Annotated in this window: 53 protein-coding genes and 1 pseudogene; 30 read left to right on the top strand and 24 right to left on the bottom strand. The window is 64.2% G+C overall.

From position 1 onward, the window contains the following. The first annotated feature begins 58 nt into the window (after window positions 1-58). The 7 genes from M8523_RS14760 to M8523_RS14730 all read left to right on the top strand — a co-directional run bounded on the left by M8523_RS14760 (window position 59) and on the right by M8523_RS14730 (window position 9371). The gene (locus M8523_RS14760; RefSeq protein WP_282585648.1) at window positions 59-1639 is read left to right on the top strand and encodes an ABC transporter substrate-binding protein; all 1581 of its coding nucleotides are present in this window, start codon (window positions 59-61) and stop codon (window positions 1637-1639) included. A 279-nt stretch (window positions 1640-1918) separates the two neighbouring features. Then, window positions 1919-2959, top strand: coding sequence for an ABC transporter permease (locus M8523_RS14755; RefSeq protein WP_282585647.1), 1041 nt, complete (start codon window positions 1919-1921; stop codon window positions 2957-2959). 9 nt (window positions 2960-2968) lie between these two features. Then, the gene (locus M8523_RS14750) at window positions 2969-3829 is read left to right on the top strand and encodes an ABC transporter permease (RefSeq protein WP_282585646.1); all 861 of its coding nucleotides are present in this window, start codon (window positions 2969-2971) and stop codon (window positions 3827-3829) included. Further along, window positions 3813-5456: an ATP-binding cassette domain-containing protein gene (locus M8523_RS14745; protein WP_282585645.1), complete on the top strand. Its 1644-nt coding sequence runs from the start codon at window positions 3813-3815 to the stop codon at window positions 5454-5456. Before M8523_RS14750 ends, M8523_RS14745 begins: the two co-directional genes overlap by 17 nt. Before the next feature lie 776 nt (window positions 5457-6232). Continuing rightward, window positions 6233-7018 carry an SDR family NAD(P)-dependent oxidoreductase gene (locus tag M8523_RS14740; RefSeq protein WP_282585644.1) on the top strand — a complete coding sequence of 262 codons (786 nt, stop codon included), beginning with the start codon at window positions 6233-6235 and terminating at the stop codon, window positions 7016-7018. Between the two features lie 383 nt (window positions 7019-7401). Beyond that, window positions 7402-8295: an NAD(P)-dependent oxidoreductase gene (locus M8523_RS14735; RefSeq protein WP_282585643.1), complete on the top strand. Its 894-nt coding sequence runs from the start codon at window positions 7402-7404 to the stop codon at window positions 8293-8295. A gap of 8 nt (window positions 8296-8303) precedes the next feature. Continuing rightward, window positions 8304-9371: an SDR family oxidoreductase gene (locus M8523_RS14730; protein ID WP_282585642.1), complete on the top strand. Its 1068-nt coding sequence runs from the start codon at window positions 8304-8306 to the stop codon at window positions 9369-9371. 82 nt (window positions 9372-9453) lie between these two features. Here the strand turns inward: M8523_RS14730 and M8523_RS14725 are convergent, their stop codons facing one another. Further along, entirely contained in the window at window positions 9454-9738 is a 285-nt protein-coding gene (locus tag M8523_RS14725; RefSeq protein WP_282585641.1) for a YciI family protein, read from the bottom strand. A 25-nt stretch (window positions 9739-9763) separates the two neighbouring features. Continuing rightward, a complete protein-coding gene (locus tag M8523_RS14720; RefSeq protein WP_282585640.1) occupies window positions 9764-10834 on the bottom strand; it encodes a zinc-binding dehydrogenase in 1071 nt (356 codons plus the stop codon). A 222-nt stretch (window positions 10835-11056) separates the two neighbouring features. Here M8523_RS14720 and M8523_RS14715 point away from each other — a divergent pair, with 222 nt between their 5' ends. After that, entirely contained in the window at window positions 11057-11992 is a 936-nt protein-coding gene (locus M8523_RS14715) for an NAD(P)-dependent oxidoreductase (RefSeq protein WP_282585639.1), read from the top strand. Window positions 11993-11998: 6 nt separating this feature from the next. Here the strand turns inward: M8523_RS14715 and M8523_RS14710 are convergent, their stop codons facing one another. From M8523_RS14710 to M8523_RS14690, 5 genes are read right to left on the bottom strand one after another with little or no spacing between them, the layout of a single operon-like run. Further along, complete coding sequence (locus M8523_RS14710; RefSeq protein ID WP_282585638.1) at window positions 11999-13678, bottom strand: extracellular solute-binding protein; 1680 nt, start codon at window positions 13676-13678, stop codon at window positions 11999-12001. Then, window positions 13675-13944 carry a CoA-transferase gene (locus M8523_RS14705; protein WP_282585637.1) on the bottom strand — a complete coding sequence of 90 codons (270 nt, stop codon included), beginning with the start codon at window positions 13942-13944 and terminating at the stop codon, window positions 13675-13677. Before M8523_RS14705 ends, M8523_RS14710 begins: the two co-directional genes overlap by 4 nt. A 23-nt stretch (window positions 13945-13967) precedes the next feature. Beyond that, entirely contained in the window at window positions 13968-14903 is a 936-nt protein-coding gene (locus M8523_RS14700; RefSeq protein WP_282585636.1) for an intradiol ring-cleavage dioxygenase, read from the bottom strand. A gap of 22 nt (window positions 14904-14925) precedes the next feature. Then, complete coding sequence (gene pcaF, locus M8523_RS14695; protein WP_282585635.1) at window positions 14926-16131, bottom strand: 3-oxoadipyl-CoA thiolase; 1206 nt, start codon at window positions 16129-16131, stop codon at window positions 14926-14928. 28 nt (window positions 16132-16159) lie between these two features. Beyond that, complete coding sequence (locus M8523_RS14690; RefSeq protein ID WP_282585813.1) at window positions 16160-17224, bottom strand: maleylacetate reductase; 1065 nt, start codon at window positions 17222-17224, stop codon at window positions 16160-16162. Window positions 17225-17378: 154 nt separating this feature from the next. On the opposite strand from M8523_RS14690, the gene M8523_RS14685 reads away from it, so the two are divergent. Then, the gene (locus tag M8523_RS14685) at window positions 17379-18143 is read left to right on the top strand and encodes an IclR family transcriptional regulator domain-containing protein (RefSeq protein WP_282585634.1); all 765 of its coding nucleotides are present in this window, start codon (window positions 17379-17381) and stop codon (window positions 18141-18143) included. 6 nt (window positions 18144-18149) lie between these two features. Here the strand turns inward: M8523_RS14685 and M8523_RS14680 are convergent, their stop codons facing one another. After that, the gene (locus M8523_RS14680) at window positions 18150-18425 is read right to left on the bottom strand and encodes a YciI family protein (RefSeq protein ID WP_282585633.1); all 276 of its coding nucleotides are present in this window, start codon (window positions 18423-18425) and stop codon (window positions 18150-18152) included. A gap of 322 nt (window positions 18426-18747) precedes the next feature. Between M8523_RS14680 and M8523_RS14675 the strand changes: the two genes are divergently transcribed. From M8523_RS14675 to M8523_RS14640, 8 genes are all read left to right on the top strand, one after another. Continuing rightward, entirely contained in the window at window positions 18748-19779 is a 1032-nt protein-coding gene (locus M8523_RS14675; protein WP_282585632.1) for a Gfo/Idh/MocA family protein, read from the top strand. Window positions 19780-19808: 29 nt separating this feature from the next. Continuing rightward, entirely contained in the window at window positions 19809-20789 is a 981-nt protein-coding gene (locus tag M8523_RS14670; protein ID WP_282585631.1) for a zinc-dependent alcohol dehydrogenase, read from the top strand. 53 nt (window positions 20790-20842) lie between these two features. Continuing rightward, on the top strand, window positions 20843-21844 hold the full coding sequence (locus M8523_RS14665; protein WP_282585630.1) for an ABC transporter permease: 1002 nt from the start codon (window positions 20843-20845) through the stop codon (window positions 21842-21844). Between the two features lie 14 nt (window positions 21845-21858). Then, complete coding sequence (locus M8523_RS14660) at window positions 21859-22926, top strand: substrate-binding domain-containing protein (protein WP_282585629.1); 1068 nt, start codon at window positions 21859-21861, stop codon at window positions 22924-22926. A gap of 80 nt (window positions 22927-23006) precedes the next feature. Next, complete coding sequence (locus M8523_RS14655) at window positions 23007-25520, top strand: ATP-binding cassette domain-containing protein (protein WP_282585628.1); 2514 nt, start codon at window positions 23007-23009, stop codon at window positions 25518-25520. Between the two features lie 43 nt (window positions 25521-25563). Next, on the top strand, window positions 25564-25872 hold the full coding sequence (locus tag M8523_RS14650; protein ID WP_282585627.1) for a putative quinol monooxygenase: 309 nt from the start codon (window positions 25564-25566) through the stop codon (window positions 25870-25872). Next, a complete protein-coding gene (locus M8523_RS14645; protein WP_282585626.1) occupies window positions 25862-26428 on the top strand; it encodes a VOC family protein in 567 nt (188 codons plus the stop codon). The genes M8523_RS14650 and M8523_RS14645 overlap by 11 nt, the downstream gene beginning before the upstream one ends. A gap of 190 nt (window positions 26429-26618) precedes the next feature. Beyond that, the gene (locus tag M8523_RS14640; protein WP_282585625.1) at window positions 26619-27665 is read left to right on the top strand and encodes a ketopantoate reductase family protein; all 1047 of its coding nucleotides are present in this window, start codon (window positions 26619-26621) and stop codon (window positions 27663-27665) included. Window positions 27666-28029: 364 nt separating this feature from the next. Here the strand turns inward: M8523_RS14640 and M8523_RS14635 are convergent, their stop codons facing one another. From M8523_RS14635 to M8523_RS14605, 7 genes are read right to left on the bottom strand one after another with little or no spacing between them, the layout of a single operon-like run. After that, the gene (locus M8523_RS14635) at window positions 28030-29121 is read right to left on the bottom strand and encodes a GlxA family transcriptional regulator (protein WP_282585624.1); all 1092 of its coding nucleotides are present in this window, start codon (window positions 29119-29121) and stop codon (window positions 28030-28032) included. Between the two features lie 29 nt (window positions 29122-29150). Then, window positions 29151-30194 (bottom strand): Ldh family oxidoreductase, encoded by a 1044-nt coding sequence (locus M8523_RS14630; RefSeq protein WP_282585623.1) that lies wholly within the window; start codon window positions 30192-30194, stop codon window positions 29151-29153. 8 nt (window positions 30195-30202) lie between these two features. Beyond that, window positions 30203-31726: a UxaA family hydrolase gene (locus M8523_RS14625; RefSeq protein WP_282585622.1), complete on the bottom strand. Its 1524-nt coding sequence runs from the start codon at window positions 31724-31726 to the stop codon at window positions 30203-30205. 57 nt (window positions 31727-31783) lie between these two features. Continuing rightward, window positions 31784-33292: an aldehyde dehydrogenase gene (locus tag M8523_RS14620; RefSeq protein ID WP_282585621.1), complete on the bottom strand. Its 1509-nt coding sequence runs from the start codon at window positions 33290-33292 to the stop codon at window positions 31784-31786. 15 nt (window positions 33293-33307) lie between these two features. Next, the gene (locus tag M8523_RS14615) at window positions 33308-34090 is read right to left on the bottom strand and encodes an ABC transporter permease (RefSeq protein ID WP_282585620.1); all 783 of its coding nucleotides are present in this window, start codon (window positions 34088-34090) and stop codon (window positions 33308-33310) included. 8 nt (window positions 34091-34098) lie between these two features. Next, entirely contained in the window at window positions 34099-34917 is an 819-nt protein-coding gene (locus M8523_RS14610; protein WP_282585619.1) for an ABC transporter ATP-binding protein, read from the bottom strand. A 3-nt stretch (window positions 34918-34920) separates the two neighbouring features. Next, a complete protein-coding gene (locus M8523_RS14605; protein WP_282585618.1) occupies window positions 34921-35916 on the bottom strand; it encodes an ABC transporter substrate-binding protein in 996 nt (331 codons plus the stop codon). Window positions 35917-36367: 451 nt separating this feature from the next. Between M8523_RS14605 and M8523_RS14600 the strand changes: the two genes are divergently transcribed. The 7 genes and pseudogenes from M8523_RS14600 to M8523_RS14570 all read left to right on the top strand — a co-directional run. Further along, window positions 36368-37324, top strand: a complete 957-nt coding sequence (locus M8523_RS14600) for a dihydrodipicolinate synthase family protein (RefSeq protein WP_282585617.1) — start codon at window positions 36368-36370, stop codon at window positions 37322-37324. A gap of 52 nt (window positions 37325-37376) precedes the next feature. Continuing rightward, window positions 37377-38597: a sialidase family protein gene (locus M8523_RS14595; RefSeq protein ID WP_282585616.1), complete on the top strand. Its 1221-nt coding sequence runs from the start codon at window positions 37377-37379 to the stop codon at window positions 38595-38597. A 9-nt stretch (window positions 38598-38606) separates the two neighbouring features. Then, window positions 38607-39743: a sialidase family protein gene (locus M8523_RS14590; RefSeq protein ID WP_282585615.1), complete on the top strand. Its 1137-nt coding sequence runs from the start codon at window positions 38607-38609 to the stop codon at window positions 39741-39743. Continuing rightward, window positions 39736-41043 (top strand): extracellular solute-binding protein, encoded by a 1308-nt coding sequence (locus tag M8523_RS14585; RefSeq protein ID WP_282585614.1) that lies wholly within the window; start codon window positions 39736-39738, stop codon window positions 41041-41043. Before M8523_RS14590 ends, M8523_RS14585 begins: the two co-directional genes overlap by 8 nt. Window positions 41044-41104: 61 nt before the next feature. Then, window positions 41105-42022 carry a carbohydrate ABC transporter permease gene (locus M8523_RS14580; RefSeq protein WP_282585613.1) on the top strand — a complete coding sequence of 306 codons (918 nt, stop codon included), beginning with the start codon at window positions 41105-41107 and terminating at the stop codon, window positions 42020-42022. Further along, window positions 42019-42876, top strand: coding sequence for a carbohydrate ABC transporter permease (locus M8523_RS14575; RefSeq protein WP_282585612.1), 858 nt, complete (start codon window positions 42019-42021; stop codon window positions 42874-42876). The genes M8523_RS14580 and M8523_RS14575 overlap by 4 nt, the downstream gene beginning before the upstream one ends. Before the next feature lie 581 nt (window positions 42877-43457). Next, window positions 43458-43699: pseudogene (locus M8523_RS14570) on the top strand (IS66 family transposase); the annotation flags it as partial. A gap of 547 nt (window positions 43700-44246) precedes the next feature. On the opposite strand, the gene M8523_RS14565 reads toward M8523_RS14570, so the two are convergent. Next, the gene (locus tag M8523_RS14565) at window positions 44247-44870 is read right to left on the bottom strand and encodes a TetR/AcrR family transcriptional regulator (RefSeq protein WP_282585611.1); all 624 of its coding nucleotides are present in this window, start codon (window positions 44868-44870) and stop codon (window positions 44247-44249) included. Window positions 44871-44943: 73 nt separating this feature from the next. Between M8523_RS14565 and M8523_RS14560 the strand changes: the two genes are divergently transcribed. The 4 genes from M8523_RS14560 (at window position 44944) to M8523_RS14545 (ending at window position 48163) form a co-directional block, all read left to right on the top strand. Next, entirely contained in the window at window positions 44944-45771 is an 828-nt protein-coding gene (locus M8523_RS14560; RefSeq protein WP_282585610.1) for an inositol monophosphatase family protein, read from the top strand. A gap of 7 nt (window positions 45772-45778) precedes the next feature. Next, window positions 45779-46783 carry a polysaccharide deacetylase family protein gene (locus M8523_RS14555; RefSeq protein WP_282585609.1) on the top strand — a complete coding sequence of 335 codons (1005 nt, stop codon included), beginning with the start codon at window positions 45779-45781 and terminating at the stop codon, window positions 46781-46783. Between the two features lie 61 nt (window positions 46784-46844). Continuing rightward, window positions 46845-47558, top strand: coding sequence for an SDR family oxidoreductase (locus tag M8523_RS14550; protein ID WP_282585608.1), 714 nt, complete (start codon window positions 46845-46847; stop codon window positions 47556-47558). Between the two features lie 359 nt (window positions 47559-47917). Then, complete coding sequence (locus M8523_RS14545) at window positions 47918-48163, top strand: ester cyclase (protein WP_282585607.1); 246 nt, start codon at window positions 47918-47920, stop codon at window positions 48161-48163. A 44-nt stretch (window positions 48164-48207) separates the two neighbouring features. Here M8523_RS14545 and M8523_RS14540 read toward each other — a convergent pair whose 3' ends face one another. The 4 genes from M8523_RS14540 to M8523_RS14525 all read right to left on the bottom strand — a co-directional run bounded on the left by M8523_RS14540 (window position 48208) and on the right by M8523_RS14525 (window position 51648). Then, window positions 48208-48708, bottom strand: coding sequence for a DUF4189 domain-containing protein (locus tag M8523_RS14540; protein WP_282585606.1), 501 nt, complete (start codon window positions 48706-48708; stop codon window positions 48208-48210). A 127-nt stretch (window positions 48709-48835) separates the two neighbouring features. Further along, a complete protein-coding gene (locus M8523_RS14535; protein ID WP_282585605.1) occupies window positions 48836-49477 on the bottom strand; it encodes a hypothetical protein in 642 nt (213 codons plus the stop codon). A 129-nt stretch (window positions 49478-49606) separates the two neighbouring features. Continuing rightward, window positions 49607-50545, bottom strand: a complete 939-nt coding sequence (locus M8523_RS14530) for a hypothetical protein (protein ID WP_282585604.1) — start codon at window positions 50543-50545, stop codon at window positions 49607-49609. Continuing rightward, window positions 50503-51648 carry a VIT domain-containing protein gene (locus M8523_RS14525; RefSeq protein WP_282585603.1) on the bottom strand — a complete coding sequence of 382 codons (1146 nt, stop codon included), beginning with the start codon at window positions 51646-51648 and terminating at the stop codon, window positions 50503-50505. The genes M8523_RS14530 and M8523_RS14525 overlap by 43 nt, the downstream gene beginning before the upstream one ends. Window positions 51649-51826: 178 nt before the next feature. Between M8523_RS14525 and M8523_RS14520 the strand changes: the two genes are divergently transcribed. Next, on the top strand, window positions 51827-53071 hold the full coding sequence (locus tag M8523_RS14520; protein WP_345894250.1) for a S1C family serine protease: 1245 nt from the start codon (window positions 51827-51829) through the stop codon (window positions 53069-53071). Window positions 53072-53396: 325 nt separating this feature from the next. Here the strand turns inward: M8523_RS14520 and M8523_RS14515 are convergent, their stop codons facing one another. Both M8523_RS14515 and M8523_RS14510 read right to left on the bottom strand, forming a co-directional pair. Beyond that, entirely contained in the window at window positions 53397-54068 is a 672-nt protein-coding gene (locus M8523_RS14515) for a tetratricopeptide repeat protein (protein ID WP_282585602.1), read from the bottom strand. Window positions 54069-55051: 983 nt separating this feature from the next. Further along, window positions 55052-55513 (bottom strand): hypothetical protein, encoded by a 462-nt coding sequence (locus tag M8523_RS14510; RefSeq protein WP_282585601.1) that lies wholly within the window; start codon window positions 55511-55513, stop codon window positions 55052-55054. 41 nt (window positions 55514-55554) lie between these two features. Between M8523_RS14510 and M8523_RS14505 the strand changes: the two genes are divergently transcribed. Then, window positions 55555-56088 (top strand): hypothetical protein, encoded by a 534-nt coding sequence (locus M8523_RS14505; RefSeq protein WP_282585600.1) that lies wholly within the window; start codon window positions 55555-55557, stop codon window positions 56086-56088. A 19-nt stretch (window positions 56089-56107) separates the two neighbouring features. On the opposite strand, the gene M8523_RS14500 is transcribed toward M8523_RS14505, so the two are convergent. Together M8523_RS14500 and M8523_RS36755 are read right to left on the bottom strand one after the other, a co-directional pair. Further along, window positions 56108-56428 carry a hypothetical protein gene (locus M8523_RS14500; protein WP_282585599.1) on the bottom strand — a complete coding sequence of 107 codons (321 nt, stop codon included), beginning with the start codon at window positions 56426-56428 and terminating at the stop codon, window positions 56108-56110. After that, window positions 56323-57246: an nSTAND1 domain-containing NTPase gene (locus M8523_RS36755; protein WP_428350652.1), complete on the bottom strand. Its 924-nt coding sequence runs from the start codon at window positions 57244-57246 to the stop codon at window positions 56323-56325. The genes M8523_RS14500 and M8523_RS36755 overlap by 106 nt, the downstream gene beginning before the upstream one ends. Window positions 57247-57256: the final 10 nt, after the last annotated feature.

Raw genomic sequence — 57256 nt, 5'->3', positions numbered from 1 at the left:
CGACACCAAGGGGAACGCGCTCGAGAGCTTCAACCACCATTCATCAGGGGATCCGTTCATGACGCGCATCAAAGCATGGTTACTTGGGACGACGATGGCAGTCGCGATGGTTCTGCCGGTTTACGCTCAGGACGCGAAGGCAACCTTGATCGTAGCGGGGCCACGCACTCCCGAATCCCTCGAGCTCGAATATCCGGCGACGGAAGCGGTGCATGAGGCACGCAAGAACATCTATGACCGGCTTCTCGCCTACGCGATGAAGAAGAACCCGGACGGGATCATGGTTGAGGATTTCGACCATATCGTCGGTTCGCTTGCCAAGAGCTGGGAGGTGTCGCCCGATCGCACCTCGATCACCTTCCACCTTGCAGATGCCAAGGCCGCGAATGGCGACATGCTGACGGCCGACGACGTGATGTGGACCTTCAAGCGCGGCTGGGCCATCAAGGGCACGTTCTACTGGTACATGCACCAGATGCTGAAGATCGAGGATTACGACAAGGCTTTTTCCAAGATCGATGACCATACCGTGAAGGTGACATTGCCGGGAACCTCGCCGTTGATCGAGCGGCTATGGGTCAACAACGATCTCGGCATCATCGATGCGACCGAGGCGAAGAAGCACGTCACCGACGCCGATTCGAACGCCCAGACCTGGCTTTCGACCCATACGGCATCGTTCTCGCCCTATCAGGTGACCAGCTACTCGCCCGGGCGCGAAGTCATCTATGAGGCCAATCCGAACTACTTCCGCGGTGCTCCCCCGCTGAAGAAGATCATTTTCCGCGAGATGCCGTCGTCGGCTAACCGGGTCGCGGCACTCCAGGCTGGATCCATCGATGTCGCCGAGTGGCTGTTGCCACGCGAGCTGAACCTGCTGAGAAGCGCATCCGGCGTGAAAGTCTGGACCGTCTACGGCAATTATATCCACCGCGTGGAGATGAACAACCAGACGCCGCCCTTCAATGATCCACGTGTTCGACAGGCATTGAACTATCTCGTACCGCGCGACCAGATCTCAAAAAGCGTCTATTTTGATACGGCCCGCGAAACCAAGAGCCCGATCTCGGAAATCTACCCCGCCTATACCGACGAATTCTTCCATTACACCTATGACCTTGCCAAGGCCAAGGCGTTGCTGAAGGAAGCGGGCGTTGGCGACGGCTTCAAGACCGAACTTGGCTATCGGACCGGGGACGAAATCGAAGAACAGATCGCCGTCATCCTGAAGACCAACTTTGCCAAAGCCGGCATCGACGTGCAGCTGCAGAAGATCCCGAGTTCGACATTGGTGGATGATTACACCAAGGGCAAGATCCCGATGTATTTCCTGCGCGATATGGCGATCGTGCCGGACGCCGCCTATGTCACCAACCTTTGGTTGAACAGCCACTCCATGGTGGATTACTCGCGGTTCAAAGACGGCGCTGTCGATGCTCTCATCGACAAGAATCTTGTCTCGACCGACGACCCCTCGCGGATTGCCGATATGAAGCAGGCGCAGAAGCTCATCGTCGATCAGGCGCCTTGGGTTTTCCTTTTTAACCCTGGTTATCAATTGGCGACGCGAAGCAATGTCACCGGCGTCTCCTGGTACACGCCGAACGGCAATGCCTGGTACGACTTCTCAAAGAACTGACGTAGTTTCAACTGACTTCACATTCTCCAGACCTCAGCAGGGTTTGGAGACTGACGGGTAAGGCTCGCGGGGCCGGCGTCGAAAATCTTCGAGGGACAAGCCCATTGTCCCTCCTGATCCCACACCGTCCAGGCAGGCCTTACCTTCCAGTCCGATCAGCATCTTCGTCCGTTTCCGCGGTCGCCGGTTTAGCCTGCCGATTTCGTGGGTCGACACGCGACAGAGACCTGGCGCGGCTCTTGCAAATCCCTTTTGGTCTCGGTCTAGGAACCTGATCCCATGCCACTTGCGGCGACCTGGCATCGTCTCCCCCGGTTCGTGCGGATCATCCTGACGCGCCTTGGCATGATCGTGCCGCAGATGCTCGGGGTGACCCTGGTGACCTTTCTGCTCGTGCGATTGCTCCCGGGCGACCCCGCGCGGCTGATCCTTGGAAACTTTGCCACGGACGATTCGATCAAGGCCCTCAAGCAGCATCTCGGGCTCGACCAGAGCTTGCCTGTGCAGATGGAGCGCTACCTGATCGCCGTTCTTCACGGCGATCTCGGAATGTCTCCCTTCACGTCCAACCCGGTCCTGACGGACCTTGCCCAGCGGGCGCCGGCGACACTGGAACTCATCGGCTACGCCATGATCCTGACCGTCATAGCGGCGGTTTCGCTGGCGGTGATCTCGGTGGTGCGGCCGGGCGGAATCGTCGACGTGGTCGCGCGGATCTATGGGCTGGTCGCGGGCGCTATTCCGGATTTCTGGGTCGCCTTGCTGCTGGTCTTCTTCCTGTTTCACATTCTCGGCTGGGCGCCGGCACCCTTCGGGCGCATCGATGCCATGATCAACGCGCCCCCGACCATCACCGGATTTTTGACCATCGACAGCGTGATCGCAGGCGACCGAACCGCCTTCTGGTCGGCGGCCTCGCGTCTTGTTCTGCCTGTGCTCACCATTGCCATCGTCAACACCGGCGCGCTGATGAAGATGGCGCAAACATCCTTCCGTGGCGCCTACCAATCCGAGTTCGTCAACCACATGCGTCTTTGTGGTGTGCCGGAGCGGCGGATCATCCGCAGTGCGCTCCGCAACGCCCTGCCGCCCATCATCAGCCAGACAAGCTTCATCACGGGATTTCTGCTTGGCGCGGCGGTGCTGGTCGAGACCATCTTCGCCTGGGGCGGCCTTGGCCAATATGCGGTGCAGGCGGTCGTCAACAGCGACTATGCGGCGATTCAGGGTTTCGTGCTGGTGGCTTCGGCTTTCGTGCTGGTCGTCTATTCGGTGGCCGATATCCTCTACGAGCTCGCCGATCCCCGGATCCAGGTCTAGGAGGCCGTTGTGAACGTCGCCAAACTCAGCGCCTTCCTTCTCCGTCGGCCGGGCGCCCTGATCGGACTGGCCCTCCTTTTGGTCCAGATCGTCGCGATCCTGTTCGCCCCGTATATCGCGTCTTTCTCGCCGACCGATGCCGATCCGCTTTCCTCAACTCTGCCGCCCGGCGGCGAACACTTGTTCGGCACCGATGAACTCGGCATGGACATCTTTTCGCGCGTCGTCTTCGCAACCCGTGTCAATCTTCTGATAAGTTTCACAGCGGTTTTCGTGTCGCTGGCGATCGGCGTTCCTATCGGGGTCGTGATCGGCTTCTATCGCGGATTTCTGAGCACTGTCGTGCTGCGGATCTTCGACTTCCTCCAGTCCTTTCCGATTTTCGTGCTCGGCATGGCGCTGGTCGCGGTGCTCGGCCAGGAGATCTGGAGCGTCGCCATCGTCCTCACGCTCCTGTTCGTGCCGATGTTTGCCCGACTGGTGAGGGCCGAAGTGTTGTCGCAGCGCGAGCGTCCCTTCATCGCGGCGGCGCGCTGCGCGGGCGCCAACGACCTCCAGATCATGTTCCAGCATATCCTGCCGAATGCCATGACACCCGTCATCGTGCAGATTTCGATCGCCATCGGGATGGCGATCCTGCTCACGGCCGGTCTGTCCTTCATCGGGGCCGGCGTTCGGATGCCGTCACCCGAATGGGGGTTGATGGTCAGCAACGGCGCCCAGCAGATGATCCTGGGTGTCTGGTGGATCGCGCTTTTTCCCGGCATCGCGATCGTGCTTTCCGTCCTTTGCTTCGCGCTTCTCGCCGACGCGCTCCGCGACCTGACCGACCCGCGCCTTCAGGGAGATCGTCGTGCACGCACCGCTTGATGCCACACCGCTCCTCGAACTCGACGGCTTGACGGTCGGCATCGGCGGAGATGCAGCGCCGATCCTGAACGCTGTCACGTGCACCCTGCGCCGAAACGAGATCCTCGGCATCGTGGGTGAAACGGGTGCCGGCAAGTCGCTTCTGACCAAAGCCGTTCTGGGGCTCGTCCCCGAAGGCCTCAGGGTTTTAGGCGGCGACGTCCGCTTCGACGGGTGTTCGGTTTTCGACCGCCGGAATGAAGACCTTCGTGACTTGCGCGGGGGCAAGATCGGTCTCATTGGGACCAATGCCAAAGCCCTGCTGGATCCCGTCGCCCCCGTGGGACGGCAGATCGCGCGCGTGTTGCGCGCTCATGCCAGGGTCGGCGAGAGCGAAGCCCAGAGCCGCGCCATCGCTCTGTTGCGCGAAGTGGGCATTACCGATCCCGAACGTCGTGCCAAGGCCTACCCGCACGAACTCTCCGGCGGTATGGCCCAGCGGGTCGTCATCGCGATGGCCTTGGTGACTGATCCCGCGGTCCTTTTGGCAGATGATGCCACGCTGGGACTGGACGCGACCGTGCAGGCTCAGGTTCTGGACATGCTGGTCCAGCGCTGCAGGCGACGCGGCTTGGGCGTCATGCTGGTCACCCATGATCTCGGAATCGTCCGCAATTGCTGCGACCGCATCGCGGTCATGCGCGAGGGGGAGCTGATCGAGATCGAAAATGTCGATGCCTTCCTGCGGGGGCCAAGGCAGGCCTACAGCCGCAGCCTCCTCGAGGCCGCGAAGGCAAGGCCAACTCCGTCGATCGCGCGACACACGGCGAGCGAGCGGCCTCTGTTGCAAGCCGAAAAGCTCGTCAAAATCTATGGCGGACCCTTCACGCACCAAGTGCGCGCGCTCGATGGTGTCGACTTTTCGATCCGCCCGCGTGAGACTTTGGCGCTCGTCGGCGAGAGCGGCTCCGGCAAGACCACCGCGGGTCAATGCGTCCTCCGCCTCACCAATCCGACGAGTGGGCGGATCCTGTTCGACGGCGAGGACGTGACCGACCTCTCGGCCCAAAAGTTCAAACCCTGGCGCCGCCGCATCCAGATGGTGTTCCAGGAGCCCTATGTCGCCCTCAATCCGCGCTGGCGTGTGAGGGATTTGATCGGCGAATCCTTCCGATTGCTCGACCCGATGAGCCGGGGCGAACGCGAGCGCCGGATCTCCGCTCTGCTCGACGCCGTCCACCTGCCCTCTTCCCTCGCTTCGGCTTTTCCGCATGAACTCTCCGCGGGAGAGCAGAAGCGGATCGGGATCGCCCGTGCCCTTGCGACCGACCCCGATCTCGTCATCTTCGATGAGCCCACCACCGCCCTCGATATTCGCGTCCGAGCCCAGATCATCGACCTGATCCGCGACCTGCAATCGCGCCGCGGCATGTCGGCCCTCTTCATCACCCACGATCTGAATTCGGTGCGTTCGCTGGCGCATAACGTGGCCGTGATGCTGCACGGCCGCATCGTGGAATACCGGTCGGCCGAGGACATCTTCGCGACGCCTCGTGAGGCTTACACGCGGAAACTGTTGGACGCGGAACTCCCCGTCGAAGACCCGCCCGGCCGGGCGACGAATGTGTCAGAAGCGATTGCGGTCTGAAGGTCGCACGTGTTCGCCCTCAACAAAGCGCGGTGGTGAAATTGTGACCTTCGGCAACGATTGACATTTAGCGCGAACTCGCGCGACTTTTTACCATGGGCGCTGCGGGTTCCGTGGACGTATAGTTAAGCTGCTGCGGCCTTGGTTCTCTCCGCCCGCCTCACGAAACAGGTGCTCAGCATTGTCAAGGATGAACGGGTGTGCCGTGGGCTGATGAGCTCCGGGTGTCGGCCCGATCACGGCGCTCGATCGCCGGGGTGCAGGTCGACTGCGACGCCTGGGTCCGGGGCGACATTGAGGCGAGGGCAACCAGGGATGATGGTGCTTCGGCGAGACCCGATGCGGGCCTTCCTTGACGCCGTCCCGATCACCAAGGAGTGGTTGATCGCGGCCTGATCACAGCAGGCGGTGCAAACCCGCTACCTTCAGACGCTGCCTGTCAGGTGAAATGTAAACTACTGCAAGGCGTGGCTCCCACCGTTGCTATTCTCGCTGATCCATTTGACGAGCCACCAAGCCGCAACGGGCACATCTCAAAAAAACCGCCGTGCTACGCACCGGAAATGTCCGATATGAATAACTCGCGCGTTGCTCCGCAGCCTGCCTTCGATACGGTTGGTGTCAGAAGCTCGAAGAGGCTTGAACAAGGAAGCGCTCCATGGGATCGCCGCGATCCACTTGGCATCCTGAACGTCCCGACCATCCCGAAAGCGCTCCTGCCGTAGCCGATCTCGCGTGTGACTGCACTGCGGGGACCACGCGAGAAGGGGGTAGTGATGGCTGACCTCAAGAAGCGAAGTGTCATTGTCACCGGCGGCGCTCAAGGATTGGGTGCCGGTATTGTGCGGCGGCTCGTTCAAGACGGGGCGCGGGTCGCCATCGTTGATCTGAAGGGTGATGAGGCGGAAGTCTTCGCGGCAGAGCTTCGCAAGAGCGGACACGACGCGATCGGGCTCAAGGCCGATGTTGCAAACAGGGCGGACATGCGTGGCGTCGTCAAAGACGTGACCGCGGCGTTCGGTGGCATCGACGTCCTGTTCAACAATGCCGGCTTTAACAAGCCCGTCCCATTTCTCGACGTCGACGAGGACAATTTCAATGCCATCATGCGCGTCAATGCGCTCGGCGTCCTGATTGGCATGCAGGAGGTCGGCAAGGCGATGATCGCCCGTGGCAAGGGCGGAAAGATCATCAATACGGCGTCGATCGCCGGGAGGCAGGGCTATGCCGAATTCGCGCCCTATTGCGCCAGCAAAGCCGCCGTCATTTCCTTGACCCAGGCTGCGGCTCGCGAGTTCGGCAAGCACAAGATCACGGTCAATGGGATCGCGCCAGGCGTTGTCATCACGCCGCTCTGGGATGGCCTCGAACAGGACATGATCGACAAGGGCGTGATCAAGCAAAAGGGGGAGTTCATCCAGTCTTTTTCGAGCGGCATTCTGCTCGGCAAGCCGGCGACGCCTGAAGACCTTTCCGGCCTGACGTCGTTCTTGGCTTCCGATGACGCCGACTATCTCACCGGACAGATCTTCATGTGCGACGGCGGTATGGTGCTGGTCTGAGCATGCCGCATGCAGCGGGTGTTGGCCCACTGACCCTTGGCCGCGAAACCTTGTCGTTCAACGGCGCCACGCGCATCCTTGGACCCGATCGGAGCAAGGACGGCAGGCGCCCGTGGACCTCAGCATTTTCGGGGATGCCGGAATGAGGCGAGCAGCGTCGGCGCATTGTGAGCGCTTGATAATGGGGATTATCCTGTGGCCTGAAGGCGCTGACCTGCCAAATCATCTCCCTTTGCGGAGGCGTATTCCATTCCGGCGAAGGCCATGAAAGGCGTGAACGCTCCGATCGACGAAAATGACCGACGGCGGAGCTCCATGGATGTCCTGAGACGTATTGACCATCGAGTCCCGAGATCAACCCGCGACCCTGTAAGGAACCAACAATGGCAAACGAAACCCTCGGCTGGGTCGGTGCCGGCAAGATGGGCGGCCCGATGAGCCGGCGGCTCGTCGAGACGCAACATCGGGTGATGGTGTTCGAGCCGGACGAGCAGAACCGCTCGGCGGTGGTTGAGGCCGGAGCCCTCGTCGCGCCCGACCTCGCCGCGATCGGAACGGAGGCGCGAATCGTCTTCTCAATGATTCCGAACGATGTCGTGCTCCGGCAGATTGTACTCGGCACCGGGGGCCTGGCGGAAACGATGGCGCGCGGCTCCGTGCTGGTCGAAATGAGCACGGTGTCTCCCGCGGCCTCGAAGCAGGTTGCAGAGGTCCTCGCGGCGCGGGGCATCGATTACCTCCGCGCGCCGGTGTCGGGCAGCACGGCCTTGGCCAAAGCCGGGACGCTGTCGGTCATGGCGTCAGGCCCGCGCGCGGCCTACGACCGCGTAGAGCCGCTGCTGGCGGCCATGTCGGCCAAGCGCTTTTATCTCGGCGATGCCGAGCAGGCGCGCTATCTCAAGCTCGTGGTCAATTCCCTCGTCGGCGCAACCTCGTCGCTGCTCGCAGAGGCATTGGCCTTCGGGCGGAAGGGTGACCTCTCCCTGGCCGACATGCTCGACGTCATCGGCCAGAGCGCCGTCGCCTCGCCGCTGATCGGCTACAAGCGCGACATGGTTGTCAGCGGCGACTATGCGCCGGCCTTCACGGTCGAGCAGATGATCAAGGATTTCGACTTGATCATGGATACGGCGCGCACCGACCACGTTCCCATGATGATGGCGGCGCTGGTGCGCCAGCAATATGAACAGGCCTTCGCGGACGGCGATGGCCAGCGCGACTTCTTCGTTCTCTGCGAGAGCGAGGCGGAGCGCGGACGTCGGGCTGCGACCCAATGAGGATGAACATGACCAAGAACGCGCTCGTGGTCGGCGTGACCGGGATCTCCGGAAGCAATGTCGCCGACCGGCTAATCTCCGAAGGCTTCACCGTCTTTGGTCTCGCCCGAAAGCCGCCGCAGGACCGGCCCGGCGTGACGCCGGTCGCAGCCGATCTCATGGACCCCGCCAGTGTCGCCAAGGCGTTGGACGGGCTCGACATCAGCCACGTCTACTTCTGCACCTGGGCCCGTCAGGAGACAGAGGACGAGAACTGCCGGGTCAATGGGGCAATGCTGCAGAATCTGCTCGACGTGGTCACCCAGACCTCAAAGGTGGAGCACGTGGCACTGGTCACAGGCCTCAAGCACTACCTCGGTCCGTTCGAATCCTACGGCAAGGTCAAGCCGGACACGCCCTTCCGCGAGGATCAACCCCGGCTGCCCTACCAGAACTTCTACTACGTTCAGGAGGATATCCTCTACGCGGCGGCGGAGAAATCCGGCTTCGCCTGGTCGGTGCACCGGCCCCACACGCTCATCGGCTGGGCGCTCGGCAACGCCATGAATATGGGTGTGACGCTCGCCGTGTATGCGGCGATCTGCAAGGAGACGGGTGCCCCCTTCCTGTTCCCCGGCACACCCCAGCAATACGAGGCCGTCACTGACGTGACGGATGCCCGTATCCTCGCACGGCAGCTGGTCTGGGCCTCGACGACGCCCGCCGCGTTCAACCAGGCTTTCAACATCGTCAACGGCGACGTGTTCCGCTGGCGTCGGCTTTGGGCCACGATCGCGGCTTATCTCGGTGTCGAGGTCGCGCCCTATCCTGGCCATCCGACACCACTCGAGCAGCAGATGGCCGGGCGGGATGCGACGTGGGACGCCATCGTGACCAAACACGGATTGCAGCCCTACAAGCTGACGACGCTGGCCTCCTGGTGGCACACCGACGCCGATCTCGGGCGTGAGCTGGAGACCTTCACGGACATGACCAAGAGCCGTGATTTCGGATTCTACGACCTGCAGATCACCGAGCGATCCTTCACCGACCTGTTCGACCGGCTGCGCGCCGAGAAGATCATTCCGCCGGCCTGATCAATCAAGCTTCGCTTCTCCCTAGCGGGAGAAGCGAAGATCACGGCGTCTCTTCGAGCCCAGACGAAAGCCGCTCTGCGGCTCATCTGTTGTCGACGCGCTTCAGGAAGGGGTTGATGTGAACGTGCTCCCACACGCCGGCGGCCTTGAAGGGGTCGGCGTTGTGGAAGGCAAGGACCTCGTCCTTGGAATCGGCCTCCACCACGAAGCAGCTTCCGATCATCGTCTCCCCATCGTCGGCCACGAGTGGCCCGGAGATGACGGTCTTCACCGTGGCCTTTGCCAGATAGGCCTTGTGAGCCTCGTAGTTGGCGAGGCGGATCGGCAGAGCATCCGGCTTGTCGAGGGCGTGAATCACATAGTGCATGGAAAGGTCTCGATGTTTTGGTTCGTCAGCTCACGCGGACCAGGATCTTCATGTTGCGGCCCGAGGGATCGAGAAGCTCGTCGAAGCCTCTTTTCACGACGTCTTCGGGCTCGATGGTGGAGGTGACGATCTTCTCCACGGGGAAGAGTCCCGCCGCGATCATGCCCGCGATGCGGGGCCAGATCGTCGTAGGATAGCACCACGTGGCCTCGAGCGTGATGTCCTTCAGCGCCCAGAGCATCGCGTCGATCGAGGCGGGACGCATGTGGAGGCCGACCTGCACCACTGTGCCACGACGCCGAACCGACTTGGCGCATCCGTTGAGCGACGCTTCGAGTCCGACGCATTCGAGCGCCACGTCGACGCCCACGCCTTCCTCAGTGTGGTCCTTGACGAAGGCCGCGAGGTCGACCTCGCGCGGGTCGACCACCACGGCATCGGGGACAAGCCGGCTCGCCAGTGCCCGCCGGTTTGGATTGGGTTCGGCGACGATGATCTTGCTCGCGCCCGCCGCGCGGCAGGCCAGGAGCGCTAAGGCACCGATCGGCCCGACCCCTGAGACCAGAACGGTCGAACCGGCCTGGACGCCACCCCGGTCGACCGCGTAGAGCGCCACCGCGGCGGGCTCGATCATGGCGGCCTGTATGTCGGTCACCCCGTCAGGGACGGCAAACACGTTATAGCTGTTCACGACAGCCCGCTCGCCCATGCCGCCCCAGTCCCATGACAAGCCGATACAGCCCATTTTTTCGCTCAGGTGGTAGAGGCCGCGGCGCCCGTAATAATCGTCACGCGGCGACACCAGCGGCTGAATCGACACGCGGTCGCCCCGTTTGACGTTGGCGACCGCCGAACCGATGTCGAGCACCTCCGCTGAGAATTCGTGGCCGAGGATCTGCGGCAGCTTGGCGCCGGTGTAGAGATGCGGTTCGGTTGAGGTGACGATCGGGCCCGCGACATACTCGTGGAGATCGGTGCCGCAGATGCCGCACAGGATCGGGCGGATCAGCACCTCGGCATCACCCAGGCGCCCTTGAGGCGCGGCGACATCGTCGATCCGAATGTCGCCCTTATCGTGGAAACGGACGGCCTTCATTCTGTCCTCCCGATGGTTCGCCAACATTGGCCATCGCCTTGTTGATCGGCGAATTGCCGACCAGTCTAGCCGGAGGGGGCGGGATGTCTTAAGGCGAAAGATGTTCAACATGAATATCTTTCCTGCCGGGCGGCCCTGTGGCCCGAACGCCGTCGCTATAGAGTGGCGATGCGGAGTGGTTGATATGGTGCACGCATCAACCCTGACCTCCGGGAGCGAACCATGCAGACGAGTGCCGAGGCGGGACAGACGCGGATCGGCTGGATCGGAATCGGCAAGATGGGAAGTCCGATGGTCCGTTCCGTGCTCTCAGCCGGCTATGCCGTCACGATCAGCGAACCGCTCCTCGAGAACAGGGCGAGTGCGCTCGCGGCGGGCGCACGCCTGGCCGAAACGATCGCGGATCTCGCCGCCAGCAGCGACGTGATCATCACAACCGTCGCCAACGATTCCGTGCTCCATGACATCATCTTCGGCGCGGGCGGCCTTGCTCAGCAGCTCCGGCCCCCGCAGGTTCTCATCGACCTCAGCACCGTTTCGCCTCGTCTGTCGCAGGACATCGCGGACGTGTTGGAGCCATGCGGCGTTGAGTATCTCCGTGCGCCCGTGTCCGGGAGCACCGCCACCGCTCAGTCGGCGCAACTGACCGTCATCGTCTCGGGACCGAAGCCCGCGTGGCAGCGCGTGGAACCGCTGCTGGCCTGCTTTTCGACAAAGCAATTCTGGGTGGGCGAGCGCGACGAGGCCCGTTACCTCAAGCTGGCCATCAACGTACTGGTCGGTGGAACGTCGGCTCTCCTCGGCGAGGCCCTTGCGGTCGGCCAGTGCAGCGGCTTGCCCCTGGCGACGATCATGGATGTGATCTGTGAAAGCGCGGTGGCGTCGCCCGTCTTGAACTATAAGCGCGAGGCCATTCTGGCCGATGATTTCGACCCGTCCTTCTCGGTTGCGCAGATGGTAAAGGATTTGGAACTCATCGGAGAGGTGGCCGACGGCGCGGCCCTCCCCCTTCAGATGACGGACACGGTGCGGCGGCGTTTCGAGGCGGCCCGGCGCAATGGTCTGGGCGACAAGGATTACTTCGTGCTTGTCCGCGATCACATCATTCGCCCTGCCGAAGCGCCGCGGAGATCCACGCGCGGTCGAGCCAAGACCTGAACGGGGTTAGCCCGCGGGTGCTGTCGCCCGGCTTTCAGTCATAAGTGCAGCTACGGCATCTTGGGCCTCACGCAGCGCTGCGGCGTCGCTGCATTCGCGCCGGAGCGCACGATGCAGCACCTGGCCCAGCACACGTTCGATCTGCGCATATTGCGGCACACGGGGGCGCTGCGACGTGCAGATCAGGTTGCGTTTGACGAGGCTGTCGACGACGCCGATCAGGGGCGACCCAGCGGCGGCCTCGGGGTCGGCCGCCACGCTGAACCGCGGAACCACCGGAAAGCCGTTCTTGGCGTGAACCCGCATAGCGTCCGGTGAGGCCATCGAGGCGATCGCCTCGTGCGCCCGGCGCGCGCGATGTTCGGGCAGGTTCGCCGGGACGGCCAGCAGGAAGCCGCCCATGGGGGACAGGTTGGTGCCCCCAGGACCCGCCGGATGGGGCAGGTAGCGCACCTTGCGCTTCACCGCGGAATGGATGTCGTACTCGAAACGCGCCGCCCGCATCGTCCACACATAAGACATTGCGCTACCGCCGTGCATGAACAGGTCGAGACCGCGCTTCCACTCCATATCGAGGATATCGGGAGGCGAAATTTCGATGAGGCGGTGCATGTAGTCGAGCACCTCCAGGCCGGCGCGGCTGTCGATCTGCACCCGGCCGAGGTGCGCCGCCTCAGGCGCGGCGGTCCTGGCATGTTCGAAAACACCGCTGCCGCAGCAGCCCAGGAAAAACATGAAACTATGCGCGAGTGGCATGCCCCGCGCCGCATTCCACACGATCCCGACGCGTTCCTTGGCGGGCGCATGGAGGGCCCGCCCAGCCGCGATCACCTCGTCGAAGGTGCGGGGTGGAGACAGACCGACCCCATCGAACAGGTCCCGCCGCGCGGCCAGAACTTCGATGGTGACGTAGATCGGTACCCCATATTGGCGCTGCTGCCACATCCCGGTGCTCCAAACGACGGGATGGAAATCCTGGCGCTGGATGTCGTCCGGCCGGGAGAAGCGGTCGATGGGACAGAGTGCACCGCGCGCCGCGAATTCGGCCAGCCAAGGCACGTTGATTGTCACGACATCGAATTCGGATACCGGCGCGGCGGCATTGGCGACGAGCCGGGCGTGCAGATCGGGCAGCACGCACATCTCGAAGTCGCGGCGCGACGCCCGGTTGCTGCGAAAATCGACCCACATGTTGCGCATCGAGGCGAAGTAATTGTCGTCATGCAGGAGAAAGCGGAGGCCGTGATCTTCGCCCGCCGGGAGGCCGATCGGCACGCGTTCCGAAATGCCGCCAAAGTAGTAGTCGTTTTCATCCTCACTCGCCGCCGCTCTGCCGAAGGTCTCGGCCAACAGGCTTTTCATCTGCCGGGCATAGTCGTCGAACTGTGCCTTCAGGGCCGGGCTGGGGTGCAGGGTGAACGTTTTCCCCGTCTTACTGCGCGAGCGCTTTAGGATCACACCATCGTCGATCATGCGATGAATGCGGCGCAACCCGGTCGCGTAAGGAACCTCGGACACGCTGACGAGCGTCGACAGCGTGACGGGTGCGCCGGTGATCTCGCTTTCGATGAGATGAGTGATGATGTTCCAGGTCGCGTCCGGCTCGGCAGCCGGGACCAGCGTCAGGAAGGGCTGGCGCGTCCGCTTCAAGAAGCGGATGACGCGCTGCATCTCATATTCGTTCATGACCCGGACCGCAGGGCTTCGGCATCATCGGCACCCATCTTTGCCCTAACCTCTGCGGCCGTGACGTCGGGAGCGGCTTCGGTCAGCCGTGGCCTGCAGCCGATGGAAATCACGGTCAAGTTTTTCAACCCGGCAGTCTTAATCGTACGAATGAGATGCTGCGGGTTGCCCGACGGGGCGAAGCCGCCGGACGTGATCGTCATGCCGTCAAAGAGCAGGCTGTCTGATGCGGATGCCGCATCGCGATAGACTCTGGATCGAAGCATGAGGCCACCTCGTCCCGTCCAAATCAGATGATCGGCGCATCGCTCTTTGTGCCCGGTGACTTGGGGGCGAGCGTGAAGTCCCAGTTCACCCGCCAGAACGGCTTGTCGAAGCCGGCTTTCTCGATCGCGGCCGCGTCGTCGACGTGCTCGAATTCGGCGATGAGCGTCTCCTTGACGCCGAACACCGCGTCTTCCGATAGGTAACGGCAGCTCGGCTCGAAGATGTGGGTGATGACGGGGTCGTAACCCGGGGCCGTCACGATGAAATGAATGTGCGCCGCGCGGTTGGGATGCCGACCGATCGCCTCCAGCATCTTGCCGACCGGACCATCGTCGGGGATCGGATAGAAGCGCGGCTTGACCGAACGGAACCAGTAGGAGCCACCCGGGCCGCTGGTGAAAACGCCGCGCAAGTTGAAGTCGGGCTGCACGCCCTTCTGCTGCACGTCGTAGAAGCCGTCCTCGTTGGTCTGCCAGACGTCGAGCAGAGCCCCGTCGATCGGTTTGCCGCTGGTGTCGAGGACCCGGCCCTGGACCAGCATCGGCTCGCCCTTGCCGTCGAGGCAGACATTCGCGCCATGCTCGTAGCGCGGTGCATCGGGCACGTAGAAGGGACCGAGAATGGTGTTCTCGGTCGCGCCGCTGGGCCGCCGGTGATTGATGCTGTCGACCAGCATCGACACGCCCAGGACATCGGACAGCAGGATGAATTCCTGCCGCCATTCGGTGCACATATGGCCGGTATCGGTCAGGAACTTGATCGCGGCCAGCCATTCGTCGTGACTTGGCTCGATCTCCTTCACGGCATTGTGCAGGTGCTTGACGACGGCCGTCATGATCTCACGCAAGCGCGGGCTGATGTCCGGCCCCATGCGGGCATTGACGACGTCGGCGGAGGTCTCTTCCTCGAAATAGGGGTACTTCTGTGCCTGCCGGACCGGCTTGGTCGCCTGGTTCATCGCCTGCTCTCCCTCATGATAGTCACGCCGCCTCCAAAGCGATCGCGATGCCCTGGCCGACCCCGATGCACATGGTGGCCAGAGCCCGGCGTCCACCTCTCAGCTGCAAATCGATCGCGGCCGATCCCGTGATGCGCGCGCCGGAGGCGCCGAGCGGATGACCGAGTGCGATGGCGCCGCCATTCGGATTGACGTTTGCGGCATCGCCGGCAAGCCCGAGCTCGCGGAGAACCGCGAGAGCCTGGCTGGCGAAGGCCTCGTTGAGTTCGACCACATCGAAGTCGCCGATGGCGAGTCCAAGCCGCCCTAGCAGCTTGCGTGTCGCCGGCGCCGGGCCCATTCCCATGATGCGCGGCGGCACTCCGGCCGTGGCGGCCCCCAGGACGCGTGCGAGTGGACGCAGGCCATGCCGCTCGACGGCGGCGCCTGAGGCGATCAGCAGCGCGGCTGCGCCGTCATTCACGCCCGAAGCGTTCCCGGCCGTCACGGTGCCGCCCTTCCGGAACGGGGTCGGCAATTTGGCGAGTGTGGCGAGAGTGGTGCCGGCGCGCGGATGCTCGTCATTGTCCACCACCACCGGCTCGCCCTTGCGTTGCGCGATCGACACCGGCGTGATCTCCCGCCCGAGCCGGCCGCTCGCCTGCGCGGCCACGGCGCGTTCCTGGCTTCGCAACGCGAATGCGTCCTGATCCTCCCGGCTCACGCCGAATTCGGCGGCGACGTTCTCGCCGGTCTCGGGCATCGAATCGACGCCGTAGAGCTCCCGCATGCGCGGGTTGACGAAGCGCCAGCCGATGGTGGTGTCGTGGATTTCCGCTTGCCGCGAGAAGGCGGTCTCAGCCTTCGGCATCACGAAGGGGGCACGTGACATGCTCTCGACGCCGCCCGCTACGATGAGATCGGCCTCGCCGGCCCGGATCTGCCGAGCCGCGATGGCGATGGCGTCCATGCCCGAGCCGCACAGGCGGTTGACCGTCGAACCGGGCACCGAGACCGGCAGTCCCGCCAGCAGGGCCGCCATACGCGCGACATTGCGGTTGTCCTCGCCGGCCTGATTGGCGCAGCCGAGGATCACCTCATCAATCGCCGCGAGGTCGAGGTCGGGGTGGCGCGCCACCAGGGCCGCGATAGCCGTGGCGGCAAGGTCGTCCGGCCTGACTGTCGCCAGGGCGCCTCCGAAGCGGCCGATCGGCGTCCGCAGGTAATCGACGATGAAGGCATCGGGCATGGTTGCTTCTCCCGGATCGGTTCCGTGGTCAGGCCCGCGGGGGCTCGCCCGCATAGGCGCGCGCCAGCAGGTCGCGGATCGCATTCCGTTCGAGCGGCCGGGGGTTCCAATAGGGGTTTGCCATGGCGAGGTCGGCGGCGGTCTCGATGCCGTGTTCCGTCATGCCGAGCGTCTTGAGAGCGAGTGTCGCGCCGAGGCGATGAGCGAGATCGTAGAGGCCCCTGGCGGCATCGCCGGTCCCAAGGGCGCCCGCGATGGCCCTCATGGCCTCGGGGGCGGCCGGCGCATTATAGGCCGTGGCGTGAGGCAGGACGGCTGTGTGGGTTTCGGCGTGGGGCAGGTCGAACGAGCCGCCGAGCGTATGGCAAAGCTTATGGTGCAGAGCCATGCCGACTGCCCCGAGGCAGGTGCCGCAGAGCCACGCGCCGTAGAGCGCATCCGAGCGCGCCTTTCGATCGGCGGGAGCTTCGGCGATCTTCGGCAGCGCCTGCGCCAGGGCCCGGATACCCTCGACCGCCATCAACGAGATGATCGGGTTCCGGTCCTGCGCATAGAGCGCCTCGACCGCGTGGGCGATCGCGTTCATGCCGCTGACCGAGGAGAGCGCAACCGGCAGCGACAGCGTAAGGTCGACATCGTAGATCACGACCTCGGGCAGGATTTTGGGGCTCTTCTGGGTGGTTTTCACGCCGTCGCGTGTCTCGCCCAGGATGGGCGTCATCTCCGAGCCCGCGTAGGTGGTCGGGGCGACGATCTGTGGCAGGTCCGTCCGCAAGGCGACAGCCTTGGCGAGACCCGTCGTCGAGCCGCCGCCGACCGCGACGATGCCGTCGATCCGCTCGGCAAGCACCAAAGCCATGGCTTTCTCGGTGACCTCGACCGGCGTGTGCATCGTCGCGCCGGCAAATACGGCGGCGGCCCGGCCGCCGATCGCTTCTGCCGTGGCACGGCCATCCTTCTCCTGTTGCGGCGTGGACAACACCAGGACGCGCCGCAGCCCCAGACGCTCGACCTCGGTTGGAAGCTGCCGCAACGTGCCGGACCCGAAGATCACGCGCGCCGGATGAGCATTGTAGACGAACGCCTCCATCAGGCCACGCCCTTGCCGAGGGTCAGCGACGCAGTTCGGCAAAGATCGGCCATCTTGTCGTTTCCTCGAAGTTCGATTATCGAACATTGTTGCTTTAACGAACATATCAGCACTACGGGCTGGCGGGGTCAATTCCCTTCGCGTGACAGGAGACGACATGCCTGCGAAGTCGGATGGAGACCTGATGGGCGGCTTCGGCAAGGGGCTTGCGGTGCTCGAAGCCTTCGGCCGGGAGCGTGAGCGGCTGACGATCGCGGAGGTGTCCCGTCTCACAGGGCTCGATCGGGCGACCGCCAGGCGGTGCCTGCTCACGCTGGAGCGCCTGGGCTATGCGACGCACGACGGGAAGAGCTTCGCGCTGACGGTCCGCGTCTTGTCTCTCGGCCACGCCTACTTGTCCACGACCCCTTTGCCCGATCAGCTGCAGCCATTCCTCGATCGTCTCGCGGTCGAGATTCAGGAATCCTGCTCCAGCTCCGTGCTGGACGATACGGAGATCGTGTATCTGGCGCGGGCAGCTCAACGCCGCGTCATGTCGATCGGACTTGGGGTCGGCAGCCGCCTGCCGGCCTATTGTGCCTCAATGGGCCGCGTGCTTCTCGCCGCCCTGACGGATCAGCAGGTTATGGCGGTGCTGGAGCGCACGGCGATCCGGCCGCTGACGCCAAAAACCCTGACCGACATCGATGCGCTAATCGCCGAGATCGCCCGCGTGCGGGTCCAAGGCTACGCCATCATCGACGAGGAACTCGAGATGGGGCTTCGCTCGCTCGCCGTGCCGATCCGCAACGGCGCCGGCCGCGTCGTCGCGGCTCTCAACACGGGTGTGCAGACCAGCCGCGTCAGCGTCGATCGTCTTCAAGCCGAGATGCTTCCCGCCCTGCTCGACGTGCAGCGACGGCTGGCCACGGTGATTTCCTGACGTCTCTCAGCCGATCGTTCTGTTCCACCGCATGATCTGAATCTGGTGGTAAACTCCGTGAAGCACGAACGGGTCGGCGTCGCTGAACCGCCGGAGATCATCGAGGCTCTCAACGTTGGCAATCAGCAGGCCACCGGCCGGGGTGCCATCGTCATGGGACAATGGACCCGATTGCACGATGTCGACGGCGCCGCTGCGCAGGTACGACTGGTGCTGCGCCAGCCAGGTTTGCCGTTCCGCGAGCTTGTCCGGCGAGGTCTTGGCATAACGGACCGCGAGCATGGCACTCTCCTATGGCTGCGCTCCGACGACCCGACTCGACGCTTCACTGCAACCGGACGGGTATTTCGGAACCGCTCGGCCACTTGCAAGCAAGACAGATCTTCAAAATGAATAATTTCCTCGTGTTCGGCCCTTGGGCGAGCGTCTAACGTAGCTTTGTCGGAAGTCATCAAGAAGCATGCACGTCAAGTGCGGCAGTGCCGACAACGAGGAAACTACGATAGGTCACTCTCGCCGCGGACCTGCGCCGCGATGCCTTGATGGCCATCAGCAACCGACGACTTTCGCCTTGTAAACAGCGGCCGAAACGCACGGCGCCTTGATGACGGCCAGTGGAGAGATGGATTTGTCAGATCCTGTCCAAGTCGCATTGATCGGCATGGGGTGGTGGGGCCAGAAAATCCTGAATGTGCTTCAGGCGGCGCCTGCGGATATTCGCGTCGTGAGGGTCGTCGAGCCCAGTCTCGAGAGCGTTCGGTCAAATTGCGAGCAGAAGGGCATTCCCGTTTCGGCCGATTATGCCGATGCGCTCGCGGACCCGGCGGTCGAAGCCGTGATACTCGCGACGCCGCATTCGTTCCACGAGGCGCAGATCGAAGCGGCGGTGGCGGCCGGCAAGCATGTGTTCTGCGAAAAGCCCCTGGCCTTGACCAAGTCCGGAGCCGAAAAGGCTGTCGCCCTGTGCCACGACGCGGGATTGGTGCTCGGCATGGGGCACGAGCGCCGGTGGGAACCGCCGATCGCGGCCATGCTGGCCAAGGCCGATGCGGGGCAATTGGGGCGGATCCAGCAGATCGAGGCCAATTTCAGCCACGACAAGTTTCTCTCGCTCGATCGCGACAACTGGCGCCTGAAAGCCGACCAGGCACCCGCAGGCGGCATGACGGCCACGGGCATTCATCTTCTTGACCTCTCCGTGCGGCTGCTCGGCCCGGCCGAGAGCGTGCTCTGCATCTGCCAACAGCTCTCATCCGATCTGCCGCAGGGCGACACGGTCGCGGCTTTCATCAAATTCCGCGGCGGCGGCACGTCCTATGTCTCGGCGTCCCTGGCGAACCCGTTCATGTCGCGTTTCACGGTGTACGGGTCGAAGGGTTGGATCGACATCCGCGACAAGGCGCATGTCGAGGCGCCGGACGGATGGGTCGTCACCTCGGCGATGGCCGGTGGTCGCATCACGACCGAGGAGATCCCGCCCGCCGAACCCGTGAAGGACAATCTCGTGGCTTTCGCTCGCGCGGTGCGCGGCGGCGCAACCTACCCGATCACGGCCGCACATCTTGTCGACAATATCGCTCTCCTTGAAGCCGTCTTCAAATCGGCTCTGAGCGGCAAACTTGAAGCCGTGTCCTGAAGTAACGAACCATTTTGGATGAGCACGCGATGAAAGCCCTGATCTTCGACGAGCCCAACAAGCCGGTGGTGACCCAGGTCCAAACCCCGCGGATCGACGACAGCGAGGTGCTGATCCGCTCGCGTCGCGTCGGCATCTGCCACTCGGACTACGAGTTGCTGGCGGGCAAGTACATCATCCCGATCTCCTACCCGGTGACACCGGGCCACGAATGGGTCGGCGAGGTTGTCGAGGTCGGCAAGTATGCGGCGGGCTTTCGGGTCGGCGACCGGGTCGTCGGCGAATGCGTCATCAATACCCCCGAGCGTATCCACCATTTCGGGTTTTCGATGGATGGAGCCAATCGCGAATATTTCGCGGCACGCCCCGAATGGTTGCACAAGCTGCCCGACGCCGTCGACGACGCGAAGGGCGCGCTGATCGAACCGTTCACTTGCGGTTACTATGCAGTGCTGCGCAACGGCGGCACGAATGCGTCGGAAACGGTCGTGATCTCAGGCGGAGGCACTATCGGCCTGGTGTCGGCCGCCGCAGCCATCGGCATGGGGGCTAGGGTCATCGTGGTCGATCCGGTGCCACTGCGCCGCAGCATTGCTGAACGCTTGGGCGCGGATGCAACCGTTGACCCGTCCGCGTCCGACCCGATAGAGGCGGTCAAAGAAATCACCAAGGGCGGCGCGGACCTCGTCATCGAGGCGGCAGGTCATCCCGCGTCGCTGGCGAATGTCTTCGACTACGTGCGTCCGGAAGGGCGCATATCGATGGTCGGCATCAACATCGGCCAGAAATTCCCGGTCGAACTCGGCAAGATTCAGATCAAGAACTTGACCGTGAAGGGGTGCATCGGCTCCCCGGGCGTTTGGCCGTCCGCGATCCGCTTCCTGGAGCGCACGGGTATCGACCTTTCACCGATTCAAACCCACAGCTTCGCGCTCGACGATGCGCTGCAGGCCTTCGAACTCGGCAAGAACGCGCAAGCGGCCGTCAAGGTCACGCTCGAAATCGCATAGTCCTCGGGCTCGACGCGGGGCAGAACTCGGTTTCGCAGGGGGATACGACACCGATGAATCAGGCGGCCGACAATGTAACCGACATGCTCCAGCGTCGCGGGATCTTCCCGTATCCGGTGGCGCAGGGTTTTGTGACGGTCGCGGCATCGACACTCGTGCTGCTTGCCGCATGCTTGGTGTTCGCGCCCTCCAGCGTGTCGCCCGGTGCCCTGGCGGGAAGCCTTCCCTTCGCGGCGGTGATGGCCATCGTCGGGCTCGGCCAACTGCTGGTGGTGCAGCAAGGCGGATTCGACCTTTCGGTCGCGGGGGGTGTCTCCCTCGCCGTCGTCATCGCGGCCCATTATCCCGACGGCGACAACGCGCGAGTCCTGCCCGCCGTTCTGTTGGCAGCCAGTTGCGCTCTCGCGGCCGGCTTGGCGAACGGAATTCTCGTCGGCTTTGTGCGGTTGAACGCCATCATCGCGACCATCGGCGTGAACGCTCTCCTTTATGGCGCGGTTTTCGCCGTCTCGGGCGGCGTCCCACGGATCACCACGCCGTTGCTGGCGGAGATCGCCGGGGGCACCACGCTCGGCGTTCCAAACTCCGTCTATTTTGCGCTCGTGGCGCTGTTGGTCGTCTCGTTCGTGCTGAAGAAGACGGTGATCGGACGACGCTTCGAAGCAATCGGCGCCAATCCGGCGGCGGCACGCGCGGTCGGCCTCCACGTGCGCCTTCACCAGATGATGGCCTATGTCTGCTCGCAGTTGCTGTGCTGTCTTGCCGGCGTCCTTCTCGCCGGCATCACCCGCGAGCCGACAGCGTTTCAGGGAGATGCCCTGCTGCTTCCTTCCGTCGCCGTGGTGGTGCTCGGCAGCACCTCGTTGCTCGGGGGCCGGGGCTTTCCGGTCTCCACGGTCGTGGCTGCGTTCTTCCTCAATCAATTGAGCCAGTTCGCCCTGGCGATCGGGGTCCCGTATTCGGCTCAGACCATCATCCAGGCCCTGGCTCTCGGGTTTGGCATTGGCGTGTATTCTGTCCATTGGACAAGAAACACGAGACGCAGCGTAAAATAATACTGGAGGAAACAATGAAAAATTCGTGCAAATACACGCTCTCCTGCGCCGCTCTTCTCGCCGCCTTGGCGCTGGGAGGTTCGACCACCATGGCGCTCGCCGACGCACCGTCCTGGTGCGGGCCCAAGAAGGCGACCATCGCCCTGCTCGACGGCTTCGGCGGCAACAGCTGGCGCCAGGTCACGATCGCGGCCGGCAAGCAGGAGGCCGAGAAATGCCCGAGCATCACCAAATATGAATATGCCGACGGCCAAGGCAACACCCAGAAGGCGATCTCCGACATCAAGGGCTTCGCGGCCAAGGGAACCGATGCCCTGGTGGTGTTCGGTGACGCCGGCCCAGCCGTCCTGCCGGCGCTGACCAGCGCCTTCAAGGCCGGCAAGGTCGTCGTGCCCTACCGGGTCGTTGTCGGCGGCAAGGATGGAGAATCCTACACGAAATTCATCGGTGCTTCGTTCGTCGATGATGGTGTGAGTTGGGGCAAGTGGATCAAGAGCATTCTTCCCGACGGCGGCAACCTCCTGTTTCTGAGCGGTCCCGCCGGCAACAGCCAGGGGCTCGACGAGCTCAAGGGTTTGAAGTCGGTACTCGACGACAAGTACAAGTTCCTGAACCCGGCGCCCTTCGACGTGACGAACTGGGACCCTTCGCGCACGCAGCAGGTGTTGACGGCTGAGATCGCCAAGAACCCGAAGATCGACGTGATTGTATCCGACTTCGGCCCGTCGCTTGTCGGTGCGCTTCCCGAGTTCAAGAAGTTCAATCGGTCCGTCCCCGCTCTGGCGACATCCGATGGCAATTCGCTCGGGTGCTTCTGGACGAACAACAACAAGGACAACCCGGACTTCAAGCTGTTCACGGTAGCGACCGGCAACGACAACGTGCGCCTGGCCGTTCAATGGGCTGTCGCATCCGCGACGGGCGGTACGCTCCCCACCGAAACCGTGTTCAAAGCCCCAAGCTTCGAGGATTCGGTCTCGGGCAAGCCGAATCCCGTCCAGTGCCGCGCCGACCTTCCGGGCGCCATCTACCTCTCCTCTGGCGTTGCGGCCGACGACCAAGCCAAGGCCGTAAGCAAGTGAGCTTGCAGCGCCCCCGACGCACCCCGAGGGATCGCGCCGGAGGCGCAACCGCGAACGCCTAAGAAGACGGATCAGGTGTGATGTTAGAGCCGTTGTCCAAGCCACTTGATAAGCCCGGCGTGCGGGACGCCGGAACCGTCACCTTGAAAATAAGCGGCGTCTCGAAGTATTTCGGAGGAATCAGGGCTCTCCAGGACATCAGCGTCGAATTTTACGAGGGCGAGGTTCACGCCATATTGGGCGAGAACGGTGCCGGCAAGTCCACGCTGATGGGCATTATCTCCGGCGCCCTGCAGCCGAGCGCCGGCGAGATCTCCTTCGGCGGCGATCTCGTGTCCCCCTTGTCGCCGGAGCGTGCCGCGACGCTCGGCATCTCGATCTCCTTCCAGCATCCGGCCATTCTCGACGACCTCTCGGTGCTCGAGAACTTCGAGGTCGCACTGCCGCGCTCCGTGTTCCAGGACAAACCACCCCGCGAGGTCGCGCGCGCCGCGCTCGATTTGGTCGGGCTGCACCTCCCCTTGCGGACACGTGCGGATGTCCTGACGGTCGCGCAGAAGCACCTGCTCGAGATCGCCAAGGCCCTCGCGATCAAACCCAAGGTGCTGATCTTCGACGAGCCGACGGCCTCGCTGGACCAGGAAGCGACCGATATGCTTTTCGGCCGTATCCGCGAGATGATGGAAGCGGGCACCTCCGTCATCTACATCACCCACCGCCTGGCCGAGGTCCGCCTCATCGCCCAGCGGGTCACGGTGCTGCGCGACGGGCGGGTGCGCGGCGTCGCGCGCGTCGATGAGATCAGCGACGCTGATGTGCTCGGGCTCATCGTCGGACGCACGCTGGGCTCGGCGTTCCCGCCGAAATCGTCACGGCAGGAAAACGAGATCGATTTCGCCGTGCAGGCGCTGAGCGGAAGGCACTTCTCGGACGTCAGCTTCGAGGCCGCTCGGGGACAGATCATCGGCGTGGCGGGGGTCGCGGGCAACGGTCAATCCGAACTCATGCGTGCCCTTGCGGGCCTGCAGAAGTCCCAGGGGGCCATCCGTCTGAAAGGTCGGACTCTCGACCATCAGTCCCTCGTGCATGAAGCCGCCTTCATGCCCTCGGATCGCCACTCGGAGGGGCTGGCGAGCGGCCTGACCGTGCGGGAGAACGCCACCTTTGCGGCGCTGGAGAAGTTCGCGACCTACGGCGTTCTGAGCCGCAAAGAGGAGATGACGCAGGTCGTGGCGGCCTTCAGGTCTCTGGCCGTCAAGGCGCCCGGCATGGAGGCGCCGATCCTTTCACTGTCCGGCGGCAACCAGCAGAAGGTCGTGATGGCGCGCGCCCTGCTGTCGAAGCCGGGCCTGATCGTGGCCGACGAGCCGACGCAAGGCGTGGATGTCGGCGCCCGTGCCGAGATCTACCGCATCCTGCGCGAGACCTCGAACGCGGGCACCCCCGTCATCGTCAATTCGTCAGATGCGGCTGAACTCGAAGGGCTGTGCGACAAGGTGATCGTGCTTTCCCGCGGGCATGTCGTGGCGACGCTGAGCGGCAAGGACGTAAATGAGGCCCGCATCGTGTCTGCGGCCGTCGGGGCCGCCACGCACATCGGCGACACGGGCGCGGCGGACCGGCGCAATACCCTCAGCGGCTGGCGGCATTTCCTGCAATCGGACAATGCCCCGACCTTCCCCCTGACCATCGTCACGGCCCTTCTCGGCCTCTACATCTTCAGCCAGAATTCCAATTTTCTGTCGTCGTACAACGTCGCCAACATCCTCCTGGCCGCGACGGCGCTCGGTTTCATCGCGCTCGGGCAGACGGTCGCACTTCTGGTCGGCGGCATCGACCTGTCGGTGGGTCCGCTCGCGGGTTTCCTAGTCGTGATCGCCTCATTCTTCGTCAACGAAGACCAATCGTTCGGGATGATCGCAGTCGGATTTTTCTTGATGTTCGGCGGCGCCCTCGTCGCTGGGCTCGTCAACGGCATCCTGATCAGATTCGCGAACTTCACAGCCATTGCGGCGACATTGGCGACGTATATCGGCATCCAGGGATTGAGCTTTCTGCTTCGGGACAGTCCGGGCGGCTACATCAACGCCGGCGTGGTCGACATCATCAACCGACAGATCGGCCCCATTCCGATCGCCTTCCTGGTCCTGGTCGCGTTCGCGCTTGCCGGCGAATACGCGCTGCGGCGTTCGCGGCCCGGATGGCGGCTTCGGGCGATCGGATGCGATCAGGACTCGGCGCGCCGGGTCGGCGTCCAGATCAACAGAACCTATATCGCGGCCTTCGTGCTGTCGGCTCTGTTCACGGCCTGCGGTGCAGTCATGCTGATGGCCCAGATCGGGGTCGGCGACCCTCGGCAAGGCGCCAACTACACGCTCTCGAGCATCACGGCGGTGGTGCTGGGCGGCACGAGCTTGCGTGGCGGCCGCGGCACCTTCATCGGAACCGTGCTCGGTGCGCTGCTGCTGACGGAAGTCCTCAACGCGGTCGCTTTTCTCGGGCTGTCGGAAACCTATCAGTATGTCTTCCAGGGCGGCCTGATCCTGATCTCGGCGCTCATCTACTCGACAGTGCAACGACGCGGCGACGCGTGAGGCCTACTGCGCCCAAAAGTCTGTTCAAAAGGGAGGAGCCGCCATGAATCCAGGCTGCACGCTGATCGCATTTCTCAAGGGCAAGCCCGAGAAGCGCGACGAGCTCTTGGCGGTGTTGCGCGCCTTCGTGGAACCGACGCGTGCCGAGGCTGGCTCCGTCGAATATCATCTCCACATCAGCGACACCGATCCGAACCTGTTCTTCTTCTATGAGAACTGGAGAACCCGGAAGGATCTCGATGAGCATCTTGAGATGCCTTATCTCAAATCCTTCTTCGATCGCCGCATGGATCTCCTGGAAAAGGAGGTCGACTTGCAATTCATGACCATGGACAGCGCCTATGACAGATAGGCCGCCGTCATCGGGATTGCCGGGTCTCGCGGGGGTCGAGCATACCGGCCTGACCGTGCCGGACATGGACGAAGCGACGGCCTTCTTCGTGGATATTCTGGGCGCCGAGGTCCTGTTCGAGGTTGGCCCCTTCTCGTCGGATGACGACTGGATGGCGACGCATCTCGGCGTTCATCCACGCGCGAAAATCCCTCGCTTGCGGATGTTGCGGCTCGCCGAGGGGCCGTCGATCGAGTTGTTCGAGTACATTTCGCCCGATCAACAACACACCCGTTCCCGCAACAGCGACGCGGGCGGCCATCATCTTGCGTTCTATGTGGCAGACGTGACGTCAGCGGTCGAATACCTGAAGCGTTATCACGTCGAAGTTCTGGGCGAGCCGACGACGATGCTGGAGGGCCCAAGCGCAGGTCTGACGTGGGTGTACTTCCGGGCGCCCTGGGGTTTGCAACTCGAATTGGTCTCAGCGCCGAGGGGGCTCGCCTATGAACGATCGGGAGACCGGCCGATGTGGCGGCCGGACAGCGAAGGTCGGTCGTGGGCGCTGAACACCTAGTCACCGGGCGGGACACGCGAGGTCGGGCCGTTCGACGAGGTCCCCCACAGCGAAACGATCGATGCTTGACCAGACTCAATCCTCTGGTCTCGCGGCCAAATACGTCCTGGCGACAGCTTGTCGTCAGTTCACAAGGCAATGAGCGGAAGCCCGCCGCGGTCACGGGCCTCGTTGTTTCAGGGAGAAAGACGTGTCGAACACCGGAAATCCGAAGATCGCGTTCGTGGGCACCGGCGCGCAGGGCGCGTCGATTGGCGCCGACTTCGCGCTGGCGGGGCATGATGTCACCTTCATCGAGCAATGGCCGGCACATGTGGAGGCGATCCGCGCAAACGGCATTACGGTGAACCTGCCGGCCCGCACGATCAACGCGAAGGTGCCAGCCTTGCACTTCTGTCAGGTGGCGGAAATCAAGGAGAAGTTCGACCTCATCTTTTTGATCGTGAAGGCTTACGACACCAAATGGGTGACCCAGATGGTCGAGCCGGTTCTCGCCGAGGACGGGTTCGTCATCGGGCTGCAGAACGGCATGACCCACCTTGATATCGCGTCGGTGGTAGGCCAGGAGCGAACGATCGGCGCGGTGATCGAGATCGCCTCCAACATGTTCGTCCCCGGCATCACGAATCGACAGAACGACCAGGACGAGTCCTGGTTCGCGCTGGGCGCCATCGATCGGGAGCAGCAGCACCGCGTGGAAGGCGTGGCCAAGCTTCTTCGGTGTGCGGGGCGGGTCGAGGTCACGGACGACATCAAGTCATGCAAATGGATGAAGCTGGTCGTTAACGCCGCGGAATTGGTCCCATCCGCGATCCTGGATTTGCCGCTCGCCGACGCGGCGCGCTTTCCCGGATTTCTCGAAGTCATGCGGCAGGCCGGATATGAGGCGATGCGGGCCGCCTTGCTCGATGGCGCCATGATCGTGCCCATCATCGGAATGCCGCCCGTCACGACCAACGATCCGGAAGGCTACGTGGATCGGATCTTCGACGAAGTCCTGAAGACGTTTTCGAGGGCGGACACGCTCACAACGTCCTTGCAGGACTGGCGGAAAGGCCGCCGCGCCGAAGTGCAGGAGGTCAACGGCCATGTCATTGATGTTCTGCGTGCAGCCGGGCAAGACGCGCCGATCAATAGCCGCGTCGTCGAACTGGCCTACGAGATCGAGCGCGGCCTGCTCTCGGCAGGCTTAGACAATGCCGCGCCACTGATCGCGTCGCTGGGCCCAGGACGGTAAGGCACGGGCGTGTGCACCTCGCAGAACGGTAGGGCGATTCCGCACTTGACCCGATGAAACGCATCAGCATCTCGGAAAACGGACTCCTGCCGGTCGGAGCGCGGCGCGATGCCAACCACAAGGGCTACGGTATTTGAGTTCCGGTCGGTGTGCGCCAATAGTTGCCGTTGGCTGGTTGCCACCTTGCGGACCATCAACGGGACGACACCGAACTGGGTGCTTCCACCCGGCCCAGACATTGAAGAGGTCTGCTACAGTTCAACCTGATCGGCCCCGAATGAATGAGCTTGGCCGAAGGTAGAACAACGGCTTTGGATACACCCATGTCAAAGCAGTCACTGCTGTGCGGGACATCTTTGATGGGTCACTTAAAGCCCGCGTGTTGGTCTCGGCGCAACGCATCGGTTTTTGAAGGCGAGGTTGTCCGGAGGTCGCTGGTCGTCTCCGGTTGCATGTCGCCAACGAGGCTTGAGCCTGTCGGGTAATAGGTCCGGCGCTGGTCCCGATTGAATTCCTTGCGGACCGTCGTGGGAGAGGCACCGAAATGCTTTCGAAAGCAGCGGCAGAAATGAGCGTTCGATTGGAAGCCGGCGACTTCCGCAATATGGGCGACGGGATTGCTGCTGTAGAAGAGTTGCTCGCGGGCCGTTTGCAGGCGGACGTCGACGTAATAGGCGGCCGGTGACCGTCCGATCTGGTTGGCGAACGAGCGTTCAAGGCGCCGGCGCGACGTCTTCAGCGCGGCACAGATCTCCTCGATGCCGAGCGGAAACGCGATATTGGCCGCCATCAGGCGAACCGCCCGGCGGAACACCGTCTGATCGTCGCCGGCTTGGCTCAGATCAGGGCGCTGCACGGTTTCAGGCGGACGGGGCCGACCGTGCACGAAGGCATTAGCGACGACTTGCGCCAGCCGGGCGCCATGCGCCGTGCCGATCAGGGTCAGCATCAGATCGAGGGACGCGGTCCCGCCGGCGGCTGTCACGATGTTGCGGTCGATGACGACGATCTGATCCTTGACATCGACGTTCGGGAACATGTCGAGGAACACCGGACGGGCTTCCCAATGCAGGGTGATCGTTCGGTCGCGCAGCACGCCGGCCGCGCCAAGCGCGAAGGCGCCCGTGTCGAGCGCGCCCAACAGCACGCCATGCGCCGCGAGACGCCGGATCCAGGCCAGCAGGGGTTTGCCAAGATGCTGTATCGGCTCGTTGCCGCTGCAGATGATGATGCAATCCGGGACACCTGCCGCGTCGAGCGGGAGCGTCGCTTCGATCGCCATCCCGTTGCTCGAGCGCACGGCCCCGCCCTGGGCCGAGACAAAACGCCAATCGTAAAGCGATAGCCCGGAATTCTGATTGGCGATCCGAAGGGCCTCTGTGGCGGGGACCACCGCGTAGAGCGGAAAGTCTGGCAGCAGCACGAACAGGAACGTTCTAGGGTGGCGTACTTCCATGCCGACAGGAAGCCTTCTCTGCTTCTGGGCTAAGCGTTGCGAAGCGGCGTGATGCCGAGCTTCGCGGCCCAGGGTTCGAGAGCTTCGAGCAGGCCGGGTCGTGGCGTCAACCCGTTTGCCATGGCGTCGCGCATCCCCCGCATAGCCGCGGCGCCCGGCAGTCGAACGGGTCGGGCCGGGTCGACAGGTGGATTCGTCCTGCACGCCTCGGCCACCCATTCGGTCTGCCGCGTGAAGGCCGCGAGCCCACCAAAGAGCGCAGGGTCGAAGACCTGCACGAACACGGAAGCTCCCCAGTCGGCTTCACCGTCGGCGCGTCCATAGCCGCAGAGGCCTTGGGTGATGGCCTCGACCATCAGGGCCAGCCCATAGCCCTTGTGGCCATGGTCGACGCCGCCAGCCGGCAGCAGCGTGCCCTTGCGTTCGCCGACGAGCACATTCGGATCACGGCTGGGGCGACCGTCTGCGTCGAGCGCCCATTCGCCGGGAAAGCTGCCGCCCTCACGGCGCAGGCGCGCGCTCATGCCGGCCGTCGTAATCGACGCCGAGATGTCGATGAGGATCGGATCCCCCTCCGTTGGGATCCCGACGGCCAGAGGGTCGGGGGTGAAGACGGCCCTGGTGCCGCCGAACGGGGCCACGTGGGCGTCGGAGGGATCGCTGCTGGCCACGATCACCATGAGGCCCTGCTCGGTGGCGGCTGGGAGGAAGGTGGCAAGGCAAGCGATGTGATGGGAGCGTCGGATCGTGACCGCACAGATCCCGGTGGTCTTTGCCCGCGCTGCCGCCAGCCTCACGGCCTTGTCGGTCAGCCAAACCCCTGGCAGCCGCCGACCGTCCCAAACCACGGCGGCCGGCTTGTCGGCGACCACGTCGGGTTCGCCGACGGATGTCATCTTCCCGGCCAGGATGTCCTCGATATAGTCGGGAAGTTGGGCCAGACCATGGGTCGTATGCCCCATGGCGTCGGCTGTGACCAACAAGCGCGCCGTGACGGTCGGCTTGTCCCCGTCAAGACCGGCAGCCTTGAGCAGGCGTTCGGCATAAGCCACGAGGGTGTCGAAACTCGGCATGGCAGACCTCAATAGGTGAGCCCCTGGGCCCAGGGAACGAATTCTTCCTCGCCGTAGCCAAGCTGCTCGCTTGCAGTCCGCTCGCCGGAGGCCGTCGCGAGTATGCGGGCGAAGATGGCGTCACCCATCATCGCGTGGCTTGTCGTGCCGTCGAGGATTGGACCGGCGTCGAGATCCATGTCGCCGGCCATGCGGCGGAACAGGCCCGAGTTGGTGGCGATTTTGAGCGACGGCACGGGGGCGCAGCCGAAACAGGAACCGCGGCCGGTGGTGAAGCAGATGAGGTTCGCCCCGGCGGCCACCTGTCCAGTGGCGGACACAGGGTCGTAGCCGGGCGAATCCATGAACACGAGGCCGGATGCCGTGATCGGCTCGGCATAGTCGTAGACGGCATTCAGCGGGCTCGAGCCGGCCTTCGACACCGCGCCGAGCGACTTCTCCAGAATCGTGGTGATGCCGCCCTGTTTGTTGCCGGGTGATGGATTGTTGTCGAGCGTGCCGTCGTCACGGTGTGCGTTGGCTTCCCACCAGGCCAACAGGGCGCGCAGCCGGTCGGCCACCGGCTCGTTCGCGGCGCGTTCCAATAGCAATTGCTCGGCCCCGTAGATTTCGGGCGTCTCAGAAAGGATTGCGGTGCCGCCGTCATTGACCAGCCGATCGACCGCGAGGCCGAGAGCGGGATTGGCCGAGATGGCCGAGAACCCGTCCGAGCCGCCGCATTGCAGGCCAACCGTGAGATGGGACGCCGATGCCGTCGTGCGCACAACCGCCGCAGCGCGCGGCAGCATGGCTTTCAGGGCCGCGACACCGGCCGCAACCGTGGCAGTCGTGCCGCCCTCCTGCTGGATGACGCGTGTGGCCAGCCGTTCGGAGGTCGCGAGACCGGCGGCGGCCAGGAACTCATCGACCTGGTTGTCCTCGCAACCGAGCCCGACCACCAGCGTGCCCGCGACGTTGGGGTGGCGCGCATAGCCGCCGAGAGTCCGGCGCAGGATCGCCATGCCCGGGCCGTCGGCGCGGAACGAGCAACCGTGCTGATGGGTCAGCGCCACAACGCCGTCGATCGAGGGCGTCGCGGACAGATCGACCTCACGGCGGAACTGCTCGGCGATCCGCTTGGCGACGGTCGCCGAGCAGTTCACGGTCGCGAGAACCAACAGCACGTTGCGGGTCCCCACGCGACCATCGTCGCGGCGATAGCCCTGGAAGGTAGCCCCGCTCGCCCCGGCGAGCGGTTCGAGCGAATTGCGCCGGGCGGACGGCATGCCGCGGTCCACGCGCGACGGACGGAAGGCGAGATTATGGCTGTGAACATGCGCCCCTGCCGCAATCGGGCCGGAAGCTACGCCGATGAACGTGTCGAACTTGGTGACAGGTGCCCCCGCCTCGAGTGGCAACAGCGCGACCTTGTGACCCCGCGGGATCGCGTCAAGGGCGACAAGGGTCGGCCCGATTGCATCCCCGGGCGCGAGATCGGCGAGCGCGATGCCGATCGGGTCGGCGGGATGAAGGCGAAGCACGGGGAGGGTCATTCCTGCTCTATATGGCCCCGTGCCGTCCAAACCGCATCAGGGGGGTGACGCGTACGATCACTCCGCAGCCCCGATATCTAACCAGATCGTCTTGGTCTGCAGATATTGGTCAAGTGCTTCGGTGCCGTTGTCACGTGCGAGCGAGCCCGATTTCTTGTAGCCGCCGAACGGCGTCTTGATGTCACCTTCGGTAAATCGGTTGATCGACACCGTGCCGGCCGGGATGCGGCGGGCAAGCGAGACCGCGCGGTTGATGTCGCGGGTGAACAATGTGGCATGCAGGCCGAACTCGCTTTTCGATGCGATCCGCAGCGCCTCTTCGGTCGAATCGGCCGAAATCACCCCCAGCACCGGCCCAAAAATTTCCTCGCGGGCGATTGTCATCTCGGGCGTCACCCCATCGAACAGCGCGGGATCGAGGAAGAAGCCTGGCAGGTCGTCACGTGCCCCGCCACCCATCACGATGCGGGCGCCCTCCTGCTTTCCTTTGGCGACATATCCGAGCACGCGGTCGCGATGCTCAGATGTGATCATGGCGCCGATCTCGGTCGCGGGATCGAGCGGATCGCCGACCACGAGGCTCTTCAACCGGGCGCCGACCCGCTCCAGGAACTCGTCCTTGCGGGAACGATGCACGATCTGCCGCATATTGGCCGAGCAATTCTGACCGCCGTTCCAGCAGGCCGCCATCACGATGTTGCCGATGAGATCGTCGTCGAGCACGGCGTCATCAAGGACGATGAGCGGGCTCTTGCCGCCCATTTCGAGGCCGATGGTCTTCATGTTGCTGTCTGCAGCGTAGCGCAGGAACATGGCGCCGACCTCGGTCGAGCCGGTGAAGGAAACGGCGTCGACATCATTGTGACGGCCGATGGCTTGGCCAGTGGTTTCGCCGAGGCCAGGCAGGACATTGAGGACACCGGCCGGGATGCCGGCTTCGGCCGCGAGTTCCGCGAGCCGCAGTGCCGTCAGCGGCGTTTGCTCAGCCGGCTTCAAAACGACGGAGCAGCCCGCCGCAAGGGCGGGCGCGAGCTTCCAGGCCGCCATGAGCAGCGGGAAGTTCCAGGGCAGCACGAGGCCGACAACACCGATCGGTTCTTTGACGATCAGGGCCAGCGCGTTCTCGCCGGTCGGCGCGACCTTGCCGAAGCTCTTGTCGATAAGTTCGGCATACCATTGGAAGAAATTCGGCACCTCATGGCCGACCTCGTTGCGGCAATCCGTGATGGTCTTGCCGCTGTCGAGGCATTCCATCAACGACAGCTCTTCGGCGTGCTCGCGGACGAGTGCGGCGAGTTTCAGCAACACACCCTTGCGGTGCTCAGGTGCGGCGCGCGACCAACCGCCGTCGGCGAAGCTGCGACGGGCGGCAGCGACCGCGCGGTCCACATCGGCCTGGGTGCAATGGGCGACGCCGCCGAGCGGCTCACCGGTGCCGGGGTTGAGGTTCGCGAAGGTGCCACCGTCGCTCGCATCGCAGAAGGTCCCGTCGATGAAGGCACGGCGGGGCAGAGTGATACGTGCGGCGGCGTCGTGAAGTTGCGCGACAGTCAGCGGAGCATTCATGGAGAGCTCTCCGGGTCAGGATTGGCGGGCGCGGCGCTGGCCGATGTCCCAGGGGATGGTGAGGCGTTCGACCAGCGTCACGGCACCGAACAGAGCAAGGCCGAGCAGCGTCAGCAGGAAAATGGCCGCGAAGGCGAGATCCGGCCGCATGTTGCCGGTCTGCACCTGGATATAGAAGCCGAGACCCTGATCACTGCCGATAAATTCGGCGATGGTCGCACCGACTGTCGCGTTGACGGCCGCGAATTTGAAACCGACGAAACATTGCGGCAGGGCGGCCGGCAGGCGGATCTTCAGGAAGGCCCGCCAGAAGCCCGCGCCCGTTGCGGCGGCGAAGCGCGTGAGTTCCTCGGAGAGCGCCGAGAAGCCCGCGATGGCATTGAGAACGACGGGAAAGAAGCAGACCAGGAAAACGATGATCATCTTTGGCAGCAGGCCGAAGCCGAGCCACGCGATGAACAGGGGCGCGAAGGCGATCTTCGGCACCATCTCCAGGCTGACCAGCAGCGGATAGAGCGTTCGTCGCAGGATCGGCAGGAACACGATCGCGAGGCCGATCGGCACGCCCAGCACGATCGCCGCCGCGTAGCCGAGCAAGGTTTCGAGCGCGGTCACGCCGGTATAGCTCATAAGCCGCGGCAGGTCAGCCCAGGCATTGATGACGATGTCGGAAGGTTTTTGCAGAATATAGGCCGGGATCGCCAGCCAATCGATCGCCTTCTGCCACAGCAGGATCAGCAGCGCGAGGAACGCCGGGAAGGTCGCCAGTCGCGCGGCTTGCCGGACAGGAAGCGGCACGGCGGCGCTCACATCACACCATAGGCGCGGAACACGTCGCCGATCACGTTGACATAGCCCGCGAAGGCCGCCGACTTCTTCACCTCATCGTCGCGTGGCCAGGGCAAATCGATCGGGATCGTCTCGTGTACGCGGCCGGGCCGCGGGGTGATCAGGCACACCTGCGACGACAGCTGCACCGCCTCCTCGATCGAATGGGTGACGAGGACAACGGTCGGGCGGGAGCGCATCCAGAGCTCCTGCAGGTCGCGCCGCACGCGTTCGCGCGTCATGGCGTCGAGTTTGCCGAGCGGCTCATCGAGAAGCACGGTCGGGGGAGCGTGAACCATCGTCTGGCAGAAAGCGGCGCGCTGCTGCATGCCGCCGGAGAGCTCATAGGGGTATCGGCCTGCGAAGTCCGTGAGGGCAACCGCGGCAAGCAGCTCGTCGATCCGCCGCGTGTGACGAGCTGGGTCAAGGCCGCGCAGTTCGAGTTGCAGGGCGATGTTGCCCCGAACCGTACGCCAGGGCACCAGTGTGTTGTCCTGGAACATGATGCCGACGTCGGTGCGGACCCCCGTGACAGGGGTGCCAGCGATCTCGATCCGACCGCTCGTGGGCGGGATCAAACCCGCGAGCATCAGAAGCAAAGTCGACTTTCCGCAACCCGAAGGTCCGAGAAGCGACACGAAGGAGCCGGCCTCGATGGTGAGCTCGACCGGCCCGAAGGCGTGGACCTCCTTGGCGCCCGTGCCGAAGCGTTTCGTGACGCCCTGGATCGACAGATGACATGCGCCGCGGGCCTCGAGGGCGGGATCAGCCTGTCGCTCGAGAATCGCAGTCGCCATGGATCAGGGCAGTTCGGCGTTGGTATAGAAAGCGCTCGCCGGCTTGTCGGTCTTCAACCCGTTGTAGGTCTTCATCAGATCAAGCATCGCATCCCAATCACTGGCGACATGCAGGCCAAGCTTTTTCTCGGTGTTGGCCTTGGAATAGAGCACGCCGAGCGTGACCTTGAGCACGTCCGTGGCCTGGGCCTTGCCCTTGTCTTCATTCATTGTGCCGCCGACGATGTCGCCCATCGCGTCGATCGCCGCCTTGGGGTCGGCCTCGGTGGCCTTGTAGGATTCGATCGTCGCGGCGACGAAGCGCTTCACAAGGTCTGGGGTCTTGGCCAGGGTCGCGGTGTTGGTGACGATGCAGTAACCGACCTGCGTGACGCCGTAGTCGGCGTAGGAGAGGCCAATCGGCTTGGCGCCGCCCGCCGCCACGATCTCGGAGGGTTTGTCGTCGAGGCCGCCCAGCATGCCGACCGCTCCGCCGGTTCCCTGCAGATAGCCTGTGACGAGCGCGCCCTCCGCCACATTGGTCATCTTGACCGATCCGTCCGGCACCTTGGCGTTGCGTAGCACGAGGGGGAAGAAAGTGTTGACGCCCGCATTGGCCGTGGTGAGCAGCACTTTTCCGGCGAGATCTGAGACGGTTTTGACGCCCGTATCGGGCCGTACCAGAATACCGTCCGTCCCTTCCGCGTCGATCACCGCGACTGACACCAACGGCGCGCCTTGCGCCGCGAGGTTCACCATCGAGGCGCAGGACCCGTAGGAGAACGTGCTGTCGCCATTGGCAACCAAGCGGTGGGCCGAGCCCGATCCGTTGCCGGACCGGATGTCGAGATCGATGCCATGCTTGTCATAGATGCCTTTGTCCTTGCCGTAAGCAAATCCGGCGTGGGAGCCATAATACATCCAATTGAGCCGCAGCCGGACCTTGTCGGCCGCAAAGGCGGGTTGGGCAGACGCGAAGCCCGCGACGGCAACCAAAGGCAAGAGTAGACGCAGTTTCACTGATCACTCCTCGTGGCAACATGAATAGAGGCTCGATCCAATCCGGACCGCCTGGGAACTATTTCGGAATATTGCCGATGTCCGCATCTGTGCGGTCTCGCGGATTAGATCATGGCAGCGTCACGCGCCGAACAGATGATCGTTTGCGGCATCGATTTGATGAAATGCGCCATCTCTGAGGATCCGAAGTCAACGCGCTGGAATCTACCGTTCCGCAGAGCTTCACAACATTAGCGCTAGCGCAAAAGATCAAATGCGTGCCGCTGATGGTCAATCATGCTGCACGAAGCTCTGCCATGATCATGTAGCGAGCAGCGGCTGCAGTAAGATCAATCAAAGTAGAAACGCTGCAGCCCGCACGTCCAATGAATCTTTCCGGCTCTGAGAACGAGCGGTCCTGTTTGGCGTGTTCTCTCTCAACACTCCAAATCCGACCGAACAAGGTTTTGTGATGCAGGCACAATCAAAGACACGTTCGCTGACGGGCTGCTACATCACGATTCCGACGATGTTCCAGGATCCGAGCCTGGATCTCGACTGTGCGGCGATCGCACATCATGTCAAATTCCTGCTCGACAACGGCGTGAAGGCCGGGAACGGCGTACTTTTGGCCGGTGGAGCGGCAGGCGACTTCTCCACCATGACCTTCGATGAACGCATCCGCGTGGCGGAAACCGTCAAAGAAGCGGCGGGCGGCGCTATTCCGCTCGCCATGGGGGCCCAGACCACCAGCACCCGCGAACTCGTCGCGCTCGCCAAACAGGCGGAACGGCTCGGCTTCGACTTCATTCAGGTGTCACCGCCATTCTACTTCAACCACACGGAAGGCGACTTCCTTGACCATGTAAAGGCCGCGGCCGATGCGGCCGACGTCGGAATCATCGTCTACAACACGTTCTGGACGAGCGCCGCGGTGTCGTTCAAGACGGTCGAGCAGCTCGTGCGCATCCCCAATGTAGCTGCTTTGAAATGGGCGACCCCGCGCACGGACGCCATGGAATTCGAGGATGTCGTCTCGACGTTTTCGTCGACACTCTCAATCATCGACAACCACCTGATGTTCCCTCTGAGCCATGCGCTCGGCGCCCGCGCCTTCGAGGTGCATCTGTCGAACTACTGGCCGCAATGGGGCATCCGCCTCGTCGAAGACCTCGATGCCGGGCACTATGCCAAGGTGCAGCGCTCGCTGATCAGCGACGCCATGCCGTTCTACAAGCTCTGGATGGAGATCGAGGCCAGTTACACGAGCGGCGACGGCTATCTCGACAAGCTTTGCATGGAGCTGATCGGCCTGCCCTCCAGCCGCTGCCGTCCGCCGACGCGGGACGTCCGGGAGGGCTATCGCGAGAAATGCCGGGCCATGATGATTGCCTGCGGCGTGCCTGGTGTGTTGCCGGCGGCAGCCTGACAAGACCCGAAAAACCGTGAGCCCGACCGCGCTCCGGACAAAGAGGACCATGATGACGACGCTGAAAAACATCAGCCACCACACGATCTGGCACGATCCCGAGCATTCCAACAATCAGGTGGCCACACGCCTGCTGCGTAACGGCGAGATCGTGGCCGTGTTCAACGAAGAGCGTTTTCCCTATCATCACGACAGTGGCCAGACCGTGCTGATCCGCTCCCGCGACGGCGGACGGACCTGGGATCCGGCCAGCCGCAAGGTGGTGCTGCCCTGGACCCAGACCACCGGCAACTGGGATTGTGGCATCTGCGAACTCGCGGACGGCACACTCATCATCAACCTCACCATCACGGGCTTCTTCAAGCGTGGCGTGCGCAACGAGCAGCCGTCGTGGAGCAGCCATCCGGTCACCCGCGAATACGGCGACTGGAGCTGGGCGTACAAGACGCAAAGTTGGCTCGGCACCTACGTGCTTCGCTCGACCGACAATGGCGAGACCTGGAGCGAGACGATCCCGGTCAACGTGCGGCCGCTGAAGCATGGTGGCTGCCGTCTCGGCTGTTGGGAGTTGCCGTCCGGCTCGCTGCTGATGGGCCTCTACGGCCGCATTCGCGGCTACGGTGAGGAAGGCGAAGGCGAGTCGACCCGCTCCGCGCTGATGCGCTCAGACGACGGCGGCGAGAACTGGGAATATTTCTCGACGCTGGCCTACGATCCCGCGAGCATCATCGACTACGAAGAGCCGGCCTTATTGCACCTCAAGGACGGCCGGCTCGTGTGCTTCATGCGAACCCACGTCAACCCGTCAAGCGATGCCCGCAACATGGTGATGACGGTGTCGGAGGACGACGGCTTCTCCTGGACGCCACCGAAATGGACCGACATCTGGGGCTTCCCGGCCGAGCTCATCACGCTGAACGACGGCCGCTACCTTATGGTCTACGGCTACCGCCGGGCACCCTACGGTGTACGAGGGGTGATCTCCGAGGATGGCGTCACCTGGACCAAGAAGAACGAGTTCACGATCCGCGAAGGTGGCCTTCCGACCCGTACCTCTGAGTTGAAGCCCGGCTCGAGCGTGATGACGCCTGGAACCGGCGAGGCCGATGCCGGCGCGATCTCCATGACGCATCCGGGAGGCTTCCAGCACATCGGCTACCCGAGCGTCGTGCAGATGCCGGACGGGACGGTCGTTTGTTCCTACCACGAATGGAGTAACGATCCCGCGCCCGTCCAGTACGTGCGCGCCACCCGTTTCCAGCTGGCGGAATGAGGCGCGGCGATGGTCGGTCCCGAGCGCGTCCTACTCAGAGATCCCCATCGCTACATCGCGCACCCGCATCTGGCGTGCCTCACCGACGGGTCGTGGCTGCTTGTCGCGACCTGTGGTCCGCGCCGGGCCGTCACGCTGCACCCGCCGCTTGATCCCGAGTTCATCACCATCGGGATCTGGTCCGATGACGAGGGCGAAACCTGGTCTGATCCGGCCCCCGTGCCGGGTTACGGCGCGACTGGGACGGAGTGCAGCGGCCTCACGGCATTGCCGGACGGCGGAGTGCTGCTCAATCAATGGCGTTTCCGCTGGTACGCCGAACCTCCGGCTGCAGGCTTTTCTTCCGATCTGGATGATCCCCAACTAACCTCGGCGGCTGAACTCCAGCATCAACTGGAATCCTCTCTCGACCTCGACGGCGCAGCCCCGAGCGGCATCATCACCTGGGCGCGGGGCGGGGGCGCGATGAGCCTGTGGCGAAGCGAGTCAGGCGGAGTGCGCTGGGACCATATCGGCGATCCTATCCTTCTTCCCTTCGACGGGGGCTATGGACTGCGTGGTGCCGTCTTTGCAGCGAACGGCGATCTTTTGCTCCCGCTCACCGACCCGCCGCACTACCGGAGCGTATTCTTGATCCGGTCGCACGACGGGGGCCTCAACTGGGGCGCGCCCGAGACTGTTGCGCAGGCGCCCTGCTGCGAATTCGAAGAGCCCTCAACGGTTCTGCTTCGCGACGGGACTCTTCTGATGTTGTTGCGCGAGAATGTCGGACGGCAACTCCATGCGGTAAAGTCATCCGATCATGGGGTGACCTGGACGACCTTTGGCCCCGCCCGGGTCGCAGGATTTCCGGCCCATCTTCTTCCGCTCACGGACGGCCGTCTTGCCGTCTTGACTGCGGTCCGGGACGAGCCTCGCGCCATTCTGCTGACCGTCTCGGCGGATGAGGGTGAAACCTGGAGCAAGTCTCCGACCGTCGTCGCCGGCGATCTCGACACACACGACCTCGGCTATCCGACGGGCGCGGTGGCGGGCGACGGTTCTATTTTTGCGGCCTACTACCGCCGCGATGCTCTTGGCGTGACCGGGGTCTATGCCCGGCGCGTGCAGGTTCCACCCCGCATGAACGAGGACGACCATGGCTGAGACTGGCATATCGCGTCGCAACTTCCTGGCCGGCACCGCCGGGGCCGCCCTCGCGTCGACCGCCCTGGCGCGCCCGGCGCTCGCCGCGCCGATCGAACTCGTCCACTGGAGCTGGCTGCAGGCCTCCGACGGCGAGGTCTGGGAAAAGGTGATCAAGAGCTTCAACGAGGCGCACAAGTCGCAAGGCGTGCAGATCCGGCTCGAACTGGTGCCGGAAGAGCAATACCGTACCAAGATCCTGGCGTCCGCCGCCTCGGGCAGTGCGCCCGATTTCGGCTGGGGCACAGCCGGCAAGGATGCGGCGCTGGCTAAGGATGGCATCACGGTGCCGCTTGACGATCTCGCCAAGAAGGTCGGTCTCGATCTCACGGACTTCTCGGCCAATTCGATCAAGGCCTCGAAATACCCAAAGATCGGCCCCGAGCTGCAGATGATCCCGATCGATCTGATGAGCCTGCAGCCGCTCATCAACCTGGACCACGTCAAGGCGGCCGGGCTCGACCCGACCAAGTTTCCGACCGACGAGGCGACCCTGATGGAATGGGCCGCCAAATTGACCCAGCGCAGCGGCGACAAAGTCACGCGCTCCGGCATCCTGATGACGGGCACCGGTCTGCAGCCGAGCGTGACCTGGGGTATCGTGTCGGACCAGATGGGCTTTGCCCGCGCCAGCGACGACCTCAAGACCGCCTGTGTGAACCCGGACGCCGGCAAGGCCGCGATGCAATGGGTCGTCGACCTATTCGACAAGCACAAGGTCTCGACCCGCGAGGTCACCGACCGCTACGCCGCCTTTGGTCGCGGCGAAGGCTCGATCTTCTGGACCGGTCCCTGGACACTCAACGGCTACAAGGCCCAGGGCCTCAACTTCACGGCCTTCACGTTCCCACAGATTGGCAAGAACAAGCACACCTATTTCGAAATGGGCGGGATGCAGCTCTACAAGCAGAAGGACACGAGCCGCTATGAGGCCACGATGGCGGCCGTGAAATGGCTGTCCGATAACAGCCTCGTGTGGACCACCGAGGGTCGGGGCGCGAGCCCGCGCAAGTCGATCCTCGACAAGCCCGAATACAAGACAAGCGGCATCGACTGGAGCCTGCGTCGCGCCTTCGTCGAAGGCCTGCCGGACGCCACGGTCGGCGAGGTCCCCGTGCCGGGCGGCCCTGACTTCACAATTTACACCAACACGGGCTTCCTGGCTCGGACGCTCGAAGGCGTCTGGGTCGGACAGAAGACCAAGGACGAGGCGCTCGAAGAGATCCGCACCCAATGGCAGCAGGATCTCGACGACGCGTGATGTTCGAATTTTCCTTCTCCTGCAGCGTGGGAGAAGGGCCATTGCGTTGCGAGGGTATCGCTTGAGCGAACACGTGCTCCCCGTGGAAACACCCTCGCATCGCCTGCGGCTTGCGCGCCCACGCGAGAAGGTCGATTCGATCGCCTACCTGTTCGTTGCCTTCTTCACCGTGCCGTTCGTGCTGTTCAACGTGTTGCCGGTGTTGTTCGGCTTGTACCTGGCCTTCACCAATTGGTCGATCGTCGGCACGCCCACCTTCGTGGGATTTGGCAATTTCGTCCGTGCCTACAAGGACCGCTCCTTGTGGCAGGCCTTCGGCAACACGATTCGCTATGCGATCGTCATCGTGCCTTCGGTCGTGGTTCTGGCCTATGCGGCGGCGCTCTACGTCAATCAACGCTGGCCGCTTGCGGGCCTCGCCCGCACTCTGTTCTTCGCGCCCAACGTCGTCGCCGCAACCGTGGTGGGGCTCGTCTGGGTGGCGGTGCTCGACGCCCGCACCGGGCCTGTCAATGAAGTCGTCGCGCTCTTCGGCGGCGGCGGCATCCCCTGGCTCACCTCGACCCAATGGGCCTGGGTCGGTGTCAGCGCGGCCTCGGTCTGGTGGGATCTGGGCCTCGCCTTCGTGCTGTTTCTCGCCGCGCTTCAGGATGTGTCGTCGGACCTCGTCGACGCCGCCCGGATGGATGGCGCGCGCTGGATGCAGCGCGTCTGGTACGTGCTGCTGCCCGCCACCTGGAACACGATCGCGATGGTGATCATGCTGCAATTGATTTCCACCTTCCGCATCTTCAGCCAGGTCTATCTGATGACCGCCGGCGGGCCGGCGGGCTCGACCATGTCGGTCATCCAGCACGTCTACAATTCCGCGATGGTGCGCAACCTCATGGGCTATGCCTCGGCCGTGTCGATGCTGCTGTTCGTGTGTATTCTCGCGGTCGCCTGGGTGCAGAGCCGACTTCTCGGGCGACGCGCATGACCCCGGCCACAGCCAGATCCCTGCGTCGAGGTGGCACCACGGTCATCTGGGCGGCAGGGCTCATCGTGGCACTGTTCTGGGCGTTCCCGTTCCTCTGGATGGTCAGCACCTCGTTCAAGCCGGCGGCCGAAAGCCTGCTGGGCGGTCTTTCGCTCTTCTCCTCGCATCCGACTCTCGAGCACTACGCGGCCGTGTTCCAGCGCTACCCGATGATCCGCTGGGCGCTGAACAGTTTTCTGGTCGCCGGCACCGCGACCGTGCTGGGTGTGCTGTCGTCCGCGCTTGCCGGCTACGCGCTGGCCCGCATGCGGTTTCCCGGCCGCACGGTGCTGTTCGCGCTGTTCATCGCCTCGCTGATGGTGCCGATCGAAGTTACCGTCATTCCCATGCTGATCGGCTTCATCCGGGTCGGCTGGGCCAGCACCTATCAGGCGCTGATCCTGCCCTCGATCGCCCAGGTGGTCGGCGTCTACATCTTCCGACAGTTCTTCCTGAGCTTTCCTGGCGAACTGGAAGACGCGGCCCGGATGGACGGCGCCTCGCGCTGGCGCACGTTCTGGAGCATCGCCCTGCCGATCGCCCGCGCGCCAACCATCGCCGCGACCGTGATCCTGTTCAATCTGAACTGGAATAACTTCCTCTGGCCGCTTCTCGTCACCTTCGACGAGACGATGAAGACGATGCCGGTCGGCGTCGCGGCCTTCGCGCCCACCATCGGGTCCCACACACAACTCGAAGGCTACGGGAACGGCATGGCGGCCGTGACTCTCCTCAGCCTGCCGAGCCTGTTCCTGTTCTTCTTCCTGCAGCGCTATTTCATGGCGGGTCTTCAGACCGGCGGCATCAAGGGTTGATCGGTCATCCGGGCGGTTTGCTACGAACCCCGCCTTGTTGACAGGACGCAGGACGCGATGATCACGCAACCCCAAGAATGGTGAATGTGCCCGGCGCTTCGCCGAAGACGACGAAGCCGAACTGAGACATCAAAAAAGAAGGCTTCTAAAATCGGTCCGTCGGGGTCAAGCCTATTTTGGTAGCGCTTGCCGCGTTGCATGACGAAAGCGTGGCCACGAGCAGACACCTCACTCAGAATGATTGCAGCCCATCGCATCGTTTGCGATTAGCGTGTCCAGATCATCGTGGGTGCGCGCAAAGCGTCTATAGCCCGTATAGAGGTTGCAGAGCGCGGAAAAGTCTCCTTTGTCGCCGCTTGGCTTTTGAAGGCCGAACGTGTTCCTGATCGCTTTGTCGAGGCAAACGGAAGCGTCCGTTGTTGTAATAATAATTGCTGAGCGTACTGTTCGGCGCTCATCCTCAATTTCTGAAGCGACGCAAGGCGATTTCACTAGAATTGCTGTCCTGCCCGTTCCACTTAGAACGCCCCCCGAAGCCGCTCGGTTGAACTTTGCGATTTCTGGGTCTACGTTGGAGGCTTAAGTTCAGACGAGCGCGCGACCAACTTCTCACCTTTGCTAAATGGCCGGGCCTTGTCGACGCGTCAAACAATGGCTGTGAACGCGCACTCAGACCATCGGTCATCCAGCGCAAGGTCACCAACGGTATCGCGCCATGTGGGCAGCTCAGGGCGAGGCCGATGTCCGTACCGTGGTGGACACCGCGCGCCTCCGGCCCGGCAACAACGCCTTCGAGATCATTCTCCAGACCGTCAGCGCCTGACCCCACTCAAATGGCCCCTGGGTAATTACAGGGAAAATTCTACAGATGCTCAGGCTTGTGTGTGAGAAATGACCATGCTCTTTACAGACAATCACTGGGTTGGCCTACCAAACAAAGCTGTAAATAAACTTGATCGCAGCTACAGAAACAGTGATGGCACGATAACGCAAGTCGGGATACAGGCATCCGCGACATTGGTTGTGCCCCAACGGGAGGATCAGGAACATGCGATCGGCCATCTGCGAAGCCGGTCTCACGCCCTTCAAATCATCACCAACAACAAAAGCGCTGAAGTGTCCGAGCACCCAAAAACGGGCGCGCCGCCGGTGTCCCCCGGCGTCTTCAGATAGACAACACGCATCAAGAGGTCAAAAATCAATCGACGCTATGACGAGGGTACAACGGCTCCTAAGCGCCCGTCTCGGCCGTTGATCTGACCTTTGGGCGTCTTCCAAAGCAGCCCTCCAGGCCGAGCTTTTTCAGGAATCTAAGCACGGCGCACCGGCCCCTTGAAGATCGCCCGCCGGGCACAAGTGCGACATGTCCCTTACCGTCGCGGCGCACCGCTCCTTCCACCAAGGTAACCAAACACAGCCTGGTGGACACGACGTTCGAGGTCGTCGGCGTCCAGGTCTCCGGCACGACCCGCCATATCTGTGAGGCCGCGCGTGATCCCCATGAGATCGGTCGCGATCTGCTGCACGGACCCGGTGAGTTCCGCCCGGGCCAGGACGGAGGTCATTGCGCCAAAGATTGCGCCTGCGCCCGGAGCGGCAGGGTCCCGCGTCGGCAGGCGAGCCTCCTCCACGTCGAGCAGCCGGGCGAGGACGGGTCGGCGGAGCTGATGCCGTACGGCTGCCTGGTTCATACCCCGGATAGCCTCGCGCCACTCCGGGATCTCAGCGGCCGCCTCAATCTCCCTGACGAGGACGGCGGACTCACGCTCGATGAGCGCCAGCGTCACGGCGTCCTTGTTCGGGAAGTATTGGTACAGCGAGCCGATGCTGACGCCGGCCCGATCAGCGATGGCGTTCGTGGTGTAACCCTCGAAGCCGAGCTTCTCCAGAATGTGAGCCGCGCCTTCCAAGATGGCGTCGACCGTCCGCGTGGCCCGTTCCTGGTGGGCCAATTTTCGAGGGGCGAATTTCCGCGTGGATGACGCTCGGTTCATGGGCTGAATGCGAGTTTGAGGCGTGAGCCAAAGCTCATATTTTCGGCCGCATCAGTCAACACGAAGGTGCCTTGTGGCAGCCGACCTCGACCTCGACCGGTGCGCCGAAGCGCTCAGAAGCCTTTCCGACGACCTCGCGCGGACCGGACCCAAGACGGCCCTTGACGCGTCTCCAGCTAATCTGATCCGTCACGCTCGCGAGGTGAGCGCGCAGGCTTCGCGCAGCCTGCGCGCGTCGCTTGCGGAGCTTCATCCGGAGATCGGGTGGACCAGCGAGGAAGCCCGTCCGGATGGCCATGATTACTGGCTCTTCGATCCGATCGATGGCGCCTATCATTTTCTCCAGGGGCTACCCCTCTGGTCAAGCTCCCTTGCCCTCGTTCGGCACGGGCGTGCCGTGGCGTCGATCGTCTACGATCCCAAGGGGGATGAGCTATTCGCAGCGATCGAGAACAGCGGCACCACATGTAACGGGGTGCCGATCGCAGTCTCGCTCAAGACGGATGTTTCGGCAGCCGTCGTCGGCACGGCCATCCCTCCACTGGCCCAAGTCGGCGAGGCCGAACATGCCGAGGCCCTGGCGCTTCTCGGTGCAGCCACGCGCGCCGTCTTCGTGGTGCGTCCCATGGCCGCCGTCTCGTTGCAACTCGCCTACGTCGCCGCTGGGCGGCTCGACACCTATTGGGAGAACGGGCGCGACGCCGGGGACTGGCTGGCCGGCTCGCTCCTCGTCCGCGAGGCAGGCGGCACCGTCACACACCTGGACGGCGCGACGTTCGGCTGGAGCGGCGAAGGTATCATCGCCGGCAATGGCGGCATGTACGCCGCCCTTCAGCAAGTGCTGCACGGCGCCGCGGTTGACCACCGCACTGGCTCGACGTCGCATCCGGGAAGGAGCTGAAGGCCGCATGACCCACCTTGCCGCTCCCATCACGCGCCGGACGCTGCTCGGCACCGGCCTCGCCGCCGCCGCAGCGGCATCTGCCCCTTTCTCCCTCCACTCTCAGGAGAGCACCATGACGACCCAGGATTCCGCTTGGCCCAACGAAGCTCGTTTGGCCGTGAGCTTTTCCCTCATGTTCGAGGCTGGCGGCCAGCCGATCTCTGGTGCCGGCGGGGTCATCCCCGACCCGATCAGAGACGACCTGCCGGATCTGCCGACCAACGCCTTCTTCCAGTACGGCGTCTACGAAGGCGTGCCCCGCATCCTCGATCTGATGGACAAGCATGGCGTGAAGCTCTCGTCCTTCATGATCGGCCGGGCCGTCGAGAAGGCGGACGATCTCGCCAACGAGATCGTCCGCCGCGGCCACGAAGCGGCCGCTCATGGCCGCACCTGGGAGAACAGCTACTTCCTGGATGGCGACGCCGAGCGGCGCTTCATTGCCGACAGCGTCGAGAGCATCGCCAAGGCGACCGGCCAGACGCCTAAGGGCTGGAACGCCTATTGGATGCGCAACTCGGTGCGAACGCTCGACATCCTGCAAAGCCTCGGCTTCACCTACCATATCGACGAGCCAAGCCGGGACGAGCCCTTCATCGTGCCGCTCAAGGGCGGCGACTTCGTCACGGTGCCCTACACGTTCCACATCAACGACATCGTCTCGTTCCCCTTCGTCGGCTGGAACGCCGCTGCGTACGAACAGGCGCTGCGGGACGAGTTCGACCAGCTTTATGAGGAAGGCGCTACCCGCCGCCGTATGATGGTGGTCAGCCTGCACGACCGCATCTCCGGCCATGCCAACCGAGTCCGCGTGCTGGACCGCTTCCTGGCTTACGCCAAGAGCAAGCCAGGCGTGTGGTTCGCCCGCAAGGATGAGATCGCCGCCTGGGCGCTCCAGCATCGGGGCCGGACGCCAGGGCTCGATCGCGGCCCGGCCGGCCAGAGCGAGCTTCCCGGCTCAGCCGCCTGATCCCATCTCTAACGAGGCGGCGTCGCCAGATGGGCTGGCGCCTCCGCCAAGGATCAGCAGCATGTCCCTTCTCTCGAACAAGCAATTCCTCGTCGTGGGCGGCAGCTCCGGCATCGGCCTCGCGACCGCGCAGTTCGCAGCGGCGCAGGGCGCCCGCGTGACCGTTGCCTCCCGCTCGCGCGACAAGCTCGACGCGGCCGTCCAGGCCATCGGACACGACGCCACCGCGGCCGAGCTGGACACTGGTGACGATGCGGCGGTCGTGCGCTTCTTCGCCGACCGGGAGCCCTTCGATCACATCGTGATCTCGGCCGCGCAGACTGCCTCGGGTCCGGTGCGCGGCCTGTCGCTGGACGATGCGCGACGCGCCATGGAGTCCAAGTTCTGGGGCGCCTATCGGGTCGCCCGCGCCGCCAGGATCGTCGAGGGCGGTTCGCTCACCTTCGTCTCCGGCTTCCTCAGTGTGCGTCCCTCGGCCGGCGCGGTGCTGCAGGGCGCCATCAACGCGGCGCTCGAAGCCCTGGCGCGCGGCCTCGCCCTCGAACTCGCGCCAGTGAGGGTCAATGCGGTCTCCCCCGGAATGATCGAGACGCCGCTCTGGTCGGGCATGCCGGAGGAGAAGCGCGCCGCCATGTTCGCGGGCGCGGCCGAACGCCTGCCCGCGCGACGCGTCGGCCAGCCGGAGGACATCGCCCAGGCGGTCCTATTCCTGGTCACCACGCCCTTCGCGACGGGCTCGACCGTGCGCGTCGACGGTGGCGGCGCCATCGCGTGAGTGCCGCCATGCCGGACCATGTCACCTTCCGTCCGCGGGACCTCGAAGCCGCCCAGGGTTCTGTCTCAGAGCCGACCACGGAGAGCGTCTCGTGACCGTCAAAGTCCTTGGCTTCGCGCTTTTCCTGGCGAGCGTCGCGCCTGCGGCAGCGGCTGACGTGACCATCGAGGACACGGTCGTGGCGCCCGGCATTCCGGTAATGTAGCGCGAGGCCGACCTCGTCGCCGCGCGTGCCTTCTACGGGTTCTGGAACACGGGCGACCAAGCCTTCCTGAATCGCGCCGTGGCGCCGAGCTTCACGGACCACACGTTGCCGGCCGAGCGGCCCTGCCTTCGCGTCCAAGACCTTCCGCGCGGCCGTGCCGGATCTCGGCGTGACGGTCGAGAAGCTGGTGGTCGCCGGCGACATGATGACCGTCCACATGGCCTTCACTGGCCACTTCACGGGCACCTTCGGCAAGCTGAAGGGCACCGGTCAGCCGATCCGTTTCATCGCGAAGGACCTGCTCAAGCTGGCGGACGGCAAGGTCACCAACAATTGGCACATCGAGGACAACCTGACGCTGCTCCAGCAGATGGGCGGCGTCGCCAAGCTCGACATGTGACCGCTCCCGCCCCGTCGCCTAGAGCCACCTCGCCCTTGAAATACTCAATCGGTGCAGACGACCTTGCGGACCTTGCAATCGTTCTTGTCGCAGGCGGCCAGCGCCGCCTTCTTCGCCTTGTCCGCACTCTCGCCCCACGCAGTGCCGGAGCTGCCGTCGTCGGCGAAAGCAATGGCCGCGCAAGCGTTGACGGCCCAGATCACGGATGAGCAAGCGCCCATCGCATTGGCCTCGAGGTCGCAGCTCGATGCGGCGGCCCGCTCCGCCGCCCGCCGATCGGAATAGTTCCACGCATAGCCGATCGCCTTGCCGCGGGTCTGTCTGGCGATGGCCGCGTAGCGGGGGCCGGCGGCGACGCCCGCATCATGCGAGCAGTCCATGATGAAGTTGCCATAGGCATCGGTCATGATCGCCTCGCACGCGAGCGCCGGCGAGGTTGTTGTGATCAACCCGCCGAGCAGCGCCAGAGCGCCGAGGCCACCAAGGCCAGCGAGGCCGGTAACGAGGCGGCGCGCCTTCAGGGCTTGAGAAAAATGCTTGCTCATGTCCGTCACCTCTAGCAGGCCGCCCCAATGGCGGCCTGCTAGAGGTGACGAAGGGCCAGAGACTTTTTGCGTGATCGAGCCGGAAGAATCATGAGCACGGCGCGGGGCGCCGCGCGCACGATGCCTCTCAATCGTAGCAATCGGCCCGGAAGAAATAGCCGATGAGATGCCGGCCCTTTGGCAGCGGAAGATCGAGTCCGGGCACGGTTCGGTTCTGCCAAATAGCTGGACGGTCGCCCGGCGCGCGACCGATGTCGTCGCTGTCGTCGTAGACGAGCAGGACGAAGTGGTTGGGATCGATCCCGGCGAAACCGGACGACACGTCCTCGGCCTTGAGCACGGCATAGCGCGGGGCCGTTGCCGGTGCGGTGGTGGCGACGGTTTCGAGCTGGGATTTGTTGGCGATCGTGTACCATAGCCAGGGATCGAGCACGGACGACCGCGCGATGATGACGTAGCAGACCGGAAGCGCCGCAAGGGCCAGGAGGCTGCTCGCCGCCCGACGGAAATATCGTCGCCACAAGGCGATGCTCATCCCGATCAGAAGCGTGAGGACGAAACCGGCGAGCGGCAGGATGAGCACGAGGCGCGAGAGGTCGACCACCACACGCAGGGCCTGCGGAACGCCCGCACCCAGAGGCCAGAAATCGAGGATCCAGCGGGCCGCCGCAAACCACGCGCCGCAGGCGGCGCCGATCCAGATCCGGCGCATTCGCCAGCCGTCGGCCGGTCGTGGCCGAGCCACAGGCTCCAAGGTCGTATCAGTCATAGAAGGCATCCATCCCGGGAGTGAGACAAGTCCGGCGCCGCGGGTCCAGACCTCCGCGACACGGAATCGAGGGAAGCTTTTGGACCCCCGCGCCGGACGGCGCGGGAGCGTTGTGCAGGGCTCGTACCCCTAGATCGGCAAGGTCGCGAGGGTCCTGGCGACCACATCGTCGTTCAGGGGCGCGAAGATGCGGCGAGCGACGCGCTCGGCCGTTCGGCTGCCCGTGGCATCGCGCCGGGCCAGAATGCCCAGGACCAACACCACCGGCGAGAGGCCCAGGATCCGGGCGACCCGCTTGAGAGTGGCCCGCGCCGCCAAGCGCTGGACCTGGTCCGCCATGTCGGGCGGCAAACCGCTGAGATCCCCGTCAACCAGCTGGGGCCCGGCGGCATCCCAAAGGTCGGCGGGAACCTGTGGCCACGGACTGCTGGGACGTCTGCTGATCGGCGATCGCTCCAGCCATTGCGACGCGGCATGCGAGACCCGGTGAACCATCCGGCTCAACCCTGTCGGGATCGGCGGCTCCCTCCGCATCATCATCATGCTGTCGCCGTCGTAGCTGTGGCCAAGGGCGACGCCGGTCAATCTCGGTGACGAGGCCGCAGGTGCCGGCACGTCGATTTTGCGCGTGACAGGCAGACCGCTCTGTCGCGCCCCGTCACGATCGACCAGGACAAGGCTTGTCAGTGGGCCGACCAGCCCCTCCGCCACGCTCAGGGCCGTGGCCTGTGCTTCCGGCAACCGGGGCAAGGCGAGGGTGGTGGCCAGCGCCGCCACTGCCTCCAGAGCTGGCAAGTCTGTTTCGACTGGCAGCCGCCATTCGGCCGTGATTCGCAGCCCATCCCGAACGGCAATCAACCGATCGAGCGGACCCTCGATCATCTCGGCCTCTTCGTGCTTTGTGCGCAAGGCCGCGATGGCGCTGGCCACCGCGCCGGCGACGTCGCTGCCGCGCGCCACGACGAGGGAGCCCCCGGTCAATGCGGCGAGATGACCGATCCCGGCTTCGAGGCTGCCTTCCCCGATCAGCACCACCGAGAAGCGGCGCCCGGTCCGTGCCAGGGCCATGGCATCGGGGGCGTAGCTCCTGCCGTCGGTGCGATGAGGACGTCCATCGCGGGTGACCGGTCGATCGCCTCCTGCAGCGCTCCGCTGATTTCCGTGCCGCCTTCCGGCCCTCCCAGGTGCCAGAGCAACTCCTCGAATCCGCCCGCCGTCGTGGCCTTGCCGAGAGCCTGGCAGGCTTGGTTGAACTCGAAGAGATCGATCCGGTCTGCCGATCGCAGGAGGCCGGACACCGATCGAAGCCCGGCCACCACCGAACCGTGCTTCGTGGTGGCGGCGTCGGCGGAGCAGCGCTCGGCCATCGAGCCCGACCGATCGACGAGGATCGCCGCCGCGATCGCGTGGTCGCTTTCGGGTTCTGCCACGATCGACAACGCGATCGATCGGCCGTCAGCCGCGCGGCCGGCGCTGTTCGACCGGCTTGGGGCCTCCATGGACAGATCGATGGGTCGATTGAGCGGCACCTCGATCTCCCCGGCCTGAAGCGCCGTCTCCCCGAGCCAGACGGTCTTGTCCCCTGCCGAGATACTCAGAGGCGCCATCCCGTTCGGTCCTCCATTGCTGAGGCGGTCCGACGCCCTGAGCGGCGAGCGTCCGTAGACATCGCCAACCGTCAGCGGGATGCGCAACATCACACGCCTCGGCCCATTCGGAACGAGCAAAGCGGCCCACCGGGCGCGGATGACGACCTCCGCCCCCGGCGCGAGATGCGCGAGGGAGAGCTGATGAATGCCCCGAAGGACTTCCTCGTGAAGCACGGCGAGCCGGCCTTCGTCGATGGCATCCTCGTAGGTCTGGCGCGCTGCCTCGCGGGGCTGGCAGATCCCATTCAGCGTGCGCCCGTCGACGGTCGCATCGAGATGGTAAAGGACAGCGCGGACGGGCATCGGCATTGTCAGCGTCGCCTCAATGCTCTCGGATTCCCCGTTGCGAAACGTCCGCCACGTCTCAACCGCCGCGACATGGCCTTGCAGGTTGACGTGAAAGCGCGTGGCCGTGAGCGGGATCGGCAGGCCGCTGCCCTTGCGGACGACGCCATCCCGAAAGCGCGAAAGCGAATCGTCATCCGGTCGATTGTGCATACTGATCGTGATCTCCTGGGTCACGACACAATTTCCCCGTCCGGGCGCGTGGTGGCGCCAGACCGTCGAAACCTGTCGTAGATCAGGACGGAGGGGTGCTGGCTTTTAGGGCTCCACGGAAAATCTCCACGAGGCTCCGCCGAAATCCGATCAAGCATCCGTCTCCCCAAATAGCCGCCATCATGCGAGCGGCAGGGAGATCATGATGTTTGGACGCACCTGCAGACTTCCGATCAGCGCCCTCGCGCTGTCAGCCGCCGTGGCAACCCATGCGCAGGCAGCGCCCGAGCTGCCGATCGCCGACATGGTCAAAGCCGCAAAGCTCAGTATCGGCAAGATCGTCGTGAAGATTCCGTACAAGCGGAAGGACGGCAATCTCGGAACCCATGTGGGCACGGGGACCGGTTTCGTCGTCGACGGGAACGGGGACTTGGTCACCAACTGCCACGTCGTGTCGTCGGACGACGACAAGCCGGTGGGCAAGATCGAGGTGGCCGTGCAGTTCCCGGACGATCCGGCCTTGCGGCTGAACGCGACCGTGGTGGGCTGCGACGCCCCGGGCGACATCGCCGTCATCCACGTCGACGGACTCGGAGCCGAATGCAAGCCGCTGCGCTTTGCCGACGCGCGCACCATCGAGGTGGGACAGGAAGCCATCGCCATCGGCTTCGCCGATGCCATCGACGGCGAGGCCACGGTGTCCCGCGGCATCGTCAGCGCGCTGCATCGCTCCTATCTCGATGGCACGGTCAGCGATCTCGTGCAGACCGATGCGGCGGTCAATCACGGCGATTCCGGCGGCCCCCTCCTGAATCGGCTGGGCGAGGTGGTCGGCGTGAACAGCTACATTTCGGTCGCCAGCGTGAAGGTCGGCGATATTGTCAGCGCGACGGCGAAGAAGGCCAATGTCGATGATGACATTCCGGTGCACGCTTCCCGGACGGGCATTTCCTATGCACGCAGCGCGGAGACGGCGGCCCGCTACGCCCGCGCGATCCTCGCGAATGGCGCGGTCTCCCGTCCTGACCTTGGCGTGGTGGTCAAATCCCCGGACTTCAGCAGCCTCACGCTGCCGAGGTCGGCGCTCTTCGTGAAGAGCGTGGACGCCAACGGCGCGGCGGCGTCCATCGGCCTGCATGCCGGCGATTTCGTCTACTCCGTCGCATGGTCCAACGGCTTCGTCTACCCTGTCTGGGATCAGGGCAGCCTCAGCGATGCCCTGGCGCGGATTGAGCCCGGCGACAAGGTCAAGATCCACTTCTATCGGATGACGGAGGCCGGAATCGACGCCGCCGCGGACATGGCGACCGTCCCGGATGCGGAGGTGCAATGGTTCTACGTCGATTGGAGCCCGCTGGTGACCCGGCCGAAGCGGGACGAGGCGCCTGCCCGCCAAAAGAGCACGAACGAACGCATCGCGGAGCTGTTGAAGGCTTGGCAGCGCTGACATCGTGAAGGCGGCGGGCCTACACCGGGCTCAGCGAGAGCACCACCCCTCGTCCCACCTTCCCCTTGCAGGGGAAGGTGGACCGGCGCCAACCGGGACGGATAGGGTTCTCCCCGGAGCCGAGAGCCCCATCCGTCCCCTCCGCTGGCCGCTCCAACACGCTTCGCGTGCCGAAGCCTCTCGCCGGCTTCGCCCTTCGGGCGCCACCTTCCCCGAAGCGGGGAAGAAGAACACATATCTCATCGGCCCGCCGGTACCCTCTCGCCGCAAGCGCGACGAAGGACGCCGTTCGGCTGGCGCGCCTGCACCAATCCGAGCTGCATTCCTAATGAAGGGCGCCCAATCGGTCTCGCGCACGCGCCGCCGCTTCACTTTTCGTGGCTTCGTCGAGCACTCGATCGAGGTCATCGAGCGCATCCCGGAACGTGGGATGCGGATCGCGGCGCGCGAAGAGAAGCAGCGACCGGGCTTCGACAAGGTCCATGGCGACGCCACGACCGTGAATATGGAGGAGAGCGAGGTGGTAGGCCGCGCGCGCGTCGCCGCTCTCCACCGCTTGCGCGAAACAACGCGCCGCTTCGGCATCGTCCCGCGGCACGCCATCGCCGCGCACATGGAGATTGCCAAGGTTGACGAGCGCACGCATCTCGCCCGCCTCGGCGGCCCGCTTGTAGGCTTCGATCGCACGGACGATATCGCGGGGCACCGAAGCGCCTTCGCTCAACATCGCCGCGAGATTGAAGCTCGCGCGTGCATGGCCGGCGTCGGCGGCGGCCTCGTACCATTCGAGAGCCTCGACGGGATCGCGCTCGATACCGGTCCCGAACTGCAGGGCCAATCCGATACCGAACGCGCCCTCGCGATCCCCCTCTTCAGCGGCCTTGAGATAGAGGCGAGCCGCCTCAGCGGGATCCTTCTCGACCCCAAGCCCTTCGTCGAAGGCGATCCCCAACCATCGCAGCGCGACCGGATCGTCCTGCTCGGCGGCCTTGCCCATCCACAGGTGGGCCGTCTGATAGTCGGGGGGGTCGCCCGCGCGGCCTGTAGGCCTAGGCGCCGCTGCGCGCGCGGTTCCTCTCGTTCGACCGCGCGAGCAAACCAATCCTCGCCCTTGGATTTGTCGTTCTCAGACCGACCCGGCCGCGTGAGCAGCCGCGCCAGAGAATACTGCGCAGGGCCATAGTCGTAGCGGGCAGCTTCGCGAAACAGCGCTTCGGCTTCAGCCACCGGGTCGTCGCTTTTCACGCGCCCGCGCAGGCAGGCATTGCCGCGGCGGATGAGGAAGACGCCGAGGTGCACCGCCGCCGGCGCATGCCCCTGTTCGGCGCCTTTCCTGAACCAAGCGAGCCCTTCCGCTTCTCCTTCCGGTGTCGAGGTCTTGATCGCCGCCATGCCCATGGCGATCTGCGCGGAGGGATCTCCCGCTAGGGCCCGGGCCTTCGGGTCCCGGTCATCATTCTCGGACATGACGGCATTTCCATCGAAACAGTTTTACGGAACACTACGGAGCCATGCCAAAGGAAGCCACATGCTGGACCCAACGCCTGCCTCGATGCCGCCATTCGTCCTCTGCGGCGTCGATCACGCTCGCGGCAGCGACTTCCCCAGCTTCGGTCCAGCGGTGAGCCCATCGTGGACCCCCGATCTCACGGCGCCGGGAGGATTCCGGGGGCTTCGCAACGGCCTGGGCGATCCTCGGGTGGCCTAACTCGAAAGCGCGCGATGGGCTGTCGTTCGCGTGGAAGAGGATGTCGTCGATAAGATGGTTGTGGCAACCAAGGTCCGATGTGGGGACGTCTTTTCCCTGGGCGTGCGGCGAGACCAACTGCCTCCTGGTCGGGGCTTGGTTCGACGCGGAGGGACGCCGTCGCTTCGCCTGGGGCGTGGTCGGACCCGGAGGCCTCGAAGCAGGGATCGAGTACCGTGCGGAGGATGGACGGTTGGTGCCAAAGACGGAGCCGGCCGAACCGCTCCTCGACATCACCCCTCCTGATCCCGATACCGTGTTTCACTGGCCTCCGGAACGAGCGGCACGTAAGGGGCCGGCTCCGAGAGCGCGGCGTTCCAGCAGGCATATTTGTTGCCGTCGAGAAATTCATCCATCGCGCGAACCGCCTGCGCCGTCGTGATCGAGCTCAGCAGGACGTCGCGATAAATCCTGGGATCGGGATGAAACAGGCGCTGCGTGCCCGCCACGGCGCCGTAGACGCGCCGACTGAGCCGGACCTCCATCCAGCTGGCGATGCAGACCGCTGTTCCCTGGGAATATGATCCCATGTTGAAGGCCACCTTCGGGCCCTCGTCGCGATTGTGAGGGGCATGGAGGATGTGGCCTGCCACCAGCTCATGCCTGATCCAGATCAGCGCCTGGAGCTCGTCGGGCTGGAGATTCAGCAGGGCCGCAGATCGCTCGATATCGTCGTTCAAGAATCGTGGCGTCATCGTGTATCGTTTCGCGAGAAGAGCTTAGTCGACGCGCTCTTGTGGCCGGATGCTTTCAAGGCAAGGACATTTGCATGCGTATGTTTTTCTCTCGAGCGACTGTCACGATCCGCCGAAAAGCGTTGCTGGTTTCCGGGATAGTCGGATTGCTCACTGGTCTTGTTGCCATCGACTCCTCCAGCCACGCGCAGACGACGCCCGTGCCGATGAACGGACCCTTCGGACCCGGAAAGATCGATGCCAGCCTGGCACCGAATTTCGTCAACCAGCACGTCTCAGCCTGTGGGCGCGTCACCAGTGCCAAGGGCAACATCATGCTGGTCGGCTCGAACCTGTGGGTTTTCACCCCCCATGGGGTCGACCCCACTCAATATTACAACCGCGTGATCTGTGTCAGCGGCAGCGTCACCCTTCGCGACGCCGGCAGCGGCGGCATCCGCGTGCCTTCGATCGACGTAACATCCACCGACCAGATCGACACTGACCCCAACACCGTCATGCCGCAAAACCGCTGTCGGCCCTGTGAAAAGCAACAACCAGATGGGACGTGCCGGCGATTTCGGGCCTGTATGTAATGCGATAGCCTTCGTCGGTTCAGTCGAAATCCTCCCGTCGGCGGAAGGTGCCGCTTGCCCTCGGGTCTCTGAGAAGGGCCAGGGCCTCGCCGACGTCGGGGGCGTCGGTATCGGCGATCCATTTCATCTCGCCTTTGTGCGCCGGCGGCAGGGTCAGATAGGCGAGCGTCCCGTCCGAGCCCTGAAGCTCCAGCACGTCGAAGCTTGCTTCTCCGCCCTCGAAGCGGATGCGGATCAGGAACTGGTTCGGCAGGCCGGCCGAGCCGATGTGGATCGTCGCGCCCGCGAAGCTCCGCTCGTCGATCTCCCGATCGCTGGCCGCCGCCGCCCGAGCGGGCATCGCCAGGTGCGGCACTGCTCGCAGCATGGAGGGCGGCGGCGGCCGCGGCGGGCAGCCGATCCACCCTGATGAGGCGATTGTAGCCCGCGCGCAGGGTTGGATTGGTGAAAAGCGCCCGTTGCTGCGCCATGGTCAGGGGCTTTCTCGCTTCGAGAGTGGCGCGCAGACCGGCCAAGTTCACCGCCCCGGCAACGGATCCTTGGACCGCCTCCTCGGCATTGGACCCCAGCGCCGCGATGTCGCCGCGCCTTGGCGAGCGTCGCGATGGCGCGGCCGTTGGGGCTGCTGTCATGAACTTCGAACGTAGTAGTTCGGCCCACGGCCGCGCCGCTCTCCCGATCGAACCGCGCCAGCGCGACGATGATGTCCTCGACGGCACGGGTCATCTCGGTCTCTTGGCCGAAGGCCTCGACGGTCTGCTCCTCCGCATAGCGCCCGATCGCGCCTTCGAGGCTCCCGAACCGCGCGTAGTCTTCGACAGTCAGGGCGCCGCTTTTCCGCTCACGCTGCTCGTAGAGGCGGGAGAGAGCGAATTGGAGGAGGGGCAGGCTGTCCGCCAAATGTGCCGCATCGTCGACAAGTATGTCCTCGAGCGAGACGCCGGCGCTGTTGTGCCCCTTGAAGGTCAGCCCGGCTTCTGCGGCCGGGCGCGCGACCATGTCGCGAAGCGCGAAGCGGCTCGGGCTCTTGACCCGGAAGAGCCGTTCGTCGGACGCAAGGCGCATCAAGGGCGGGCTGCTCTCGAGGAGCGGCAGCAGGTCCGACCGAAGCGTCGCGATGATCCAGACGGCGCCCGACCGCGCCAGGCGCTCGATCATTCCGGCGAAC

The organism is Lichenifustis flavocetrariae (assembly GCF_026130545.1).
Classification (GTDB): Bacteria; Pseudomonadota; Alphaproteobacteria; order Rhizobiales; family Beijerinckiaceae; genus Lichenihabitans; species Lichenihabitans flavocetrariae.
The sequence above is the reverse complement of the archived record's forward strand: the minus strand, read 5'-3'. Positions and strand labels throughout refer to the sequence as shown.

Bases quoted from the DNA above. Each gene is read 5' to 3' on its own strand.
- M8523_RS14530 (WP_282585604.1), bottom strand. From the start codon at position 50,545: ATGGCCCTGGCACGGACCGGGCGCCGCTTCTCGGTGGTGCTGATCGGG.
- M8523_RS14715 (WP_282585639.1), top strand. From the start codon at position 11,057: ATGCAGACGAGTGCCGAGGCGGGACAGACGCGGATCGGCTGGATCGGA.
- M8523_RS14515 (WP_282585602.1), bottom strand. From the start codon at position 54,068: ATGGGCAAGGCCGCCGAGCAGGACGATCCGGTCGCGCTGCGATGGTTG.
- M8523_RS14675 (WP_282585632.1), top strand. From the start codon at position 18,748: ATGACGGCCAGTGGAGAGATGGATTTGTCAGATCCTGTCCAAGTCGCA.
- M8523_RS14670 (WP_282585631.1), top strand. From the start codon at position 19,809: ATGAAAGCCCTGATCTTCGACGAGCCCAACAAGCCGGTGGTGACCCAG.
- M8523_RS14520 (WP_345894250.1), top strand. From the start codon at position 51,827: ATGATGTTTGGACGCACCTGCAGACTTCCGATCAGCGCCCTCGCGCTG.
- M8523_RS14600 (WP_282585617.1), top strand. From the start codon at position 36,368: ATGCAGGCACAATCAAAGACACGTTCGCTGACGGGCTGCTACATCACG.
- M8523_RS36755 (WP_428350652.1), bottom strand. From the start codon at position 57,246: ATGATCGAGCGCCTGGCGCGGTCGGGCGCCGTCTGGATCATCGCGACG.
- M8523_RS14660 (WP_282585629.1), top strand. From the start codon at position 21,859: ATGAAAAATTCGTGCAAATACACGCTCTCCTGCGCCGCTCTTCTCGCC.
- M8523_RS14655 (WP_282585628.1), top strand. From the start codon at position 23,007: ATGTTAGAGCCGTTGTCCAAGCCACTTGATAAGCCCGGCGTGCGGGAC.
- M8523_RS14730 (WP_282585642.1), top strand. From the start codon at position 8,304: ATGACCAAGAACGCGCTCGTGGTCGGCGTGACCGGGATCTCCGGAAGC.
- M8523_RS14740 (WP_282585644.1), top strand. From the start codon at position 6,233: ATGGCTGACCTCAAGAAGCGAAGTGTCATTGTCACCGGCGGCGCTCAA.
- M8523_RS14590 (WP_282585615.1), top strand. From the start codon at position 38,607: ATGGTCGGTCCCGAGCGCGTCCTACTCAGAGATCCCCATCGCTACATC.
- M8523_RS14705 (WP_282585637.1), bottom strand. From the start codon at position 13,944: ATGCTTCGATCCAGAGTCTATCGCGATGCGGCATCCGCATCAGACAGC.
- M8523_RS14650 (WP_282585627.1), top strand. From the start codon at position 25,564: ATGAATCCAGGCTGCACGCTGATCGCATTTCTCAAGGGCAAGCCCGAG.
- M8523_RS14665 (WP_282585630.1), top strand. From the start codon at position 20,843: ATGAATCAGGCGGCCGACAATGTAACCGACATGCTCCAGCGTCGCGGG.
- M8523_RS14630 (WP_282585623.1), bottom strand. From the start codon at position 30,194: ATGCCGAGTTTCGACACCCTCGTGGCTTATGCCGAACGCCTGCTCAAG.
- pcaF (WP_282585635.1), bottom strand. From the start codon at position 16,131: ATGCCCGATGCCTTCATCGTCGATTACCTGCGGACGCCGATCGGCCGC.
- M8523_RS14645 (WP_282585626.1), top strand. From the start codon at position 25,862: ATGACAGATAGGCCGCCGTCATCGGGATTGCCGGGTCTCGCGGGGGTC.
- M8523_RS14585 (WP_282585614.1), top strand. From the start codon at position 39,736: ATGGCTGAGACTGGCATATCGCGTCGCAACTTCCTGGCCGGCACCGCC.
- M8523_RS14565 (WP_282585611.1), bottom strand. From the start codon at position 44,870: ATGAACCGAGCGTCATCCACGCGGAAATTCGCCCCTCGAAAATTGGCC.
- M8523_RS14685 (WP_282585634.1), top strand. From the start codon at position 17,379: ATGCCTGCGAAGTCGGATGGAGACCTGATGGGCGGCTTCGGCAAGGGG.
- M8523_RS14625 (WP_282585622.1), bottom strand. From the start codon at position 31,726: ATGACCCTCCCCGTGCTTCGCCTTCATCCCGCCGACCCGATCGGCATC.
- M8523_RS14500 (WP_282585599.1), bottom strand. From the start codon at position 56,428: ATGCCCGCTCGGGCGGCGGCGGCCAGCGATCGGGAGATCGACGAGCGG.
- M8523_RS14550 (WP_282585608.1), top strand. From the start codon at position 46,845: ATGTCCCTTCTCTCGAACAAGCAATTCCTCGTCGTGGGCGGCAGCTCC.
- M8523_RS14755 (WP_282585647.1), top strand. From the start codon at position 1,919: ATGCCACTTGCGGCGACCTGGCATCGTCTCCCCCGGTTCGTGCGGATC.
- M8523_RS14700 (WP_282585636.1), bottom strand. From the start codon at position 14,903: ATGAACCAGGCGACCAAGCCGGTCCGGCAGGCACAGAAGTACCCCTAT.
- M8523_RS14510 (WP_282585601.1), bottom strand. From the start codon at position 55,513: ATGACGCCACGATTCTTGAACGACGATATCGAGCGATCTGCGGCCCTG.
- M8523_RS14540 (WP_282585606.1), bottom strand. From the start codon at position 48,708: ATGAGCAAGCATTTTTCTCAAGCCCTGAAGGCGCGCCGCCTCGTTACC.
- M8523_RS14555 (WP_282585609.1), top strand. From the start codon at position 45,779: ATGACCCACCTTGCCGCTCCCATCACGCGCCGGACGCTGCTCGGCACC.
- M8523_RS14760 (WP_282585648.1), top strand. From the start codon at position 59: ATGACGCGCATCAAAGCATGGTTACTTGGGACGACGATGGCAGTCGCG.
- M8523_RS14610 (WP_282585619.1), bottom strand. From the start codon at position 34,917: ATGGCGACTGCGATTCTCGAGCGACAGGCTGATCCCGCCCTCGAGGCC.
- M8523_RS14725 (WP_282585641.1), bottom strand. From the start codon at position 9,738: ATGCACTATGTGATTCACGCCCTCGACAAGCCGGATGCTCTGCCGATC.
- M8523_RS14735 (WP_282585643.1), top strand. From the start codon at position 7,402: ATGGCAAACGAAACCCTCGGCTGGGTCGGTGCCGGCAAGATGGGCGGC.
- M8523_RS14680 (WP_282585633.1), bottom strand. From the start codon at position 18,425: ATGCTCGCGGTCCGTTATGCCAAGACCTCGCCGGACAAGCTCGCGGAA.
- M8523_RS14595 (WP_282585616.1), top strand. From the start codon at position 37,377: ATGACGACGCTGAAAAACATCAGCCACCACACGATCTGGCACGATCCC.
- M8523_RS14720 (WP_282585640.1), bottom strand. From the start codon at position 10,834: ATGAAGGCCGTCCGTTTCCACGATAAGGGCGACATTCGGATCGACGAT.
- M8523_RS14575 (WP_282585612.1), top strand. From the start codon at position 42,019: ATGACCCCGGCCACAGCCAGATCCCTGCGTCGAGGTGGCACCACGGTC.
- M8523_RS14535 (WP_282585605.1), bottom strand. From the start codon at position 49,477: ATGACTGATACGACCTTGGAGCCTGTGGCTCGGCCACGACCGGCCGAC.
- M8523_RS14710 (WP_282585638.1), bottom strand. From the start codon at position 13,678: ATGAACGAATATGAGATGCAGCGCGTCATCCGCTTCTTGAAGCGGACG.
- M8523_RS14635 (WP_282585624.1), bottom strand. From the start codon at position 29,121: ATGGAAGTACGCCACCCTAGAACGTTCCTGTTCGTGCTGCTGCCAGAC.
- M8523_RS14620 (WP_282585621.1), bottom strand. From the start codon at position 33,292: ATGAATGCTCCGCTGACTGTCGCGCAACTTCACGACGCCGCCGCACGT.